The organism is Streptomyces sp. NPDC058279 (assembly GCF_042881255.1).
Taxonomy (GTDB): Bacteria; Actinomycetota; Actinomycetes; order Streptomycetales; family Streptomycetaceae; genus Streptomyces.
This window is the reverse complement of sequence record NZ_JBHVYA010000007.1, coordinates 151,873-207,610: the sequence shown is the minus strand read 5'-3', so window position 1 is coordinate 207,610 and position 55,738 is coordinate 151,873. Positions and strand designations below refer to the sequence as shown.

General features: G+C 67.8%; 58 protein-coding genes and 1 tRNA gene. 7 read left to right on the top strand and 52 right to left on the bottom strand.

The annotated features are described in order from the left end of the window. Positions 1-99 precede the first annotated feature (99 nt). The 36 genes from rpsI to ACFVXJ_RS16180 form a co-directional block, all read right to left on the bottom strand. Positions 100-621 (bottom strand): 30S ribosomal protein S9, encoded by a 522-nt coding sequence (gene rpsI / locus ACFVXJ_RS16355; RefSeq protein ID WP_361312420.1) that lies wholly within the window; start codon positions 619-621, stop codon positions 100-102. A gap of 42 nt (positions 622-663) precedes the next feature. After that, entirely contained in the window at positions 664-1,107 is a 444-nt protein-coding gene (rplM, locus tag ACFVXJ_RS16350) for a 50S ribosomal protein L13 (RefSeq protein WP_136213237.1), read from the bottom strand. A gap of 235 nt (positions 1,108-1,342) precedes the next feature. After that, positions 1,343-2,641 (bottom strand): glycosyltransferase family 87 protein, encoded by a 1,299-nt coding sequence (locus ACFVXJ_RS16345; RefSeq protein WP_389662330.1) that lies wholly within the window; start codon positions 2,639-2,641, stop codon positions 1,343-1,345. Between the two features lie 36 nt (positions 2,642-2,677). Continuing rightward, a complete protein-coding gene (locus tag ACFVXJ_RS16340) occupies positions 2,678-4,297 on the bottom strand; it encodes an ABC-F family ATP-binding cassette domain-containing protein (protein ID WP_389662329.1) in 1,620 nt (539 codons plus the stop codon). 69 nt (positions 4,298-4,366) lie between these two features. After that, on the bottom strand, positions 4,367-5,218 hold the full coding sequence (truA, locus tag ACFVXJ_RS16335; protein WP_389662328.1) for a tRNA pseudouridine(38-40) synthase TruA: 852 nt from the start codon (positions 5,216-5,218) through the stop codon (positions 4,367-4,369). An 89-nt stretch (positions 5,219-5,307) separates the two neighbouring features. Continuing rightward, positions 5,308-5,775, bottom strand: coding sequence for a 50S ribosomal protein L17 (rplQ, locus tag ACFVXJ_RS16330; protein ID WP_030298228.1), 468 nt, complete (start codon positions 5,773-5,775; stop codon positions 5,308-5,310). 92 nt (positions 5,776-5,867) lie between these two features. Then, positions 5,868-6,890, bottom strand: coding sequence for a DNA-directed RNA polymerase subunit alpha (locus ACFVXJ_RS16325; RefSeq protein ID WP_007265920.1), 1,023 nt, complete (start codon positions 6,888-6,890; stop codon positions 5,868-5,870). Between the two features lie 137 nt (positions 6,891-7,027). Beyond that, positions 7,028-7,432: a 30S ribosomal protein S11 gene (gene rpsK / locus ACFVXJ_RS16320; protein ID WP_003956432.1), complete on the bottom strand. Its 405-nt coding sequence runs from the start codon at positions 7,430-7,432 to the stop codon at positions 7,028-7,030. Positions 7,433-7,486: 54 nt separating this feature from the next. After that, complete coding sequence (gene rpsM, locus ACFVXJ_RS16315; protein ID WP_030710357.1) at positions 7,487-7,867, bottom strand: 30S ribosomal protein S13; 381 nt, start codon at positions 7,865-7,867, stop codon at positions 7,487-7,489. A gap of 199 nt (positions 7,868-8,066) precedes the next feature. Further along, positions 8,067-8,180: a 50S ribosomal protein L36 gene (gene rpmJ, locus ACFVXJ_RS16310; RefSeq protein ID WP_003956441.1), complete on the bottom strand. Its 114-nt coding sequence runs from the start codon at positions 8,178-8,180 to the stop codon at positions 8,067-8,069. A gap of 73 nt (positions 8,181-8,253) precedes the next feature. Beyond that, positions 8,254-8,475, bottom strand: a complete 222-nt coding sequence (gene infA, locus ACFVXJ_RS16305) for a translation initiation factor IF-1 (protein ID WP_003956442.1) — start codon at positions 8,473-8,475, stop codon at positions 8,254-8,256. 180 nt (positions 8,476-8,655) lie between these two features. Next, positions 8,656-9,492: a type I methionyl aminopeptidase gene (gene map / locus ACFVXJ_RS16300; RefSeq protein WP_389662327.1), complete on the bottom strand. Its 837-nt coding sequence runs from the start codon at positions 9,490-9,492 to the stop codon at positions 8,656-8,658. A gap of 104 nt (positions 9,493-9,596) precedes the next feature. After that, positions 9,597-10,244: an adenylate kinase gene (locus tag ACFVXJ_RS16295; RefSeq protein ID WP_389662326.1), complete on the bottom strand. Its 648-nt coding sequence runs from the start codon at positions 10,242-10,244 to the stop codon at positions 9,597-9,599. Continuing rightward, on the bottom strand, positions 10,244-11,557 hold the full coding sequence (gene secY, locus ACFVXJ_RS16290; RefSeq protein WP_389662325.1) for a preprotein translocase subunit SecY: 1,314 nt from the start codon (positions 11,555-11,557) through the stop codon (positions 10,244-10,246). The genes ACFVXJ_RS16295 and secY overlap by 1 nt, the downstream gene beginning before the upstream one ends. 185 nt (positions 11,558-11,742) lie before the next feature. Next, positions 11,743-12,198: a 50S ribosomal protein L15 gene (rplO, locus tag ACFVXJ_RS16285; protein WP_030154704.1), complete on the bottom strand. Its 456-nt coding sequence runs from the start codon at positions 12,196-12,198 to the stop codon at positions 11,743-11,745. A gap of 2 nt (positions 12,199-12,200) precedes the next feature. Next, the gene (gene rpmD / locus ACFVXJ_RS16280) at positions 12,201-12,383 is read right to left on the bottom strand and encodes a 50S ribosomal protein L30 (RefSeq protein ID WP_053682614.1); all 183 of its coding nucleotides are present in this window, start codon (positions 12,381-12,383) and stop codon (positions 12,201-12,203) included. Further along, positions 12,383-12,985 (bottom strand): 30S ribosomal protein S5, encoded by a 603-nt coding sequence (gene rpsE, locus ACFVXJ_RS16275; protein WP_136213231.1) that lies wholly within the window; start codon positions 12,983-12,985, stop codon positions 12,383-12,385. Before rpsE ends, rpmD begins: the two co-directional genes overlap by 1 nt. A gap of 45 nt (positions 12,986-13,030) precedes the next feature. Next, on the bottom strand, positions 13,031-13,414 hold the full coding sequence (gene rplR, locus ACFVXJ_RS16270; protein WP_030026334.1) for a 50S ribosomal protein L18: 384 nt from the start codon (positions 13,412-13,414) through the stop codon (positions 13,031-13,033). A gap of 2 nt (positions 13,415-13,416) precedes the next feature. Next, on the bottom strand, positions 13,417-13,956 hold the full coding sequence (gene rplF / locus ACFVXJ_RS16265) for a 50S ribosomal protein L6 (protein WP_053682616.1): 540 nt from the start codon (positions 13,954-13,956) through the stop codon (positions 13,417-13,419). Between the two features lie 20 nt (positions 13,957-13,976). Next, positions 13,977-14,375, bottom strand: a complete 399-nt coding sequence (rpsH, locus tag ACFVXJ_RS16260) for a 30S ribosomal protein S8 (RefSeq protein WP_007265911.1) — start codon at positions 14,373-14,375, stop codon at positions 13,977-13,979. Positions 14,376-14,597: 222 nt separating this feature from the next. After that, positions 14,598-14,783, bottom strand: a complete 186-nt coding sequence (locus tag ACFVXJ_RS16255; protein WP_003956452.1) for a type Z 30S ribosomal protein S14 — start codon at positions 14,781-14,783, stop codon at positions 14,598-14,600. Between the two features lie 5 nt (positions 14,784-14,788). Continuing rightward, positions 14,789-15,340 carry a 50S ribosomal protein L5 gene (gene rplE / locus ACFVXJ_RS16250; protein ID WP_030298216.1) on the bottom strand — a complete coding sequence of 184 codons (552 nt, stop codon included), beginning with the start codon at positions 15,338-15,340 and terminating at the stop codon, positions 14,789-14,791. Then, positions 15,340-15,663, bottom strand: coding sequence for a 50S ribosomal protein L24 (gene rplX / locus ACFVXJ_RS16245; protein WP_136213229.1), 324 nt, complete (start codon positions 15,661-15,663; stop codon positions 15,340-15,342). The genes rplE and rplX overlap by 1 nt, the downstream gene beginning before the upstream one ends. Positions 15,664-15,665: 2 nt before the next feature. Further along, positions 15,666-16,034 (bottom strand): 50S ribosomal protein L14, encoded by a 369-nt coding sequence (rplN, locus tag ACFVXJ_RS16240; RefSeq protein ID WP_003956455.1) that lies wholly within the window; start codon positions 16,032-16,034, stop codon positions 15,666-15,668. Between the two features lie 131 nt (positions 16,035-16,165). Continuing rightward, positions 16,166-16,447, bottom strand: a complete 282-nt coding sequence (rpsQ, locus tag ACFVXJ_RS16235; RefSeq protein ID WP_053682619.1) for a 30S ribosomal protein S17 — start codon at positions 16,445-16,447, stop codon at positions 16,166-16,168. Further along, complete coding sequence (rpmC, locus tag ACFVXJ_RS16230; protein ID WP_008739703.1) at positions 16,447-16,671, bottom strand: 50S ribosomal protein L29; 225 nt, start codon at positions 16,669-16,671, stop codon at positions 16,447-16,449. Before rpmC ends, rpsQ begins: the two co-directional genes overlap by 1 nt. Continuing rightward, positions 16,671-17,090 carry a 50S ribosomal protein L16 gene (gene rplP / locus ACFVXJ_RS16225; RefSeq protein ID WP_030026326.1) on the bottom strand — a complete coding sequence of 140 codons (420 nt, stop codon included), beginning with the start codon at positions 17,088-17,090 and terminating at the stop codon, positions 16,671-16,673. Before rplP ends, rpmC begins: the two co-directional genes overlap by 1 nt. 5 nt (positions 17,091-17,095) lie before the next feature. Continuing rightward, on the bottom strand, positions 17,096-17,935 hold the full coding sequence (rpsC, locus tag ACFVXJ_RS16220; RefSeq protein ID WP_007265905.1) for a 30S ribosomal protein S3: 840 nt from the start codon (positions 17,933-17,935) through the stop codon (positions 17,096-17,098). Beyond that, positions 17,935-18,282 carry a 50S ribosomal protein L22 gene (gene rplV / locus ACFVXJ_RS16215; protein ID WP_136213228.1) on the bottom strand — a complete coding sequence of 116 codons (348 nt, stop codon included), beginning with the start codon at positions 18,280-18,282 and terminating at the stop codon, positions 17,935-17,937. The genes rpsC and rplV overlap by 1 nt, the downstream gene beginning before the upstream one ends. A gap of 43 nt (positions 18,283-18,325) precedes the next feature. Further along, positions 18,326-18,607 carry a 30S ribosomal protein S19 gene (gene rpsS / locus ACFVXJ_RS16210; protein WP_043230274.1) on the bottom strand — a complete coding sequence of 94 codons (282 nt, stop codon included), beginning with the start codon at positions 18,605-18,607 and terminating at the stop codon, positions 18,326-18,328. A 12-nt stretch (positions 18,608-18,619) separates the two neighbouring features. Continuing rightward, on the bottom strand, positions 18,620-19,456 hold the full coding sequence (gene rplB / locus ACFVXJ_RS16205) for a 50S ribosomal protein L2 (RefSeq protein WP_136213227.1): 837 nt from the start codon (positions 19,454-19,456) through the stop codon (positions 18,620-18,622). A 40-nt stretch (positions 19,457-19,496) separates the two neighbouring features. After that, positions 19,497-19,820: a 50S ribosomal protein L23 gene (rplW, locus tag ACFVXJ_RS16200; protein WP_073912895.1), complete on the bottom strand. Its 324-nt coding sequence runs from the start codon at positions 19,818-19,820 to the stop codon at positions 19,497-19,499. Further along, the gene (gene rplD / locus ACFVXJ_RS16195) at positions 19,820-20,470 is read right to left on the bottom strand and encodes a 50S ribosomal protein L4 (protein WP_030026322.1); all 651 of its coding nucleotides are present in this window, start codon (positions 20,468-20,470) and stop codon (positions 19,820-19,822) included. Before rplD ends, rplW begins: the two co-directional genes overlap by 1 nt. Positions 20,471-20,475: 5 nt before the next feature. Next, complete coding sequence (rplC, locus tag ACFVXJ_RS16190) at positions 20,476-21,120, bottom strand: 50S ribosomal protein L3 (protein ID WP_007265899.1); 645 nt, start codon at positions 21,118-21,120, stop codon at positions 20,476-20,478. 14 nt (positions 21,121-21,134) lie between these two features. After that, a complete protein-coding gene (rpsJ, locus tag ACFVXJ_RS16185) occupies positions 21,135-21,443 on the bottom strand; it encodes a 30S ribosomal protein S10 (protein WP_003948644.1) in 309 nt (102 codons plus the stop codon). A 493-nt stretch (positions 21,444-21,936) separates the two neighbouring features. Next, positions 21,937-23,136: a hypothetical protein gene (locus ACFVXJ_RS16180; RefSeq protein WP_389662324.1), complete on the bottom strand. Its 1,200-nt coding sequence runs from the start codon at positions 23,134-23,136 to the stop codon at positions 21,937-21,939. Positions 23,137-23,441: 305 nt separating this feature from the next. On the opposite strand from ACFVXJ_RS16180, the gene ACFVXJ_RS16175 reads away from it, so the two are divergent. The 4 genes from ACFVXJ_RS16175 to ACFVXJ_RS16160 all read left to right on the top strand — a co-directional run bounded on the left by ACFVXJ_RS16175 (position 23,442) and on the right by ACFVXJ_RS16160 (position 30,528). Further along, the gene (locus tag ACFVXJ_RS16175) at positions 23,442-23,909 is read left to right on the top strand and encodes a hypothetical protein (RefSeq protein WP_389662323.1); all 468 of its coding nucleotides are present in this window, start codon (positions 23,442-23,444) and stop codon (positions 23,907-23,909) included. Continuing rightward, a complete protein-coding gene (locus tag ACFVXJ_RS16170) occupies positions 23,909-28,504 on the top strand; it encodes a putative T7SS-secreted protein (RefSeq protein ID WP_389662322.1) in 4,596 nt (1,531 codons plus the stop codon). The genes ACFVXJ_RS16175 and ACFVXJ_RS16170 overlap by 1 nt, the downstream gene beginning before the upstream one ends. Before the next feature lie 3 nt (positions 28,505-28,507). After that, on the top strand, positions 28,508-28,906 hold the full coding sequence (locus ACFVXJ_RS16165; RefSeq protein WP_389662321.1) for a hypothetical protein: 399 nt from the start codon (positions 28,508-28,510) through the stop codon (positions 28,904-28,906). Positions 28,907-29,550: 644 nt separating this feature from the next. Further along, entirely contained in the window at positions 29,551-30,528 is a 978-nt protein-coding gene (locus ACFVXJ_RS16160; protein ID WP_389662320.1) for a hypothetical protein, read from the top strand. 138 nt (positions 30,529-30,666) lie between these two features. Here the strand turns inward: ACFVXJ_RS16160 and tuf are convergent, their stop codons facing one another. The 4 genes from tuf to rpsL form a co-directional block, all read right to left on the bottom strand. Then, a complete protein-coding gene (tuf, locus tag ACFVXJ_RS16155; protein WP_361312440.1) occupies positions 30,667-31,860 on the bottom strand; it encodes an elongation factor Tu in 1,194 nt (397 codons plus the stop codon). A 150-nt stretch (positions 31,861-32,010) separates the two neighbouring features. Continuing rightward, entirely contained in the window at positions 32,011-34,137 is a 2,127-nt protein-coding gene (gene fusA, locus ACFVXJ_RS16150) for an elongation factor G (protein WP_136213221.1), read from the bottom strand. A gap of 39 nt (positions 34,138-34,176) precedes the next feature. Then, complete coding sequence (gene rpsG, locus ACFVXJ_RS16145; RefSeq protein WP_007265894.1) at positions 34,177-34,647, bottom strand: 30S ribosomal protein S7; 471 nt, start codon at positions 34,645-34,647, stop codon at positions 34,177-34,179. A 2-nt stretch (positions 34,648-34,649) separates the two neighbouring features. Beyond that, positions 34,650-35,021 (bottom strand): 30S ribosomal protein S12, encoded by a 372-nt coding sequence (gene rpsL, locus ACFVXJ_RS16140; protein ID WP_007265893.1) that lies wholly within the window; start codon positions 35,019-35,021, stop codon positions 34,650-34,652. Positions 35,022-35,464: 443 nt separating this feature from the next. Between rpsL and ACFVXJ_RS16135 the strand changes: the two genes are divergently transcribed. Then, positions 35,465-37,915 (top strand): YfhO family protein, encoded by a 2,451-nt coding sequence (locus ACFVXJ_RS16135; protein WP_389662462.1) that lies wholly within the window; start codon positions 35,465-35,467, stop codon positions 37,913-37,915. A 131-nt stretch (positions 37,916-38,046) separates the two neighbouring features. On the opposite strand, the gene ACFVXJ_RS16130 is transcribed toward ACFVXJ_RS16135, so the two are convergent. The 10 genes from ACFVXJ_RS16130 to ACFVXJ_RS16085 form a co-directional block, all read right to left on the bottom strand. Beyond that, complete coding sequence (locus ACFVXJ_RS16130; RefSeq protein ID WP_389662319.1) at positions 38,047-41,946, bottom strand: DNA-directed RNA polymerase subunit beta'; 3,900 nt, start codon at positions 41,944-41,946, stop codon at positions 38,047-38,049. A 97-nt stretch (positions 41,947-42,043) separates the two neighbouring features. Continuing rightward, positions 42,044-45,526: a DNA-directed RNA polymerase subunit beta gene (gene rpoB / locus ACFVXJ_RS16125; RefSeq protein WP_389662318.1), complete on the bottom strand. Its 3,483-nt coding sequence runs from the start codon at positions 45,524-45,526 to the stop codon at positions 42,044-42,046. A gap of 622 nt (positions 45,527-46,148) precedes the next feature. Then, positions 46,149-46,532 (bottom strand): 50S ribosomal protein L7/L12, encoded by a 384-nt coding sequence (gene rplL / locus ACFVXJ_RS16120; RefSeq protein ID WP_389662317.1) that lies wholly within the window; start codon positions 46,530-46,532, stop codon positions 46,149-46,151. Positions 46,533-46,642: 110 nt separating this feature from the next. After that, entirely contained in the window at positions 46,643-47,173 is a 531-nt protein-coding gene (rplJ, locus tag ACFVXJ_RS16115; RefSeq protein WP_030710304.1) for a 50S ribosomal protein L10, read from the bottom strand. A gap of 272 nt (positions 47,174-47,445) precedes the next feature. Beyond that, on the bottom strand, positions 47,446-48,321 hold the full coding sequence (locus ACFVXJ_RS16110) for an LppX_LprAFG lipoprotein (protein WP_389662316.1): 876 nt from the start codon (positions 48,319-48,321) through the stop codon (positions 47,446-47,448). 177 nt (positions 48,322-48,498) lie between these two features. Further along, entirely contained in the window at positions 48,499-49,227 is a 729-nt protein-coding gene (gene rplA, locus ACFVXJ_RS16105; RefSeq protein ID WP_030154662.1) for a 50S ribosomal protein L1, read from the bottom strand. Positions 49,228-49,314: 87 nt separating this feature from the next. Further along, positions 49,315-49,749: a 50S ribosomal protein L11 gene (gene rplK / locus ACFVXJ_RS16100; RefSeq protein ID WP_190182990.1), complete on the bottom strand. Its 435-nt coding sequence runs from the start codon at positions 49,747-49,749 to the stop codon at positions 49,315-49,317. 165 nt (positions 49,750-49,914) lie between these two features. Then, a complete protein-coding gene (gene nusG, locus ACFVXJ_RS16095) occupies positions 49,915-50,868 on the bottom strand; it encodes a transcription termination/antitermination protein NusG (protein WP_389662315.1) in 954 nt (317 codons plus the stop codon). An 84-nt stretch (positions 50,869-50,952) separates the two neighbouring features. Then, positions 50,953-51,234, bottom strand: a complete 282-nt coding sequence (gene secE / locus ACFVXJ_RS16090) for a preprotein translocase subunit SecE (RefSeq protein ID WP_389662314.1) — start codon at positions 51,232-51,234, stop codon at positions 50,953-50,955. Positions 51,235-51,339: 105 nt separating this feature from the next. Continuing rightward, positions 51,340-51,412, bottom strand: a tRNA-Trp gene (locus ACFVXJ_RS16085). A 201-nt stretch (positions 51,413-51,613) separates the two neighbouring features. Here ACFVXJ_RS16085 and ACFVXJ_RS16080 point away from each other — a divergent pair. Beyond that, positions 51,614-52,840 carry a pyridoxal phosphate-dependent aminotransferase gene (locus ACFVXJ_RS16080; RefSeq protein WP_389662313.1) on the top strand — a complete coding sequence of 409 codons (1,227 nt, stop codon included), beginning with the start codon at positions 51,614-51,616 and terminating at the stop codon, positions 52,838-52,840. Positions 52,841-53,076: 236 nt separating this feature from the next. Continuing rightward, positions 53,077-54,096, top strand: coding sequence for an adenosine deaminase (locus tag ACFVXJ_RS16075; protein WP_389662312.1), 1,020 nt, complete (start codon positions 53,077-53,079; stop codon positions 54,094-54,096). Here ACFVXJ_RS16075 and ACFVXJ_RS16070 read toward each other — a convergent pair. Together ACFVXJ_RS16070 and ACFVXJ_RS16065 are read right to left on the bottom strand one after the other, a co-directional pair. Further along, positions 54,086-54,502 (bottom strand): hypothetical protein, encoded by a 417-nt coding sequence (locus ACFVXJ_RS16070; protein ID WP_389662311.1) that lies wholly within the window; start codon positions 54,500-54,502, stop codon positions 54,086-54,088. The two genes, ACFVXJ_RS16075 and ACFVXJ_RS16070, sit on opposite strands and share 11 nt — an antisense overlap. A gap of 15 nt (positions 54,503-54,517) precedes the next feature. Next, a complete protein-coding gene (locus ACFVXJ_RS16065; protein WP_389662310.1) occupies positions 54,518-55,573 on the bottom strand; it encodes a UDP-N-acetylmuramate dehydrogenase in 1,056 nt (351 codons plus the stop codon). Positions 55,574-55,738 lie beyond the last annotated feature (165 nt).

The window sequence follows — 55,738 nt, the reverse complement described above, 5'->3', positions numbered from 1 at the left end:
TGTGTGACAGATATGTGCCGCTTGTGGCGGTAAACGAACCGCCCCGGCAGCACAGAGAGTGCTGCCGGGGCGGTTTCGTTGCAGAACAGCAGGCGCAGATTAACGCTTGCTGTACTGCGGAGCCTTACGGGCCTTCTTGAGACCGGCCTTCTTGCGCTCGACCGCACGGTCGTCGCGGGAGAGGAAGCCGGCCTTCTTGAGCGCCGGGCGGTTGTTGTCGACGTCCGCCTCGTTCAGCGCACGGGCCACACCGAGGCGCAGGGCGCCGGCCTGGCCGGAGACGCCGCCACCCGCGATGCGGGCGATGACGTCGTAGCGGTTGTCGAGCTCAAGGAGCTTGAACGGCTCGTTGACTTCCTGCTGGTGCACCTTGTTGGGGAAGTAGTCCTCAAGGGTGCGACCGTTGATCTTCCACTTGCCGGTGCCCGGAACGATCCGGACGCGGGCGATGGCGTTCTTGCGACGACCCAGACCGGCGGCCGGCTGGGGGTCGCCGAAGCGACCGGCAAGGGACTCGGAGGTGTAGTCGCCCTCGACGACGACCTCGGACTCGCTGGTGTACTCCTCGACGTTGCCCTCGAACTCTTCGACGGGGGTCGTCTCGGCGGTGGTCTCGGCCACGATGCTCCTCAGAATTTTCTACGTCTTAGGGGGTGGCCGGAACTACTGCGCGACCTGGGTGATCTCGAACGGCACCGGCTGCTGGGCAGCGTGGGGGTGCTGGTCGCCCGAGTAGACCTTCAGCTTCGAGAGCATCTGACGGCCCAGGGTGTTCTTGGGGAGCATGCCCTTGACGGCCTTCTCGACGGCCTTCTCCGGGTTGTTCGCCAGGAGGTCGTCGTAGCGGACGGAACGCAGACCACCCGGGAAGCCGGAGTGGCGGTACGCCATCTTCTGGGACGCCTTGTTGCCGGACAGGTGAACCTTGTCGGCGTTGACGATGATGACGAAGTCGCCCATGTCCATGTGGGGGGCGTAAGTCGGCTTGTGCTTACCCCGCAGGAGGGCAGCGGCCTGGGTCGCCAGACGGCCGAGGACAACGTCCTGGGCGTCAATGACGAGCCACTGGCGCGAGATGTCGCCGGGCTTGGGGCTGAACGTACGCACGCGTATGCCTTCGCTTCTTCAGTGGTGGGTCATCCCCAGGGCGTGAGCCCACGGGGAAGGGTCCTGACAAGGGTCACCACGGACGATCACGACAGCCCTGGTCCACTACGGGGACGCAACCCGTGTGAACCGCTGGTCATCGGCCCGGTGGACCGGCGTAAGGCCCTTTCACGTGAGAATGAGAAAGCCAATACGCATAACAAACCAGCAGAGTACCCAAGAGGACCCGTACGGGTCAAAACGCGGTCCGCGATGCCGATTCAGCAGGCGTCGCGGCGCACTCCGGTTCGGTCCTGGGTGGGGACCCCGCAGTTGTTACTGGATCCAGAGTAACCCGAACGGAGCGCAGTGCTCGACGCGCCAGCATGATCGCGAGCCCGCAGAGGGTGGCGCAGTCCTTGAACGCGCGCCGCTTGTGGGCCAGCTCGGAGGGCCACGGCAGCAGCGCCACCTGGGGCGTCAGGGCCAGCCAGAACCAGGGCGAGCGGGGCATCGAGCCCGGTCGCACCGCCGAGGCCAGCAGCAGCGGGAGCACCACCAGCAGGTAGTGGTCGAAGGACGGCCGCGAGACCAGGAATGCGGCGAGCATCACCATGCAGGCCGTCTCCGCCAGCCGCAGCTCTCCCCCGTCCGCGTCCCCCGGACCGTCCGTACGCCGCCACCGCCGCCACGCCGCGACCAGCCCGCCCAGCGCCCCCGCCGCCGTCAGCAGCACCGCGACCGGCCCCGGCACCCCCAGCCGCGGCAGCACCGCGATCGGCGAGGCGTCCCAGGGCAGCGCGTACGCGTCCTGCCCGTGGAGCAGGAACGGCAGCGTCTTGGTGACGAACAGCGTCGGGCTCGGCATCATCAGCGCCCCGAGCAGGGAGACGCCGAGCGGCACCAGCACGGCCACCGCCAGCCCCCGCCACTGTCGGGCCAGTACGAAGAGCAGCCCGATCGGCACCAGCATGGGTTTGCAGGCGATGGCCAGCCCCACCACCAGCCCCGCCGTCGCCCAGGACCGACGGTGCGCGAACAGCAGCGCCATGGGCAGCGCGGCCGCCGAGATGGCGGTCCAGTTGCCGATCAGCACGAGGTTCACGTACGGCTTGTAGGCCAGGGCGAGCGCGGCGAACCCGCCGACCGCGAAGCGGGAGCGCGCCGGCACCGAGAACAGCCGCAGCGCGGTCCACCAGCCGACCGCCAGCAGGGCGGACATCGCCGGCGGGAGCACCCAGCGCAGCACCGGCTGGGGCAGCAGCGCCTCGGGGACGGCCATGATCACGGCGCTCGGGAGGTAGAGGAACCGCTTGTCCTCGTACGGGGACCCGCCCCCCAGCAGCGTCTGGGCCGCCTTCACCACGAAGGCGTTGTCCGAGCCCCAGTTCTCCCGCAGGCTGGTGGAGACCGCGATGCCGAGCACCACGGCCAGTGCGACGGCGTGCCAGGGCCCCGACGCCGGCCGCAGCAGCCAGACCACCAGCCGGTGCCCGAACGCGGGGTCCCGAACGGTTTCCCATCCCCTGAGCAGGGTGCCAGGCCGCAGCCGCACAACGCCTCCCGATCGCCGCTCGGGGGCGGTCTCCCCCTAGCGCTCGCGCTCGACCCTACGTTCGTCCCAGACCGGTTCCAGAGTCTCTCGCACAACACCGTCCGAACCGAAGACCAAGTAACGGTCAAATGTGCGGGCGAACCAGCGGTCGTGCGTGACGCACAGCACCGTGCCGTCGTACGCCTCCAGGCCGTCCTGGAGGGCCTCCGCCGACTCCAGGTCGAGGTTGTCCGTCGGCTCGTCCAGCAGCAGCGCGGTGGTACCGGCCAGCTCCAGCAGCAGGATCTGGAACCGCGCCTGCTGGCCGCCCGACAGCTTCTCGAACGGCTGGTCGCCCTGCCGCTCCAGCTCGTAGCGGCGCAGGGCGCCCATCGCCGCGCCGAGCGGTTTGGCCGCCTCCGTCCACAGGATGTCGACGAGGGTGCGGCCGAACAGCTCCGGGTGCGCGTGGGTCTGGGCGAAGTGGCCCGGGACCACCCGCGCGCCCAGCTTCCAGGTACCGGTGTGCTTGACGTCGTCGCCCGCCAGCAACCGCAGGAAGTGCGACTTGCCGGAACCGTTGGAGCCGAGCACCGCGACCCGCTCCCCGTAGAAGACCTCCAGCGAGAAGGGCTTCATCAGCCCCGTCAGCTCCAGGTTCTCCACGGTCAGCGCGCGCACCCCCGTCCGGCCGCCCTTGAGCCGCATCCGGATGTCCTGGTCGCGCGGCGGCTCCGGCGGCGGGCCGGCCTCCTCGAACTTCTGGAAGCGGGTCTGCATCGCCCGGTAGCGGGAGGCCATGTCGGGGCTGGAAGCGGCCTGGTTGCGCAACCGCAGCACCAGGGCCCGCAGCCGGGCGTGCTCCTCGTCCCAGCGCCGCTTGAGCTCCTCGAAGCGCGCGAAACGCTCCTTGCGGGCCTCGTGGTAGGTGGCGAAACCGGCGCCGTGCACCCAGACGTCCGAGCCCGTCGGGCTCGCCTCCAGGCTGATGATCTTCTCGGCCGCCTGGGTGAGCAGTTCCCGGTCGTGGCTGACGAAGAGGACCGTCTTGCGGGTGGCCCTCAGCTGCTCCTCCAGCCACCGCTTGCCGGGCACGTCCAGGTAGTTGTCCGGCTCGTCGAGCAGCAGCACCTCGTCCGGCCCGCGCAGCAGCGCCTCCAGCACCAGCCGCTTCTGCTCACCGCCGGAGAGCGTCCGGACCTCGCGGAACTGCGCCTTGTCGTACGGGACGCCCAGCGCGGCCGTCGTGCAGACGTCCCACAGGGTCTCGGCCTCGTACCCCTGGACGTCCGCCCAGTCCGAGAGCGCCTGCGCGTACGCCATCTGCGCCGCTTCGTCGTCCACCGTCAAGATCAGCTGCTCGGCGCGGTCGACGGCCTTCGCCGCCTCCCGGATCCGCGGCTGCGCCACCGACACCAGCAGGTCCCGCACGGTCGTCTCGTCCCGCACCGAGCCCACGAACTGCGACATCACCCCGAGGCCGCCGCTGACGGTGACCCCGCCGGCGTGCGGCTGGAGGTCGCCCGAGATCAGCTTGAGCAGGGTGGTCTTACCGGCCCCGTTCGCCCCGACCAGGGCGACCACCGACCCCTCCCCCACCCGGAAGGAGACGTCGGGGAGCAGCGCCCGCCCGTCGGGAAGGTAGTACTCCAGATGGCCGGCTTCGAGATGTCCCATGCCGCGCATTGTCCAGGCCCGCCCCCGATCCGCCCAAACGGATAACCGGACCGGCCGGCCCGGCGGTGGTCAGCAGCAGCCGGCTCCCGGCAGGGTGCGCAGGTTGCGCGCCTCCTTGCTGCGGGCCGCCAGCAGCTCGTCCGCCGGGTACCCGACCTCCTCCAGGGTGAGCCCGTGCGGCTTGACCACGTGCACCGAGGAGTCCCGTACGGCCGCCTCCAACACCTTGCCGGGCCAGTCGACCGGCCGGTGGCCGTCCCCGACGTGCAGCAGGGCACCCACCAGCGACCGGACCATGTTGTGGCAGAAGGCGTCGGCGCGCACCGTCGCGGTGACGACGCCGTCCTCCGCGCGCTCCCAGGCGAGCTGCTGGAGCGTACGGATGGTCGTGGCGCCCTCGCGCTTCTTGCAGTACGCGGCGAAGTCGTGCTCGCCCAGCAGCGCGGCGGACGCCTCGTTCATCGCGTCCACGTCCAGCGGCCATTGGTGCCACAGCACGTGCCCGCGGCGCAGCGGATCGACGCCCGCCTGGTGGTCGCCCACCCGGTAGGCGTAGCGGCGCCAGATCGCCGAGAACCGCGCGTTGAAGCCCTCGGGGGCCCGCGCGGCCTTCCAGACCCGTACGTCGTGCGGCAGCCGCCCCGCGAGGCGTCGCAACAGCTTGTCGTGGTGTTCGGCCCACACCTCCTCGGCCAGGTCGAACTGTGCGACCTGCCCGCGCGCGTGCACCCCCGCGTCGGTCCGCCCGGCGACGGTCAGCTCGACGGGCTCCTTCAGCCGCATCACGGTCTGCAGGGCGCTCTCCAGCTCGCCCTGCACGGTCCGCAGCGTGCGCTGCTTCGCCCAGCCGGAGAAGTCCTTGCCGTCGTAGCTCAGGTCCAGCCGTACCCGGACGTGTCCGGGCTCCACCTCGTCACTCACGTGACCGATCCTCTCAGAAACGCAGAACGGGCCCGCCCCGGCATGGGGCGGGCCCGTTCAGAGCCGATCAAACAAGCAGGATCCGAGGATCAGGCTTCCTTGGTCTCCTCGGCGGCGGGCGCCTCGGCCACGGCCTCGGCGTCCTTCGCGGCACGCTTGGTGGCGGCCTCGGCCTCACCGGTGGCCTGCTGCGCGACCGTCAGGGCCTCGACCAGCTCGATGACCGCCATCGGGGCGTTGTCGCCACGACGGTTGCCGATCTTGGTGATGCGCGTGTAACCACCGGGGCGGTTCTCGTAGCGCGGGGCGATCTCGGTGAACAGCGTGTGCACGATGCTCTTGTCCGTGATCGTCTGCAGCACCAGGCGACGGTTGTGGATGTCGCCCTTCTTGGCCTTGGTGACCAGACGCTCGGCGTAGGGACGCAGGCGGCGGGCCTTGGCCTCGGTGGTGGTGATGCGGCCGTGCTCGAAGAGCGCCTTCGCGAGGTTCGCGAGGAGGTGCTTCTCGTGCGCGGCACTGCCGCCCAGGCGGGCACCCTTTGCGGGACGCGGCATGGTGTTACTCCTTCATATCTGCACCGGCCGTGTCAGGTACCGGTGTCAGTTCCCCCGGAGCGGACGCCCCGGGAAAGATCTACGCGTGCTGCTTAGTACTGCTCGGTCTCGACGAAACCGGCGTCCGCGTCGTCGTCGGCGCCGAAGGCGTCGGCGGCGGCGGTCGGGTCGAATCCGGGCGGGCTGTCCTTGAGGGCCAGGCCCATGCCGGCCAGCTTCGCCTTGACCTCGTCGATCGACTTCGCACCGAAGTTGCGGATGTCGAGCAGGTCCGCCTCGGAGCGGGCGACGAGCTCACCCACGGAGTGGATGCCCTCGCGCTTGAGGCAGTTGTAGGACCGAACGGTGAGCTCGAGCTCCTCGATCGGCAGCGCCAGGTCGGCGGCCAGGGCGGCGTCCGTGGGGGACGGACCCATGTCGATGCCCTCGGCGTCGATGTTGAGCTCGCGCGCCAGACCGAACAGCTCGACCAGGGTCTTGCCGGCGGACGCCATGGCGTCGCGCGGGCGCATGGCCTGCTTGGTCTCGACGTCGACGATCAGCTTGTCGAAGTCGGTGCGCTGCTCGACTCGGGTCGCCTCGACCTTGTAGGTGACCTTGAGGACCGGGCTGTAGATGGAGTCGACCGGGATGCGGCCGATCTCCTGGCCCAGCTGCTTGTTCTGGACGGCGGAGACGTAGCCGCGACCGCGCTCGACGGTCAGCTCCATCTCCAGCTTGCCCTTGCCGTTGAGCGTGGCGAGGACCAGGTCCGGGTTGTGCACCTCGACACCGGCCGGGGGCGCGATGTCGGCAGCGGTGACCAGGCCGGGACCCTGCTTGCGCAGGTACATCACGACCGGCTCGTCGTGCTCCGAGGAGACGACCAGCTGCTTGATGTTGAGGATGATGTCGGTGACGTCTTCCTTGACACCCGGCACGGTGGTGAACTCGTGCAGGACGCCGTCCACGCGGATGCTGGTGACGGCGGCACCCGGGATCGAGGACAGGAGCGTGCGGCGCAGGGAGTTGCCGAGGGTGTAGCCGAAGCCCGGCTCCAGCGGCTCGATCACGAACCGCGAGCGGTACTCGTCGACGACCTCTTCGGTCAGCGAAGGACGCTGAGCGATAAGCATGTCTGTGTTCCTTCAGTCGTGGACGCCCACTATTTGACGCCCGACGGATACTGCTGGGTACTGCAAGGGTACGGGCGGCACGGCCCCCGAAGGGGTCGTACCGCCCGGACACTCAAAGACGCACAGGCGTCGCTGCGTCAGACGCGGCGGCGCTTCGGCGGGCGGCAGCCGTTGTGCGGGGTGGGGGTGACGTCCTGGATCGAGCCGACCTCGAGGCCGGTGGCCTGGAGGGAGCGGATCGCGGTCTCGCGGCCGGAGCCCGGACCCTTCACGAAGACGTCGACCTTGCGCATGCCGTGCTCCTGCGCGCGGCGGGCGGCCGACTCGGCGGCCATCTGCGCGGCGAAGGGGGTGGACTTGCGCGAGCCCTTGAAGCCGACGTGGCCGGCGGAGGCCCAGGAGATCACGTTGCCCGAGGGGTCCGTGATCGAGACGATGGTGTTGTTGAACGTGCTCTTGATGTGGGCGTGCCCGTGAGCGACGTTCTTCTTTTCCTTGCGGCGCACCTTCTTGGCAGCGCCCTGACGACCCTTGGGGGGCATCTAAATCTCCTACGGGAGGTGGTCGGTCCTACAGCGCAAGACCGCTGAACAGGACTACTTCTTGCCCGGCTTCTTCTTACCGGCGATCGCGCGACGCGGGCCCTTGCGGGTACGCGCGTTCGTGCTGGTGCGCTGACCGTGCACCGGCAGGCCACGACGGTGGCGGATGCCCTGGTAGCACTGGATCTCGACCTTGCGACGGATGTCGGCCTGGATCTCGCGGCGGAGGTCACCCTCGGTACGGAGGTTGGCGTCCACATACTCGCGGATCTTGACCAGGTCCTCTTCGGCCAGGTCACGAACGCGGGTGTTCGGGTTCACGCCGGTGGAGGCGAGGATCTCCTTGGACCGGGTGCGCCCGATACCGAAGACGTAGGTGAGTGCGATCTCCACACGCTTTTCGCGCGGGATGTCAACACCGGAAACGCGTGCCATTCAATGGCTCCTGTGTGTTCGGGGGTCTTCCGCAGAACCGTTCCCGACCGCCGACCACTCCTGATGGGTGATGGTACGTCCGGGTCCCCGGCCCCCGCCGGAGGTGCCGCCGGCCCCGTTCAGGGCTGGGCGGGTTCTGCGTATGTACGTTTTCTTACGTCGCGCGAAGAACTGCGGAAGGCAGGTCGGTCGGCGTGCGTCAGCCCTGGCGCTGCTTGTGGCGCAGGTTGTCGCAGATGACCATGACCCGACCGTGACGGCGGATCACCTTGCACTTGTCGCAGATCTTCTTGACGCTCGGCTTGACCTTCATGTGGGTGAGGTTCTCCGGGTCAGTGCCACCACCCGCGCCGGACCAGATGCCCGGTCGGGAGTGAGGACAAGATCTACTTGTATCGGTAGACGATCCGGCCACGCGTCAGGTCGTACGGAGACAGCTCCACCACGACCCGGTCATCGGGAAGAATGCGGATGTAGTGCATGCGCATCTTGCCGCTGATGTGCGCGAGGACCTTGTGACCGTTCTGCAGTTCCACCTTGAACATCGCGTTCGGGAGGGACTCGATCACGGTGCCCTCGATCTCGATGGCACCTTGCTTCTTGGCCACGCTTCGCCCTTCGAATCGGCTACCTTGATCAGCTCCGGTGCTCCACATGAAGACATGCGGATGCAAAGGAGCCGACGAGTCAGTCTACGTCAGGGCACCCAGAAAGACGAATCCGGAAAGTTTGCCCCACACACTAGATCACCAATCCTGGACGCCTCGCCCGGGACCGGTGGTACACGCCTAGCCCAGCGGGTCGGGGGCCGTGGTGACCCCGTACTCCGCGAGCTTCGCCTTGCCGCAGTCCGGGCTCGTCAGCACGATCGGGCCCGCTTCCGTCAGGGCGATCGAGTGCTCCCAGTGCGAGGACCAGGTGCCGTCCGTGGTGATGACCGTCCAGTCGTCCGCGAGGACCTCGGTCTGGGCGGTGCCCAGCGAGACCATCGGCTCGATCGCCAGACACACGCCCGGGACCAGCTTGATGCCCTTGCCCCGCTTGCGCGAGACGTAGTTCAGCAGGTGGGGGTCCATGTGCATCTCGGAACCGATGCCGTGGCCGCCGTAGTCCTCGATGATCCCGTACTTGCCGGTGGCCGGACGCGGCTGGCGGCGGATGTAGCCCTCGATCGCCTTCGAGATGTCCACCAGGCGGTTGCCGAGCTTCATCGCGGCGATGCCGGCCCACATCGACTCCTCGGTCACCCGGGAGAGCTCGATCAGCTCCGGGGCGTGACCGGTGCCCACGAACGCCGTGTACGCGGCGTCGCCGTGCCACCCGTCCACGATCGCGCCCGCGTCGATCGAGATGACGTCGCCGTCCTTGAGGACCGTCTTGTCGTCCGGGATGCCGTGGACCACGACCTCGTTCACCGACGTGCAGATCGTCGCGGGGAAACCGCCGTACCCGAGGAAGTTCGACTTCGCGCCGGCGTCCACGATGACCTTGCGGGCCACCATGTCCAGGTCCCGGGTCGTGGCGCCCGGCACGGCCGCCTCACGGGTCGCCGCGTGGATCGCGGCGACGACCAGCCCCGCCTCGCGCATCTTCGCGATCTGCTCGGGCGTCTTGAGCTGCACCATGGAACGGCCTTCCACCTTCTGAAATCGGGACTTCTCAACAGTACGGCCGCGGTGCCTCTGGGACACCGCGGCCGTACCTGCACAACGAGGGGGTGGGACGGGGGCTACTTCTTCAGGGCGTCCATCGCGCGTCGCGTGACGTCCGCGACCTCACCGAGGGCGGGGATCGTCGACACGAGGCCCTGGGCCTTGTAGTAGTCGATGATCGGCTCGGTCTCCGCGTGGTACACGGCCAGCCGGTTGCGGACGGTGTCCTCGGAGTCGTCCCCGCGCTGGTACAGCTCGCCGCCGCAGTGGTCGCAGACGTCCTCGACCTTCGGCGGCGCGTACGCGACGTGGAAGACGTGCGCGGAGTCGTTGCGGCAGGTCCGACGACCGGCGATGCGCTTGACGACCTCGTCCTCCTCGACCTCCAGGTCGAGGACGGCGTCGAGGTGGAGACCGGCGGCCTTGAGGATCTCGTCGAGCGCCTCGGCCTGCGACAGGTTGCGCGGGAAGCCGTCGAGCAGGAAGCCGTTCGCGGCGTCGGGCTGCTCCATCCGGTCCTTGGCCATCCCGATGGTGACCGAGTCCGGGACGAGCTCGCCGGCGTCCATGTAGGACTTCGCGCTCTTGCCGAGCTCGGTGCCCTGGCTGATGTTGGCGCGGAACAGGTCGCCCGTGGAGATGTGCGGGATCGACAGGTTCTTGGCGAGGAACGCGGCCTGTGTTCCCTTGCCGGCGCCGGGGGGCCCGACGAGGACGATACGCATCAGCGGAGGAACCCTTCGTAATTACGCTGCTGGAGCTGGCTCTCGATCTGCTTCACGGTTTCCAGACCCACACCCACGATGATGAGGATGCTCGTCCCGCCGAACGGGAAGTTCTGGTTCGCTCCGAAGCCCGCCAACGCCATTGTCGGCACGAGAGCGATCAGACCCAGGTACAGCGACCCCGGCCAGGTGATCCGGTTGAGTACGTAGCTCAGGTACTCGGCGGTAGGCCGGCCGGCGCGGATGCCCGGGATGAACCCACCATACTTCTTCATGTTGTCTGCAACTTCCTCGGGGTTGAACGAGATCGCCACGTAGAAGAACGCGAAGAACACGATCAGGAGGAAGTAGGCCGCGATGTAGTAGGGGTGGTCGCCCTTGACGAAGTGCTTCTGGATCCAGGTCGCCCAGGACGCCGTCGAGCCGCTGAACTGCACGACCAGAGCCGGGATGTAGAGCAGCGACGAGGCGAAGATGACCGGGATGACACCGGCCTGGTTGACCTTGAGCGGGATGTAGGTCGAGGTGCCGCCGTACGCGCGGCGCCCGATCATGCGCTTCGCGTACTGGACCGGGATCCTGCGCTGCGCCTGCTCGACGAAGACCACCAGGGCCACCATCGCGAGACCGACGAGGATCACCACTCCGAACTCGACCCAACCGTCGGCGATCTTGCCCTGGAGCTTGATCTGCCACATGGCGCCGATGAAGCCGGCCGCGATCGAGATGAACATCAGGATCGACATGCCGTTGCCGATGCCGCGGTCGGTGATGAGCTCGCCGAGCCACATCACGACGCAGGTGCCGGCGGTCATGGTGAGCACCATCGTGATCATGGTGAAGATGCCGCGGTCGTAGACGATCTCGGTGCGGAGCTGGCAGGAACCGAAGAGCGCACCCGTCTTGGCGGTGGCCACCAGACCCGTGCCCTGGAGGATCGCGAGCGCGACCGTCAGGTAACGCGTGTACTGGGTGATCTTCGCCGTGCCGGACTGCCCCTCTTTCTTGAGGTTCTCCAGCTTCGGGATGACCACAGTCAGCAGCTGCAGGATGATGCTCGCCGTGATGTACGGCATGATTCCGAGCGCGAAGATCGTGATCTGCAGCAGTGCGCCACCGCTGAACATGTTGACGAGGCCGAACAGGCTGTTGCCGGTCCCTGCCTGGTCCACACAGAACTGGACGTTCTTGTAGTTCACGCCGGGGACCGGGATGTGGGACCCGAGGCGGAACAGCACGATGATGGCGAGCGTGAAGAGCAGCTTCTTGCGCAGGTCGGGCGTCTTGAACGCCCGGGCGAACGCGGTGAGCACGGTGCCTCCTGCGACCCCCGCGCTACTGCGTCAGAGGTGACGGTCTGAGGGATCGACGAATACGTACAAGCAAAGGTGCAGCCACCTTACCGGCGACTGCGCCCCCCGTGGAACGACCAACCGGGGATGCCCCATATGTGAGGCACCCCCGGTCGGGTTTCAGCTATTTGTCACGTGCGTTCGTCTTAGACGAGCTCGGTGACGGTGCCGCCGGCAGCGGCAATCTTCTCCTTGGCGGAGGCGGAAACGGCGTCAACCGAAACCGTCAGCGCCACGGAGATCTCGCCCTGGCCCAGGACCTTGACGAGGCTGTTCTTGCGAACCGCGCCCTTGGCGACCAGGTCGGCCACCGTGACTTCTCCACCCTCGGGGTAGAGAGCGCCGAGCTTGTCCAGGTTGACCACCTGGAACTCGGTGCGGAACGGGTTCTTGAAGCCCTTGAGCTTCGGCAGGCGCATGTGGAGGGGCATCTGCCCACCCTCGAAGCGCTGCGGGATCTGGTAACGGGCCTTCTGGCCCTTCGTACCACGACCGGCCGTCTTACCCTTCGACGCCTCACCACGACCGACACGGGTCTTCGCGGTCTTGGCGCCGGGGGCGGGACGGAGGTTGTGGGCCTTCAGCGGGCTGTTCTCAGCCATGATTAGTCAACCTCCTCAACCGTCACGAGGTGGCGGACGGTCTGCACCATTCCGCGGAACTCGGGGCGGTCCTCCTTGACGACCACGTCGTTCAGGCGCTTGAGCCCGAGCGAACGCAGAGTGTCGCGGTGGTTCTGCTTGCTGCCGATGTACGACTTCGTCTGCGTGATCTTGAGGCGGGCCATCAGACACCCGCCCCGGCACGCGCACGAAGCAGAGCCGCGGGGGCGACGTCCTCGAGGGGCAGACCACGGCGAGCCGCGATCTCCTCGGGACGCTGCAGGCCCTGGAGGGCCGCCACGGTCGCGTGCACGATGTTGATCGCGTTCGAAGAGCCGAGCGACTTCGACAGGATGTCGTGAACGCCGGCGCACTCCAGCACGGCACGCACCGGACCACCGGCGATAACGCCGGTACCCGGGGAAGCCGGCTTGAGCATGACGACGCCCGCCGCCTTCTCGCCCTGGATCGGGTGAGGGATGGTGCCCTGGATGCGCGGAACCTTGAAGAAGTTCTTCTTGGCTTCCTCGACACCCTTGGCGATGGCCGCGGGAACTTCCTTGGCCTTGCCGTAACCGACACCTACGGTGCCGTCACCGTCGCCCACCACGACCAGCGCGGTGAAGCTGAAGCGGCGACCACCCTTGACAACCTTGGCGACGCGGTTGATCGCGACAACGCGCTCAACGTAAGCGGTCTTCTCGGCGGCAGGGCCACCGTCGCGACCCTTCCGGTCCCGCCGCTCGCCGCCACCGGCACCGCTTCCGCGGCGCTGGGGTCCAGCCATTGGATTACCTCTCTCTGTTACGTCCGTGAGTCCCGGAACCGGGGCTTAGAACTTCAGCCCGGCTTCGCGGGCGGCGTCAGCCAGAGCGGCAATGCGCCCGGCGTATCGGTTGCCACCGCGGTCGAACACGACGGTCTCGACACCCGCGGCCTTGGCACGCTCGGCGACGAGCGCGCCGACAGCCTGGGCCTGGGCGCTCTTGTCGCCTTCGCCACCGCGGATCGAAGCGTCCAGGGTCGACGCCGACGCCAGGGTGTGACCCTGGAGGTCGTCGATGACCTGAGCAACGATGTTGCGGTTGGAACGCGTCACGACGAGGCGCGGACGCTCCGCCGTACCCGAGACGTTCTTGCGGATGCGGATGTGGCGGCGAGCCTTGGCAGCGCGCTTGTACGCGTCGCCCTTGGCGATCTTCACACCGTATGCCATGGCTACTTACCAGCCTTTCCGACCTTGCGGCGGATGACTTCGCCGGCGTACTTGACACCCTTGGCCTTGTACGGGTCGGGCTTCCGCAGCTTGCGGATGTTGGCGGCGACCTCGCCGACCTTCTGCTTGTCGATGCCCTCGACCGTGAACTTGGTGGGCGACTCGACCTTGAAGGAGATGCCCTCGGGCGCCTCGATCAGGATCGGGTGGCTGTAGCCAAGCTGGAACTCCAGGTCGGAGCCCTTCGCGGCGACGCGGTAACCAACACCGCTGATCTCGAGAGCCTTGACGTATCCCGTGGTCACACCGGTGATCATGTTCGCCACCAGCGTGCGGGACAGGCCGTGCAGGGCCTTGTTCTGACGCTCGTCGTTCGGGCGGATGACGTTCAGAACGCCGTCCTCACCCTTGGCGACGGCGATGGGCGCAGCGACGGTGTGCGAGAGGGAACCCTTGGGGCCCTTCACCGCGACCGTGCGGCCATCGATGGTGACGTCCACACCGGCGGGAACCTGGATGGGGAGCTTGCCGATTCGCGACATTGCTTTTCCTCCGTTCCCGACTACCAGACGTAGGCGAGGACTTCCCCACCTACGCCCTTCTTGCCTGCCTGCTGGCCGGTGAGGAGACCGTGGGACGTGGAGATGATCGCCACGCCCAGGCCGCCGAGCACCTTCGGCAGGTTGGTGGACTTCGCGTACACGCGCAGACCGGGCTTCGAGATCCGCTTGATGCCCGCGATGGAGCGCTCACGGTTCGGCCCGAACTTCAGCTCGAGGACGAGGTTCTTGCCGACCTCGGCGTCCTCGACCTTCCAGCCGGTGATGAAACCCTCCTGCTTGAGGATCTCTGCGATGTGCGACTTGATCTTGCTGTGCGGCATCACGACGGTGTCGTGGTACGCCGAGTTAGCGTTACGCAGACGCGTGAGCATGTCTGCGATCGGGTCAGTCATGGTCATGAAGTGGCCTTCGGCCTCTCTCGCCGGGGTTTCCTGTATGCGCCATCCCTCTCCCCACTCAGTGGCGGGACGGGTGCGGTGCGGGGACCTACGGCGTAGTAAGTCGTTATGGGCGGCGGACGCCCAACCACACAAGCCTAAGGCATGCGCGGCCGGGCATCCGCCGACCAGATGCTTACCGAGAGTGCCTGGAAGTTCCCAAGTCCTTGCGGACCTGCGGAATTACCAGGAGCTCTTGGTCACGCCCGGCAGCTCGCCACGGTGAGCCATCTCACGAAGGCAGACGCGGCACAGGCCGAACTTGCGGTACACGGAGTGGGGGCGACCGCAGCGCTGGCAGCGGGTGTACGCACGCACACCGAACTTGGGCTTGCGGGCAGCCTTCGCGATGAGAGCCTTCTTCGCCATCTCGCTTACGCCTCCTTGAAGGGGAAGCCGAGGTGACGAAGGAGGGCACGGCCCTCGTCGTCGTTGGTCGCCGTGGTGACCACGGTGATGTCCATACCCCGGGTACGGTCGATCTTGTCCTGGTCGATCTCGTGGAACATGACCTGCTCCGTGAGACCGAAGGTGTAGTTGCCACGGCCGTCGAACTGCTTCGGCGACAGACCACGGAAGTCACGGATACGCGGCAGCGCGAGCGACAGCGTACGGTCCAGGAACTCCCACATGCGGTCACCACGGAGGGTGACGTGGCAGCCGATCGGCTGACCCTCACGCAGCTTGAACTGCGCGATGGACTTGCGGGCCTTCGTGACGGCCGGCTTCTGACCGGTGATCGTCGTCAGGTCGCGGATGGCGCCGTCGATCAGCTTGGAGTCGCGGGCGGCGTCGCCCACACCCATGTTGACCACGATCTTCACGAGACCGGGGATCTGCATGACGTTCTCGTAGGAGAACTCCTCACGCAGCTTGCCCGCGATGTCCTCGCGGTACTTCGTCTTGAGACGCGGAGTGGTAGCCATCAGATGTCCTCACCCGTCCGCTTGGCAACGCGGATCTTGTTGCCCTCGTCGTCGAAGCGGTAGCCGACGCGGGTGACGACCTTCTGGCCGTCCTTCTCCACGACCAGCTGAACGTTGCTGACGTGGACCGGCGCCTCGGTGATCACGATGCCACCGGTCTGCGAACCACCAGCGGTCTGACCGGCCTTGGTGTGCTTCTTGACCCGGTTGACACCCTCGACGAGGACGCGGTTCTCGCTGGGCATGGCCGCGATGACCTTGCCCTGCTTGCCCTTGTCCTTACCGGTGATGACCTGAACCAGGTCGCCCTTCTTGATCTTCATGCTTACAGCACCTCCGGCGCGAGCGAGATGATCTTCATGAACTTCTTCTCGCGCAGCTCACGGCCCACGGGGCCGAAGATACGGGTGCCGCGAGGGTCGCCGTCGTTCTTGAGAATGACAGCGGCGTTCTCGTCGAAGCGGATGTACGAGCCGTCCTGGCGGCGGCGCTCCTTGACGGTGCGAACGATGACCGCCTTGACGACGTCACCCTTCTTCACGTTGCCACCGGGGATCGCGTCCTTGACGGTGGCGACGATGACGTCACCGATGCCCGCGTAGCGGCGACCGGAGCCACCGAGAACACGGATGCAAAGGATTTCCTTGGCACCAGTGTTGTCGGCGACACGCAGTCGCGACTCCTGCTGGATCACGTCTATCTCCTGATTGTCTGCCGGTTCCCGGCGAGGGGTCCGTTACCGGAGCCCCTCGCCGAGCCTGGCGGAACTGACCTGAGGGAAACCCCCCAGGCTATGTCTGGCGGAACTCGCTTGCGCGAGGTTCCTTACTTGGCCTTCTCGAGGATCTCGACGATGCGCCAGCGCTTGCTCGCCGACAGCGGACGCGTCTCCATGATGAGGACGCGGTCGCCGACGCCGGCAGCGTTCTGCTCGTCGTGAGCCTTGAGCTTGTTCGTACGGCGGATGACCTTGCCGTACAGGGCGTGCTTCACGCGGTCCTCGACGGCGACGACGACGGTCTTGTCCATCTTGTCGCTGACGACGAGACCCTCACGGGTCTTGCGGAAGCCGCGGTCCTGGGTCTCAGTCACATTCTTCTCGCTCATCAGGCGCTCTCCACCGTCTCGATGCCGAGCTCGCGCTCGTGCATCAGGGTGTAGATCCGGGCGATGTCCTTACGGACGGACTTGAGCCGGCCGTTGTTCTCCAGCTGGCCCGTGGCAGCCTGGAAGCGCAGCTTGAACAGCTCTTCCTTGGCCTCGCGCAGCTTGCCAACGAGCTCCTCGTTGCCGAGCTCACGCAGCTCGGACGCCTTGGTTCCCGTCGCCATCACGACTCACCTGCCTCGCGCCGAACAATCCGGCACTTCATCGGAAGCTTGTGAGCAGCGCGGGTGAGCGCCTCACGAGCAATCTTCTCGTTCGGGTAGGACAGCTCGAACATGACCCGACCCGGGTGCACGTTCGCGATCCACCACTCGGGAGAACCCTTACCGGAACCCATGCGGGTCTCGGCGGGCTTCTTCGTCAGCGGACGGTCCGGGTAGATGTTGATCCAGACCTTGCCACCACGCTTGATGTGGCGGGTCATCGCGATACGAGCCGCCTCGATCTGGCGGTTCGTCACGTACGCCGGGGTCAGCGCCTGGATGCCGTACTCGCCGAACGAGACCTCAGTACCGCCCTTGGCCATACCACGGCGCTTCGGGTGGTGCTGCTTGCGGTGCTTGACCCTACGAGGGATCAGCATGTCGGTCAGGCCTCCGTTCCGGTGCTCTCGGCCGGAGCGGCGGCGGGAGCGTCGGCCTTGGGGGCCTCGGCACCAGCAGCCTGCTGCGGCTTGCGGCCACCACGGCCGCCGCGCTCGCCACCACGGCCACCACGGCCGGCGGGACGGTCGCCAGCGCCGGCACCACGGGCCGGGCGGTTACCCGCACGGGCCGCGGCGTTCTCGGCGCGAACCTCGGCGATGTTCTTGACGTCGCCCTTGTAGATCCAGACCTTCACACCGATACGGCCGAAGGTGGTCTTGGCCTCGAAGAAGCCGTAGTCCACGTTCGCGCGCAGCGTGTGCAGCGGCACACGACCCTCGCGGTAGAACTCGGAGCGGGACATCTCGGCGCCGCCGAGACGGCCGCCACACTGGATCTTGATGCCCTTGGCGCCGGCCTTCATCGTGCCCTGCATGCTCTTGCGCATGGCACGACGGAAGGAGACGCGGGAGGAGAGCTGCTCGGCAACGGCCTGGGCAACCAGCTGAGCGTCGAGCTCGGGGTTCTTGACCTCGAGGATGTTCAGCTGGACCTGCTTGCCCGTGAGCTTCTCGAGGTCACCGCGGATGCGGTCGGCCTCGGCGCCACGGCGGCCGATGACGATGCCCGGACGAGCGGTGTGGATGTCCACACGCACGCGGTCACGGGTGCGCTCGATCTCAACCTTCGAGATGCCGGCGCGCTCCATGCCGGACGTCATCATCCGACGGATGGCGACGTCTTCCTTGACGTAGTCCTTGTACAGCTTGTCGGCGTACCAACGCGACTTGAAGTCGGTGGTGATGCCGAGCCGGAACCCGTGCGGGTTTACCTTCTGGCCCATTACCGGGAACCTTCCTTGCTGCTGACGACCACGGTGATGTGGCTGGTCCGCTTGCGGATCCGGTAGGCACGGCCCTGGGCACGCGGACGGAACCGCTTCAGGGTCGGACCCTCGTCCACGAACGCCTCGCTGATGAACAGCGAAGAGGCGTCCGGGTGGTTGTAGTTGTGTGCGGCGTTGGCAATGGCGCTGTCAAGCACCTTGCCGACCGGCACGCTCGCGGCCTGCGGGGCGAAACGCAGGACCGCCTGAGCCTCCGTGGCATCCATGCCACGGATAAGGTCCACCACGCGGCGGGCCTTCATGGGCGTGACGCGGATGTACCGCGCCTGGGCCCTGGCTTCCATGGTTGTCCCTTCGGTGTAAGTCATAGTCGTTACCACCCCGCCTTTAGCGGCGCTTCGACTTCCGGTCGTCCTTGACGTGGCCGCGGAAGGTGCGAGTCGGCGAGAACTCGCCGAGCTTGTGGCCGACCATCGACTCGGTGACGAACACCGGGACGTGGGTCTTGCCGTTGTGCACCGCGATGGTGTGACCCAGCATGGCCGGGATGATCATCGAGCGACGGGACCAGGTCTTGATGACGTTCTTGGTACCAGCTTCGTTCTGAGCGTCCACCTTCTTGATGAGGTGTCCGTCGACGAAGGGTCCCTTCTTGAGACTGCGCGGCATCTAAACCCGCTCCTAGCGCTTCTTGTTCGTCTTGCGGCGGCGGACGATGTACTTGCTCGAAGCCTTCTTCGGCGAGCGAGTACGACCCTCCTTCTGACCCCACGGGGAGACCGGGTGGCGACCACCGCTGGTCTTGCCCTCACCACCACCGTGCGGGTGGTCAACCGGGTTCATCGCGACACCGCGGACGGACGGGCGAACGCCCTTCCAGCGCATACGGCCGGCCTTGCCCCAGTTGATGTTCGACTGCTCGGCGTTGCCGACCTCGCCGACCGTGGCGCGGCAGCGGGCGTCGACGAGACGGATCTCACCGGACGGCATGCGGAGGTGGGCCATGGTGCCCTCCTTCGCCAGCAGCTGCACGGACGCACCCGCGGAGCGGGCGAACTTCGCACCGCCGCCGGGACGCAGCTCGATCGCGTGGATGGTCGTACCGACCGGGATGTTGCGCAGCGCCAGGTTGTTGCCGGGCTTGATGTCGGCCGTGGGGCCGTTCTCGATCCGGTCACCCTGCTGCAGACCGCGCGGCGCGATGATGTAGCGCTTCTCGCCGTCGGCGTAGTGCAGCAGCGCGATGCGCGCGGTGCGGTTGGGGTCGTACTCGATGTGCGCGACCTTGGCCGGCACGCCGTCCTTGTCGTGACGACGGAAGTCGATCACGCGGTAGGCGCGCTTGTGTCCGCCACCCTGGTGGCGAACGGTGATCCGACCGGTGTTGTTACGGCCGCCCTTGCTGTGCAGCGGGCGAACCAGCGACTTCTCCGGCGTGGACCGCGTGATCTCGACAAAGTCGGCGACGCTGGAGCCACGACGGCCCGGGGTCGTCGGCTTGTACTTGCGGATACCCATTTCTCAGTCCTCGTCCGATTCCGGACGACTCAGGACTCCGTTAGGAGCCCTGGCCGCCGAAGATGTCGATTCGGTCGCCCTCAGCGAGGGTCACGATGGCGCGCTTGGTGTTGGCGCGCTTGCCGAAACCGGTCTTGGTCCGCTTGCGCTTACCCTGACGGTTGATCGTGTTGACCCCGGTGACCTTGACCGAGAAGACCGCCTCGACGGCCTGCTTGATCTGGGTCTTGTTGGCGCCAGGCGCGACGATGAACGTGTACTTGTTCTCGTCCAGCAGCGCGTAGCTCTTCTCCGAGACAACCGGCTTGATCAGCAGGTCGCGCGGGTCAGTGAAGGTCTTGCTGGTAACGGTCGCCTCGGACATCAGGCGTCGCTCCCTTCGGTCTCGTCGGCCTTGGGGCCAGACACGAAGGACTCGAGCGCGGCCTGAGTGAAGACCACGTCGTCAGAGACGATCACGTCGTACGTGTTCAGCTGGCCCGGCTCCAGGATGTGAACCTGGGGCAGGTTGCGGGCGGACAGCCACGCGGCCTCGTCGGCGCGCTCGACGACCAGGAGCAGGTTCTTGCGCTCCGAGATCTTGCCGAACAGCGTCTTGGCGGCCTTCGTGGAGGCGGCACCCTCGACCACGCCGGTGACGACGTGGATGCGGGAGTGACGCGCACGGTCCGAGAGGGCACCGCGGAGGGCGGCGACCTTCATCTTCTTCGGGGTCCGCTGCGAGTAGTCACGCGGCTGCGGGCCGTGGACGACGCCACCGCCGGCGAACTGCGGAGCGCGGGTGGAACCCTGACGCGCGCGGCCGGTGCCCTTCTGGCGGTACGGCTTCTTGCCACCACCACGGACTTCGCCACGGGTCTTGGTCTTGTGCGTGCCCTGACGGGCAGCGGCCAGCTGTGCGACGACGACCTGGTGGATCAGCGGAACGCTGGTCTTCGCGTCGAAGATCTCCGCGGGGAGCTCGACGGTACCGGCCTTGTCGCCTGCCGGCGAAAGGATGTCAATGGTGCTCATTAACCTCAAGCCCCCTTGGCCGCGGTACGGACCAGGACGAGGCCGCCGTTCGGACCGGGGACTGCGCCCTTGATGAGGAGCAGACCCTTCTCCGCGTCTACCGCGTGGATGGTCAGGTTCTGGGTGGTGACGCGCTCGTTGCCCATACGACCAGCCATGCGCATGCCCTTGAAGACACGCCCAGGGGTGGCGCAGCCACCGATCGAGCCGGGGGAGCGGTGCTTGCGCTGCACACCGTGACCGGCGCCGAGGCCCCGGAAGTTGTGCCGCTTCATGACACCGGCGAAGCCCTTGCCCTTGCTGTTGCCCGTGACGTCGACCTTGACGCCGGACTCGAACACCTCGGCAGTGATCTCCTGGCCGAGCGTGTACTCGCTGGCGTCGGAGGTGCGGAGCTCCACCAGGTGGCGGCGGGGGGTGACGTCGGCCTTGGCGAAGTGGCCCTTGAGGGGCTTGTTCACCTTGCGCGGGTCGATCTCGCCGAAGGCGATCTGGACCGACTCGTAGCCGTCGATGTCGTTCGTACGGACCTGGGTAACGACGCAGGGTCCGGCCTTGACCACGGTCACCGGGACGACACGGTTGTTCTCGTCCCAGACCTGGGTCATGCCGAGCTTCTCGCCCAGGACGCCCTTGATCTGCTTTGCCATCTTCTCGACGCCTCTCAGAGCTTGATCTCGATGTCAACGCCGGCCGGAAGGTCCAGGCGCATCAGCGAGTCAACGGTCTTGGGAGTCGGGTCGAGGATGTCGATCAGGCGCTTGTGCGTGCGCATCTCGAAGTGCTCGCGCGAGTCCTTGTACTTGTGCGGCGACTTGATGACGCAGTACACGTTCTTCTCAGTGGGCAGCGGCACCGGGCCCGCGACCGACGCACCAGTGCGCGTCACCGTCTCGACGATCTTCTTCGCCGAGGAGTCGATGACCTCGTGGTCGTAGGCCTTGAGCCGGATGCGGATCTTCTGTCCCGCCATGGCTACTCCGTAGTCCTGTCTGTTGTGGAAACGCTCTGGCTCCCGGGCGGCTGTGGATCCCTCCACCGCTTCCCTCCGACCCACGCGGTCGGGCGTGTCGCACTCCCTCCAAGAAAATTCCCATACGGAAATTCCCTCGTCCAAGGGGGTGCGGTCCCAAGACCGCGCTTCGGGGGAGAAACACCCACCGGGTGCCTGGTCGGCCCCGTGCTGACACTTCCCAGAAGATTCCCGTACGTCCGTCCCCATTGCTGCCCCGAGGGACAGATAAGGACGACGAGTACTGTGGGACTCGCTTCCGGTCCTCCCGGCGGGAGGCGCGCAGCATCGGCACTCAACCGAGCAACTTGAGTAGTCTGCCACATGAGACACGTACTGCGCCAATCGGGCGCAGAACAATACCCCGCCGCGCGGACACGTCAAACCCTGCCACGCGACGGGGACCCCGTGCGGGGGCCTTGGCAGGCCCTTGCGGGGGCGGGTCGGGAGCGGATCAGGAGCGGAAGACGGTCCCGCACTCCTTCGGCAGCGCCGACACGTCCGTACTGCGGTCGTACGGATCGGTGACCGGTCCCGACGGTCGCGGGTCGGGCCGCGTCTGCTGCTCGGACGCGAACATCGGGTGCAGATAGCCTTCGCCGTCGCGCGAGCAGTCGTCGTTGCCGGCCGATTCGGCCCAGCTCACGATCTGCAACTTGCCGGGAGTCGCCGCTATCCGCTCGGGGTCGGCCAGGGCCACGGTGAGCTCTCGCCGCACGATGGTCCGCGCCACCTCGTCCGCGCCGGCGCGCGCCCGCACCAACGGGTACACGAAGGTGTAGTCGGAGTGCACCAGCACCTCTCCGGAGCGCGTGCTGTCGAACCACATGCGCCCGCGCGTCTTGACGATGTCGCCGTGCACCCGCGCCTGGGCCGGGTCGAAGCGGCTGAACAGCGCCAACGGGTCGGCGTCCTTGGTGGGCCGGTTCAGGGCCCGCTCCATCAACCCCCGGCCGTCGTCCTGCACCGGGTCCAGCAGCTCCAGGGCCACCTGCGGGCGCTCGCCGCGCAGGGTGGCCGGCTCCAGGTTGGCCGCCACCAACAACCGACCGGTCTTCGCGAGCGCGTCGGCCACCTGCTCGCGGGAGAGCCCGCCCGTGGGCTTCGCCTCGGGCAACTCGATGCCCGCGGCCCCGTCCGCCCACTGCCGGGCCGGGGAGCCGCGGAACGGGTCCTGGAGGGTCGGCCGGTCGGGGTCCTCCGGCGGGGGCGCGGCTGACGGCCGCGCGGTCTCGGCGGCGAGCGGGGCCGCGTTCGCGGCCTTCTCCCGGGCCTCCGTCTTCCCCGTGAGCCGGTCTATGACCAGCTCAGGCCGTACGGCGAGCACCGCGAGGGCGGCGATGAAGACGATGGCCGCGGTGGCCTTGAGCCGCCGCTTGCCCTTCCCGCGGCCCTCCATCTCCTGCCAGGCCGGCCCGGTCCGCCACCCGACCGGCTCGGCGGCCTCCCGGGCCTTGCGCGCCTTGCGCCCCTTCCAGCCCTTCTCCCGCGCCGCCCGCTCCTCGTCCTCGCGCCGCAGCCGCTCGGTCACCATCCGCGCCCGCGCCGACGGCTCCACCGGGGCCTCCCCGACCCCCGCGGCGGCCTGCTCCACGAACCGGGCCCACTCCTCGTCGGAAATGCCCGTCCCGCGCGCGTCGTCGCTCGTCCCCATGCCCCCACCTTGATATGTCCACACCATGCGCAGCGGAGCCTCTCACACCCCCGGGCCAGCTGTTTTCCGCCCCTGACCAAATCCGCACCGCCTGGCACCCCCCTGTCCGAGGCGCCGCTTACCCTTGCTCGAACCATGGGGGTGGATCTTGAATACCGACAACGGCAAAGACCTGGAGATGGACCCGGTCGCCGTCAAGAAACATCACGGACGGGCTCCGCGGTGCGATCGCCGAACTGCGCGAGTTCGCCCCGGACGCCGGCGCGACCGTGGGCGCGGGGCTCGAAAAGCTCACGTTGACCGGCATGGAGGCCGGCCACCCGGACGTCACCGCCGTCTTCCACGACCTCTGCACGCGCTGGGACTGGGGACTACGTGCCCTCGTAGGGGAGGTCAGTGGCCTGACGGCCGCGCTGAACATCTCAGCGGGGATGATCTGGGAGGAGGACCAGTACCGCAGGGGCACGTTCAAGGTCGCGGTCAACTCCGTGATCGGCAATCCGCACGCCGAAGAGGACACGGTCGAGAAGACCTCCTGGGACGACATCAAGGCACCGTTCCGCCAGGAGACCCCGGAAGAGGCCCAGAAGGCGCGCGACGAGTTCCGGCAGCAATGGGAACAGGCCAAGCGGGACGCGCTGACCAAGGGCCACAGCGCCCGATTGTTGGACGGGGCGGCCGCTGCCGGGGAGCTGGACCCCGCCGCCCTCGCGCTCGTGCGGGAACGGGCACGCCAAGCGGAGCACGACGCCGCCCAGGAGGGTGAGCGCTGATGGGGCGCGACCTCCAGGGGTGGCTGGACGCCGGTAAGAGGGCCATCGGCGACGGCGTCGAATGGGTCGGGCACAAGGCGGGGGCCGGGCTCGACGAGGTAGGACTCCACCAGGCCGCCGATGTCGTACGGGAGGGCACCGACAAGGTCGCGAACCGGCTCGGCGCGGAGGTCGAAGAGGCCGAGCTGGGCCACACCGACGACCCGAAGAAGCCGATCCACGGCAGCGCGTCCAAGCTCCGGGCGACCGCGTCGCACCTGACCGACTTCCAGTCAGCCTTCGACAAGACCGGCGAGGGCCTCAAGGGCCTCGACGAAGACGGCATCAAGGGCGCGGCCGCCGAAGGATTCCGGGTGCTCGCCCAGAAGCAGCCGCCGAAATGGTTCGCGGCCGCGGACGCCTTCGAGACGGCCGCGGGGGCCTTGAACCACTTCGCGGACACGGTGGAATGGGCCCAGGGCCGAGCCAAGGAGGCGTTGGACGAGTACACGATCGCCGTCAAGGCGTCCGAGGCGGCCCGCGACGCGTACAACAAACGGGTCGACACGTACAACGCGGCGATCCACAGCAAGCAGGATCCGCTGCCGGGCCGCCCGACGGGCTTCACCGACCCCGGGACCGCCGGCATCAAGGCGGCGCGGGAAAAGCTCGCCGAGGCGCGCCACCAGCGCGACGAGGCAGCCCGAACGGCCGTCCAAGCGCTGACGAAGGCGCGGGATGCCGCCCCGCCCCTGCCGTCCTTGGCCAAGCAACTGGTCTACGAGGGGGCCATTCGGGGACTCGGGCTGGAACACCAGGGCGGCGGGTTCATCAAGGGGCTGGCGAGCACGGTCGATTTCTTCCGTGCGGTCGACCCGTTGGACCCGTACAACCGCATGCATCCGACCGAGTACAAGATGCGGCTCACCGGCTTGGGTGTCGGCATGTTGACGATGGCCAACGACCCCGTCGGCGCCGGTTCCCTGATGTACGAGCAGTTCATGAAGGACCCCGACGAGGGCGTCGGCAAGATCTACGGCGAGCTCGCCGGATCGAAGGGGGCGAGCTCGGTCACCGGCGCGCTCCGCAGGTCCTCCGTCCTGAGCCGACTGGCGAACGGCAAACTGCCCAAGCCGCCCAAGCTCCCGGAAGGGCCCGACAGCCCGACCTCGACCCGCGAGCAGCTCACCGGCAACGAGGAGCGGAGTTCCCACCAGAAGAAGGACGTCCCTTGCGAGGGCGACCCGGTCGATGTGACGACGGGCCGGATGCTCCTGCCCCAGACGGACCTCGTCCTGCCGGGCTCGTTCCCCCTCGTGTTCAGCCGTACCTTCGAGTCCTCGTACCGCTCCGGCCGCTGGTTCGGCCCCACTTGGGCGTCGACGGTCGACCAGCGCCTGGAGATCGACACGCAGGGCGTCATCTTCGTCGGCGAGGACGGCAGCCTGCTGGCCTACCCGCACCCGGAGCAGGCCGGTCCGCCCGTCCTGCCCTCGCACGGCCGGCGCCGGCCGCTGACGCGTGACGCGGACGGCGGCTATACGGTCACCGATCCCGAGTCGGGACACGTACGCCACTTCTCGGAGGACGGCGCCTTCACCCAGCTGGACGACCGCAACGGCGCGTGGATCGCCGTCGAGTACGACGACGGCACCGGCGCCCCCCTCGCGATCAGCCACAGCGGCGGCTACGAGCTGCGCCTGACCTCCCGCGAAGGCCGAATAACCGGCCTCGCCCTCGGGGACGGCACCGAGGTCCTGCGCTACGGCTACACCGACGGTCACCTCACCGAGGTCACCAACTCCTCCGGTCGCCCCCTGCGCTTCGAGTACGACGTACTGGGCCGGATCACGTCGTGGACGGACACCAACGACCGCCGCTTCGACTACGTCTACGACGAGCAGCACCGCTGCATAGGCCAGTCCGGTACCAACGGACACCTGAACATCAGGTTCGCCTACGAGGACGGGGTCACGACCCTCACGGACTCGCTCGGGCACCGCAAACGGTTCCTGATCAACGAGCGCGCCCAAGTCGCCGCCGAGATCGACGCGGCGGGGGCGACGACGCGGTTCGAGTACGACCGCTGCAACCGCCTGATCTCCCGTACCGATCCGCTGGGCCGCACGGTCCGCCTGACGAACGACGCTGACGGCCGCCTGACCGCCGTCACGCGGCCGGACGGCAAGACTTCGCGGGCCGAGTACGACTCTCTCGGCCTCCCGGTACGGCTGATCGCCACGGACGGGACGGTGACCGCCCACACGTACGACGTCCAGGGCAACCGCACTTCCACGACCGACCCGTCCGGCGCGACCACGCAGTTCACCTACGATGCGCGCGGCCACCTGTCCTCGCTGACGGACGCCCTGGGCAAGACCAGCGTTTTCGTCTTCGACCGGGCCGGCCTGCTCGTCTCGATGACAGATCCGCTGGGCGCGACGACGACGTACACCCGCGACGCCTTCGGCCGACCGGTCACGGTGACCGACCCGCTGGGCCGCACGACCCGCCTGACCTGGAGCACCGAGGGCCGCCTGCTCCGCCGAGTGCACCCGGACGGCACGTCGGAATCGTGGACGTACGACGGGGAGGGCAACTGTCTGACGCACACCGACGCCGCGGGCGGTGTGACGGTCAACGAGTACGGAGACTTCGACCTCCTCACCGCCCGCACCGACCCGGACGGTGCCCGCCACACTTTCGACCACGACACGGAACTCCGCCTCACCTCGGTCACCAACCCCCAAGGTCTCACCTGGAGTTACACCTACTCCCCCACCGGCGACCTGGCCACGGAGACGGACTTCGACGGTCGCACCCTCGCCTACGAGTACGACGCGGCCGGCGCCCTCACGACCCGCACCAATGCGCTGGGCGAGGCGGTCGCCTACACCCGCAACGCGCTCGGGCGGATCACCCGCAAGACCACCGCCTCGGGCCCGACGGTGTACGGCTACGACGGCTCCGACCGCCTGACCTCGCTGATCTCGCCGGAGTCCTCGATCACCTGGCTCCGCGACGGGACGGGCCGGGTCCTGGCCGAGACCGTCGACGGGCGCACGCTCACGTACGCCTACGACGCCCTGGGCCGCCGCACGACCCGCACCACGCCCACGGGCGCGCAGTCGCACTGGACCTATGACGCGGCGGGCCACCGCACCGCCCTGACCACTGCCGGCCGCACGATCACCTTCGAGCGCGACGCAGCCGGGCAGGAGCTCACCCGCACCCTGGGCCCGGCGCTCTCCCTCACCCATGAGTACGACCTGCTGGGCCGCCGTACCGCCCAATCCGTCATCGGCCAGGACGGCCGGACCCTCCAGCGGCGCGGCTACGGCTACCGCACGGACGGCTGCCTCACCGGGATCGACGACTCCCTGACCGGCCCGCGCACCTTCACCCTCGACGCGGCGGCCCGCGTCACCGCGGTGGATGCCGGCTCGTGGTCGGAGCGGTACGCCTACGACGAGGCCGGCAACCAGACCCATGCCACCTGGCCGGACCGCCACGCCGGCTCCGACGCGCAGGGCGGCCGCTCGTACACGGGCACCCGCCTCACCCGTGCGGGAGCGATCCGCTACGAGCACGACGCACTCGGCCGGGTCACCCTGCGCCAGAAGACCCGGCTCTCCCGCAAGCCGGAGACCTGGCGCTACGAGTGGAACGCCGACGACCAGCTATCGGCGGTCACCACCCCGGACGGCACCCGCTGGCGGTACACGTACGACCCCCTGGGCCGCCGCACGGCGAAACAACGCCTCACGGACACGGGCGCGATCTCGGAAGAGGTCACCTTCACCTGGGACGGCGCCACGCTCTGCGAACAGTCCACCGGTCCGGTCACCCTCACGTGGACCCACCAGGGCTTGCACCCGGTCACCCAGTCGGAGCGCATCGACGACGACACGGTGGACGACCGCTTCTTCGCCATCGTCACCGACCTGATCGGCACCCCGACCGAACTCCTCGCGGAGGACGGCACCACGGCCTGGCGGACCCGTACCACCCTCTGGGGCACGACTACCTGGAACCGCGACGCGACGGCCTACACCCCCCTCCGCTTCCCGGGCCAGTACTTTGACCCCGAAACCGCCCTCCACCACAACGTCTTCCGCACCTACGACCCCGAAACGGCCCGCTACCTCACCCCGGACCCCCTGGGCCTTTCCCCCGCCCCCAACCCGACCACCTACGTCCACAACCCCCACACCTGGTCCGACCCCCTGGGCCTCGCCCCTTGTCCCCCCAACGCTCACCTCGGAGATCTTCCAGTCCACAGCAACCTGGACCGGTTCTATGTCCGCGCCGATGAACTCATTCAAAATAGGATTGCGAGTCATCCGCTGACCGAGGCACAGATGAATGGGGGCGAGGTGGTGGGACACGGCGGCGTCAGGAACCTCACGAACGAAGAACTGGTGAAATTCGGCGGCCCACAGGGTGACGACCCGATTAGCGGGTACCGAGATTGGTCGATGACGGATTCGATTCAATACCCGGGATCCGAAATACACATAACTGGCGGCCATCACCGCACTGCCGAAATAGTTCGACGGATCAACACAGGAGAGTTCGACCCTCATACACTCATCGAATTTCAGATAAGGAAGTGAGTCATGCGCCGCGTCTCAGTTCCCGGCGACGCATCAACCATTGCACATGTCTTCACAAGTGCCGCAGACGGCCACACAGAAATTTGGGTATTGCTGACCGACGAGAGCGAACAGATCTACTTCGGAGGGTGGCGTCATCCTCGCAGCAGTCGCCCTGCCCAAAATTTTGATGACTTCCTCAGTAAAGTCAAGGATTCCCATGTCGGGCATCACGCACCCAAGGCAGGGGGATCCTCACCGACAGTTGACGACCATCTGTTTGTCGCAGGGTGGGAAACCTGGGGCCCCGGCATACCCGCGCCCCTGCTTCAGCGGGCTAAGTTTGAGGAACCGAGCGAACAGGTTTGGAACCTTCCGGAGCTTTTGGCCGATCATTCATTTTGGTCGGGAGATAGGCCGTGAGCACTCGTACGCAGACCTACAGCTACGTAGGACCGCAGGAGCTTCTCGCCTTCGTCCAGCCACACCGAATTGGGCGTGAAATTCTGTCAATCAGAGACCTGCACCCTAGCGACTCCAGCCATGCACACACATTCACAGTCGGCATGGAGGGCGCACTGAGGATTGCGTCACGTCACAGCGAGCACGTGGTATGCGCTGGAGGACTACCGGTACTAGCGGCTGGAGAGATCACCCTCAAGTTCGAACATTCCGGCTGGACTGCAATCGAAGCAAGTAATCAATCCACGGGATACTGCCCTGACCTTGCATCGTGGGAAGCGTTGGCTGATGCGCTGGGTCGAGCCGGGATCACTCCGCCCGAGGGATTTACTCACCCGGTTGTTTTCCGGCGGTGCCCGCAATGCCAAGAGTGCAACATCGTCAGGGACAATTGGTTCGTTTGTGTTTTTTGCGACTCCGATCTGCCCGAAACGTGGAACATACGCTGAACGGGAGCGGCAGCGCATCCGTGTACCTCGACAGGGGCCTTTCACGGGGGTTGTCGGGCATATGCTCGGCGCGACAACTCCAGACATACGTCGGCCCCCGACGGGACTCGCAATCCCGGCGGGGGCCTGGCCTACCAGGAAGACAAGACCTTCCCGATGGATACCCAGAAGCCTAACCCCGTCGTGCTCGCCTCCGGGCGCAATCGCGACGATGCCCCCCGATCAGGTGTCATCCACGTCAACGTGCGGCACGCCCGCCGCTTCACCGTGGTCGGCAACCACCTCGCCCAGCACGCGGAGATGTCCCTCGTCGCGATCGGTCTGGCCCTGCACATCCAGTCGCTGCCGGCCGGCGCCCGCATCGGCATCAAGGACCTCGCCGCCCGGTTCCCCGAGAGCGAGCACCGCATCGCCCGGGCCCTGCGCGAGCTGGAGGTGTACGGCTACCTGGAGCGGACCCTCGTACGGCTGCCCGGCGGGCAGGTGATCACCCGGACCGTGTCCTACAATCGCCCCGGGCGCCTGGAGAGTGACGAGAACCCCGGCCCGGCGCCCGCCCCGGCCCCCGCCGCAGACCCCCCTCCGGCAACCGTCCCGGCCCCCGACACCCCGGCCCCGCCCGCCCCAGCGCCCGCCGCCCCCGTCGCCGCTCCGCCCGTCGCCCCGCAGGCCACCCACACCCCGCAGGCCGCCCCCGCCCCGCCGAGCGCCACCGCCCAGCCCCTCCCCCAACCGGAGAACCCCGACAACCCCTGGCGGCGTGACGCGGCCGTCTCCGTCCTGACCGACCTGCGCTGCGAAGACCCCCGCCTCCTGCTCGGCCGGCAGGACATCGAGCGGCTCGCCCCCGCCGTCGAGGCATGGCTGGAGCGCGGGGCCCGCCCCGACGGCATCACCGCGGTGCTCACGGCCAACCTGTCGCCGCGGCCCCGCAATCCCGCCGGGCTGCTCGCCTACCGGCTCACCGTCCAGCTGCCGCCCGCCCTGGCCGCGACGCCCCGCCCGGAAGCCCACGTGCCACCGGACCCCTTCCAGAACTGCACGGACGAGACCAGCGGCCTGGCCTTCCGCGCCCTGGAACCGGGCCTGTGCGGAGAATGCCTGGCCGACGCCGCCGACGCCGCCGTCGCCTAGGCCCCTCGCCCATCGCGCCGCCGGGATACGGCGGCGGGTACGACGAAGGGCCCCTCCCCCGGCGCCGAAGCGTCGGGGAAGGGGCCCCTCTGTCGAACATGGTGCCCGCTCGCGCGAGCTACCAGGTCAGAGCACGAATTACTTCGTGATCTTGGTGACCTGGCCGGCGCCCACGGTACGACCACCCTCGCGGATGGCGAACTTCAGGCCCTCTTCCATCGCGACCGGCTGGATGAGGGAGACCGTCATGTCGGTGTTGTCACCGGGCATGACCATCTCGGTGCCCTCAGGCAGGGTCACAACGCCCGTCACGTCCGTGGTACGGAAGTAGAACTGCGGGCGGTAGTTGTTGAAGAACGGGGTGTGACGGCCACCCTCGTCCTTCGACAGGATGTACGCGGCGGCCTCGAACTCGGTGTGCGGCGTGACCGAACCGGGCTTGATGATGACCTGGCCGCGCTCGACGTCCTCGCGCTTGATGCCACGGAGGAGCAGACCGACGTTCTCACCGGCCTGGCCCTCGTCGAGGAGCTTGCGGAACATCTCGATGCCGGTGACCGTGGTGGTGGTCTTCTCTTCCTTGATACCGATGATGTCGACGGTCTCGTTGACCTTCAGGACACCACGCTCGATACGGCCGGTGACGACCGTACCGCGACCGGTGATCGTGAAGACGTCCTCGACCGGCATCAGGAAGGGCTTGTCGGTGTCGCGCGGCGGGGTCGGGATGGCCTCGTCCACGGCGTCCATCAGGCCGAGGAGCTTGTCACCCCACTCCTTGTCGCCCTCGAGCGCCTTCAGCGCGGAGACCTGGACGACCGGCAGGTCGTCGCCCGGGAAGTCGTACTCGGAGAGCAGCTCACGGACCTCGAGCTCGACGAGCTCCAGGATCTCCTCGTCGTCCACCATGTCGGCCTTGTTCAGGGCGACGACGATGTACGGAACGCCGACCTGGCGGGCCAGGAGCACGTGCTCCTTGGTCTGCGGCATCGGGCCGTCGGTGGCGGCGACCACGAGGATGGCACCGTCCATCTGCGCGGCACCGGTGATCATGTTCTTGATGTAGTCCGCGTGACCCGGGCAGTCGACGTGGGCGTAGTGACGCGCCTCGGTCTGGTACTCGACGTGCGCGATCGAGATGGTGATACCGCGCTGGCGCTCCTCAGGAGCCTTGTCGATCTGATCGAAGGCCGAAGCCGCGTTCAGGTCCGGGTACTTGTCGTGCAGCACCTTGGTAATGGCGGCCGTGAGGGTCGTCTTACCGTGGTCAATGTGACCAATGGTGCCGATGTTGACGTGCGGCTTAGTCCGCTCGAACTTCGCCTTCGCCACGGGGGTCCTCCTGAGAGTGGTTCTGTACGCCTTACAGATCGGCGCCAGGTGATCTTTGCTGGGATGCCAGTCCCCCGGGGCAATGGGAGCGGGTTGCTCCTGTTGCCCCAGAGGTACCGGTGACAAGCCTAAAGCGTGGACTCCGAAGAGTTACTCGCCCTTGGCCTTCGCGATGATCTCCTCAGCGACGTTCCGGGGAACCTCGGCGTAGGAGTCGAACTGCATCGAGTAGCTGGCGCGACCCGAGGTCTTGCTGCGGAGGTCTCCGACGTAGCCGAACATCTCCGAAAGCGGCACGAGGCCCTTCACGATGCGAGCACCGTGACGCTCGTCCATGGCCTGGATCTGGCCACGACGAGAGTTGATGTCGCCGATGACCTCACCCATGTAGTCCTCGGGCGTGGTGACCTCAACGGCCATCATCGGCTCAAGGAGCACGGGAGAAGCCTTGCGCGCGGCCTCCTTGAAGGCCTGCGAACCGGCGATCTTGAACGCGAGTTCGGAGGAGTCGACCTCGTGGTAACCACCGTCGAGAAGAATGACGCGGACGCCAGTCATCTCGTAGCCGGCGAGGATGCCGAACTTCATGGCTTCCTGGGCACCGGCGTCCACCGACGGGATGTACTCACGCGGGATACGTCCACCGGTGACCTTGTTGACGAACTCGTAAGCCGCCTCGCCGCCCTCGATGGGCTCGATCGCGATCTGCACCTTGGCGAACTGACCGGTACCACCGGTCTGCTTCTTGTGGGTGTAGTCGTGACGCTCGACGGACTTGCGGATCGTCTCGCGGTAGGCCACCTGCGGCTTGCCGACGTTCGCCTCGACCTTGAACTCGCGACGCATGCGGTCGACGAGGATGTCGAGGTGAAGCTCGCCCATACCACCGATGATGGTCTGGCCGGTCTCCTCGTCCGAGTGAACCTGGAAGGAGGGGTCCTCCTCCGCGAGACGCTGGATGGCGACACCCAGCTTCTCCTGGTCACCCTTGGACTTGGGCTCGATGGCGACCTGGATGACCGGGGCCGGGAAGTCCATGGACTCCAGGATGACCGGGGCCTTCTCGTCGCACAGCGTCTCACCGGTGGTGGTCTGCTTCAGGCCCATGACGGCGACGATGTCACCGGCGCCCACCGACTCGATCTCCTCACGCTTGTTCGCGTGCATGCGGTAGATCTTGCCGATGCGCTCCTTCTTGCCCTTGACGGAGTTCAGCACCGCGGTGCCGGCCTCCAGGCGACCGGAGTAGATCCGGACGAAGGTGAGCTTACCGAGGTGCGGGTCGCTCGCGATCTTGAACGCGAGGGCCGACAGCGGCTCGGAGTCGGCCGGCTTGCGCTTGACGACGACCTCCGCGTCCTTGACGTCGTGGCCCTCGATGGCCTCGACGTCCAGGGGGGAAGGCAGGTAGCGCACGACGGCGTCGAGCAGGGGCTGGACGCCCTTGTTCTTGAACGCGGTGCCGCAGAACACGGGGGTGACGGTGGTGTCGCCGCCCTTGCCGGACGCGATGGTGATACGACGGACGGCGGCGTAGAGCTGCTCCTCGGTGGGCTCGGTGCCCTCCAGGAACAGTTCCATCATCTGCTCGTCGTTCTCGGCGACCGTCTCGACCAGCTTGGCGCGCCATTCCTCGGCGGCCTCGGTGTGCGAGGCGGGGATGTCGACGACGTCGTACATCTCGCCCTTGGATGCCTCGGCGGACCAGACAAGAGCCTTCATGCGGACCAGGTCGACAACGCCCTGGAAGTCCATCTCGGAGCCGATGGGCAGCTGCATGACGATCGGGGTCGCGCCGAGGCGGTCCACGATCATGTCCACGCAGCGGTGGAACTCGGCGCCGGTACGGTCCAGCTTGTTGACGAAGCAGATGCGCGGCACGCCGTAACGGTCGGCCTGACGCCAGACCGTCTCGGACTGCGGCTCCACACCGGCGACACCGTCGAAGACGGTGACGGCACCGTCGAGGACGCGGAGCGAACGCTCCACCTCTACGGTGAAGTCGACGTGACCCGGGGTGTCGATGATGTTGATGGTGTGGTCGACCTCGTCAAGAGGCCAGTGGCAGGTCGTCGCGGCAGACGTGATGGTGATACCACGCTCCTGCTCCTGCTCCATCCAGTCCATCGTGGCAGCGCCGTCGTGGACCTCACCGATCTTGTACGACACACCGGTGTAGAACAGGATGCGCTCGGTGGTGGTCGTCTTGCCCGCGTCGATGTGGGCCATGATCCCGATGTTGCGGACCTTGGCCAGGTCAAGCGAAGTGGTAGCCATAAGGCTTCGGTCTTCTCTCGGTCTCGATGTGGGGTGGGACTACCAGCGGTAGTGCGCGAAGGCCTTGTTGGACTCGGCCATCTTGTGCGTGTCCTCGCGCTTCTTGACGGCAGCGCCAAGACCGTTGGAGGCGTCGAGCAGCTCGTTCATGAGGCGCTCGGTCATGGTCTTCTCACGGCGGGCGCGGGAGTAACCCACGAGCCAGCGCAGCGCGAGGGTCGACTGGCGACCCGGCTTGACCTCGACCGGAACCTGGTAGGTCGCGCCACCGACACGGCGGGACTTGACCTCGAGGGACGGCTTGACGTTCTCCAGCGCGCGCTTCAGCGTGATGACCGGGTCGTTGCCGGTCTTCTCGCGGAGGCCTTCCATGGCGCCGTAGACGATGCGCTCGGCGGTGGAGCGCTTGCCGTTCAGGAGGATCTTGTTGATGAGCGACGTCACCAGAGGAGATGCGTAGACCGGGTCGATGATGACCGGGCGCTTCGGGGCGGGGCCCTTACGAGGCATTCTTACTTCTCCTTCTTGGCGCCGTAGCGGCTGCGGGCCTGCTTGCGGTTCTTGACAGCCTGGGTGTCAAGCGCACCGCGGATGATCTTGTAACGAACACCCGGCAGGTCCTTCACACGGCCACCACGCACGAGCACGATCGAGTGCTCCTGCAGGTTGTGTCCCTCACCCGGAATGTAAGCGGTGACCTCGATGCCGGAGGTCAGACGCACACGCGCGACCTTACGGAGCGCCGAGTTCGGCTTCTTCGGGGTGGTCGTGAACACACGCGTGCAGACGCCGCGACGCTGGGGCGAAGCCTCAAGCGCGGGGGTCTTTGTCTTCTCGACCTTGTCCTGCCGGCCCTTACGGACCAGCTGCTGGATCGTAGGCACTACTTCTCCGGTTTCTGTGTGCCGTGTAGTGAAGCTAACCTGGAACGTTGCCGACCCACGCGGTCGGGTGTGTCGGATCCGGTGGAGCTCCGCGCTAACGGAGATCACGTGGATCGCGGTGGCTTGATGCGGCTCTTATGCGGGTGATGGACACGCACGGGAGCCCAGGCACACCCCAGGCACAAGGTCTGAGCGTACCCATCCCATCCACTCCGGTCAAAACAAAAGCCCGGCGCCCGCCGCGCGGCCCGCACCCCCGCAGACCAGCAGGCCAGACGCGGCACGGGATTGGGCCCCGGAGCCCACCCCCGCACGGGCTCTGATGTGCGGAACCCGCGCACATGTGGTACGTGGCCGCGCGCTCCCCGCGCCGCCCTAGACTGACGAGCCGGACAAACCGCCACCGGCGAAGTCGATCAGCAGGGAGCAGCGCATTGGGAACCGTGGCCTCGGAGCCCACCACGCGGGAAGCTCCCGCCCGGCGGCGGCCCGCCTCGACCCGGCGCCGCCTGGGCCGCCTGCGCGGCCCACTGCTCGCCTTCCTCGTCACCTCGGGCGCGTTCTGCGCGGCCTGGGTGGCCCGCGGCACCTTCCCCTTCGGGAACACCGGCCGCGCCCTCAACGACCAGGCCAACCAGTACGTGCCCTTCCACCGCGCCCTGTGGGACCTGGTGCACGGGCAGGCCGCCGGTGACCTGCTGTTCAGCTGGCGCGGGGGGTTCGGGCAGCAGTTTCTGTCCGACTACTACACCTACCTCGGCAACCCGTTCTCCTGGCTCGCCGTCCTCGTCCCCCGGGCCCACGTCGACCTCGCCGTCTTCGTCGTCACCCCCCTGACGATGGGCACCGCGGCCGCCGTGATGACGGTGTACCTCGGCAAGCTGCACCCCGGCCCGTGGTGGCAGCGCGGGGTCCTCGGAGCGACGTACGGACTGTGCGGGTGGGCGCTCAGCGACGCCTCGTACATCCCGATGTGGCTGTGGGGTCTGGTGGCCCTGCCGCTGCTCGGCATCGCCGTCGAGTGGTGTCTGGAGCAGCGGCGCTGGCCCGGTGTCGCGCTGTTCGTCGCGCTCGCCTGGTTCGGGAACTTCTACACCGCGATGATGGCGACGATGGCCGCCTGCGTGCTCCTGGCGATCCGGCTGGCCACGCGCGAGATGAGCGGGTCCGAGCGGCTGCGCGCCGTGTGGCGGGCGGCCACGGCCACCGTCACGGGCGTCTTCCTCACCCTGCCCCTGCTCCTGCCGTCCTTCCTGTCCAGCGGCGCCGCGCAGCCCACCCGGGCGGGCTCCTTCGAGCCGGTCCGGATCGAGATCCTGCTCGCCGGGATGCTGCCCGCCACGCACCTGTGGGGCGGCCGGCCGCGACTGTACGTGGCCTCCCTCGGGCTGATCCTGGCAGGCGCGTTCCTCTTCAACTCCACGATCGCGCGCAAGACCCGCCTGGTGTGGGCGGGTGCGACGCTGCTGGTGCTCGCCTCGTTCCAGTTCCCGCCGACCCAGTACGTGTGGCACGGCCTGGCGGTCCCGAACGGCAACCCGTACCGCGAGGCCTTCGTGTTCAGCGGCATGGTGGTGATCGCCGCCTGGCTGGCGCTCGCCCACCGCCCGCGCCCGCCGCACCTCGCGCTGTCGGCCGCCCTGCTGGTGCTGGCCACCTTCGTGCTGCGGCACACCGACGACTTCGGCGGCTGGACCTGGCCGGCCGTGCTCGGCGGCGGGGCCCTGTCGCTGCTCGCGCTGGTCCTGCTCTCCCTCGGCGAGAAGCGCCGCCGGCTCGTCCCGATCGCGGCCGCGCTGATGGTCGGCGTCGTCTTCGCGGAATCCACCGCCGCCGCGCTCAACGCCGACACCCGGCGGGCCCGCGAACGCTGGGCGGCGCCCGCCGCCACCTCCAACGCGTCGATCAGCCGGCACTTCGACGCGGTCCGGGCGGTCGACGGCTGGCCCGCGTACCGGACCGACTCCGGCGCGCCCCAGACCTCGTACAACGACGCCCTGGCCCTGCGCGCGGAGGGGCCGCAGTACTACAGCAGCTACCTCCCCGAGGCCACGTACCAGGCCCTGGAGCCCCTGGGATACGGCTTCAAGAACGACGGCCGGACCTTCTTCGGCGCCGACAACCCGGTCCTCGACGCGATCTTCTCGATCGGCGCGCGGGTACGGCCGGGAGACGCGAAGAACACTTGGACCGCGGCGACGTTCCCCGCCCCGCCCCTGGTCACCCTGCGCGGCGGCGGCTACGCCTCCCCCAACCCGGCGGACAGCGTGTACGCCCGCCAGGAGAACGTCCTGGGCGCGACCGTCTACCAGGTCCCGCAGGTCACCCGCGGCGGCACCGCCACCGCCCAGACGTACGCGGCCCAGTGCGCCCCCGGCTCCGCCGCCTACTGGTACTCCCCCGAGCTCTTCGGCACGCTCTCCCAGGGCTCCCTCACCCGCCCCCTCCAGGACCGCATGAGCGGGGTGGTCCCCCTCGGCACGGTCCCCGCCTCGGGCCGCCTCGACGTCACGGTCGCCACGCACACCGCGCACGCCACCGCCGGCGCCCACCCCATCGGCTGCCTGGACCGCCCGGCGCTCGACTCGACGGTCCGCCGGCTCACCACCACCGGCGCCACGCGGGTCTCCGCGGCCGGCCACACCATCGAAGCCACCCTCCCGAAGGGCTCCGCGGGCACCGCCGTCTTCGCGATGACCGCCGTCCCGGGCTGGCAGTGCTCCGCCCCGATCCGCCCCTTCCACGGCCTGGTCGCCCTCGCCGTGCCCGCGGGCACCACGAAGGTCTCCTGCACCTTCACCCCGAAGGGCCTCACCCCCGGCCTCGCCGCCGCCACCCTGGCCCTGCTGGCCCTGGCCTCCGTCACGGTCGCCTCCCGCCGCCGCCGTCACTGACGGCCCCGGCCCAGGACCGGGCCCGGGCTGAGGCTGGGGCTGGGGCTGGGGGCCCGGCCGGACCCCCGGAACACGAAGAAGCCCCCCGCCGCTCCTCTCGGAGCGGCGGGGGGCTTCGACGTATCCGACCCTTAGCCGTTGTACGGGCCGTAGTCGTAGTCCTCCAGCGGGACAGCCTGGCCGGAGCCGGTGCCGAAGGGCGAGTAGTCGATGTCGTCGTAGCCGACGGCCGAGTACATCGCGGCCTTCGCTTCCTCGGTCGGCTCCACCCGGATGTTGCGGTAGCGGGACAGACCCGTACCGGCCGGGATGAGCTTACCGATGATGACGTTCTCCTTGAGGCCGATCAGGGAGTCGGACTTGGCGTTGATCGCCGCGTCCGTCAGAACCCTGGTCGTCTCCTGGAAGGACGCCGCCGACAGCCACGACTCGGTGGCGAGCGAGGCCTTGGTGATACCCATCAGCTGCGGACGGCCGGAGGCGGGGTGTCCGCCCTCGGTGACCACACGACGGTTCTCGGTCTCGAACTTCGACCGCTCGACCAGCTCGCCCGGCAGGAGCTCCGCGTCGCCGGACTCGATGATCGTCACGCGGCGCAGCATCTGCCGGATGATGATCTCGATGTGCTTGTCGTGGATCGACACGCCCTGCGAGTTGTAGACCTTCTGGACTTCGCCGACCAGGTGGACCTGGACGGCACGCTGACCGAGGATGCGCAGCACGTCGTGCGGGTTGGTGGCACCCATGGTGAGCTTCTGGCCCACCTCGACGTGGTCGCCCTCGTGCACGATGACCTTGGCGCGCTTGGAGATCGGGAACGCCGTCTCCTCGCTGCCGTCGTCGGGCGTGATGACGATCTTCTTCGTCTTCTCGGTCTCCTCGATCCGCACGCGGCCGGCGGCCTCGGAGATCGGGGCGACACCCTTCGGGGTACGGGCCTCGAAGAGCTCGACGACACGCGGCAGACCCTGCGTGATGTCGTCACCGGCCACACCACCGGTGTGGAAGGTACGCATCGTCAGCTGGGTACCGGGCTCACCGATGGACTGGGCGGCGATGATGCCGACCGCCTCACCGATGTCGACCAGCTTGCCGGTGGCCAGCGAGCGGCCGTAGCAGAAGGCACAGGTGCCGACCGCGGACTCGCAGGTCAGGACCGAGCGGGTCTTGACCTCCTCGACGCCGTTCGCGATGAGGGCGTCGATGAGCACGTCACCGAGGTCCACGTTGGCCGGCGCGATGACCTTGCCGTCGATGACGACGTCCTCGGCCAGCATGCGGGCGTACACGGAGGTCTCGACGTCGTCGGCCTTGCGCAGAACGCCGGCCTCGTCCTTGACACCGATCTTGAGCTTGAGGCCGCGCTCGGTGCCGCAGTCCTCCTCGCGGATGATGACGTCCTGCGAGACGTCCACCAGACGACGGGTGAGGTAACCCGAGTCGGCGGTACGCAGGGCGGTGTCCGCCAGACCCTTACGGGCACCGTGCGTGGAGATGAAGTACTCCAGAACGGTGAGGCCCTCACGGAAGGACGCCTTGATCGGACGCGGGATGGTCTCGTTCTTCGCGTTCGACACCAGACCACGCATACCGGCGATCTGTCGCATCTGCATCATGTTTCCTCGGGCACCCGAGTCAACCATCATGAAGATGGGGTTCGTCTTGGGGAAGTTCGCGTTCATCGCCTCGGCAACCTCGTTGGTCGCCTTGGTCCAGATCGCGATGAGCTCCTGCGTGCGCTCGTCCTTGGTGATCAGACCGCGCTCGTACTGCTTCTGGACCTTCTCGTCCATCGCCTCGTAGCCCGCGACGATGGCCTTCTTGGCCTCGGGCACGACGACGTCGGAGATGGCCACGGTGACGCCCGAACGGGTCGCCCAGTGGAAACCGGCCGCCTTCAGGTTGTCGAGCGTCGCCGCCACGATCACCTTGGGGTAGCGCTCCGCCAGGTCGTTGACGATCTCGGAGAGCTGCTTCTTGCCCACCGAGTAGTCGACGAACGGGTAGTCCTCGGGCAGCAGCTCGTTGAAGAGCGCGCGGCCCAGGGTCGTCCGCAGCCGGAAGCTGTCGCCCGGCTGGAACTCCTGCTCACCCTCCTCGGCGACCGGCGCCACCCAACCGCGCGGCGGGATGGTGCCCACCGGGAAGCGGATGTCGACCTGCGACTGGAGCGCGAGCTCGCCGGCGTCGAACGCCATGATCGCCTCGGCCGTGGAGCCGAACGCGCGGCCCTCGCCCTTGGTGTCACGCAGCTCGCCGTCGGTGGTCAGGAAGAACAGACCGAGGACCATGTCCTGGGTCGGCATCGTGACCGGACGGCCGTCGGCCGGCTTGAGGATGTTGTTCGAGGACAGCATCAGGATGCGGGCCTCGGCCTGCGCCTCCGCGGAGAGCGGCAGGTGCACGGCCATCTGGTCACCGTCGAAGTCCGCGTTGAAGGCGGTGCAGACGAGCGGGTGGATCTGGATGGCCTTGCCTTCGACCAGCTGGGGCTCGAAGGCCTGGATGCCGAGACGGTGCAGCGTGGGCGCACGGTTCAGCAGCACCGGGTGCTCGGCGATGACCTCTTCGAGCACGTCGTACACGACCGTACGGCCGCGCTCGACCATGCGCTTCGCCGACTTGATGTTCTGCGCGTGGTTCAGGTCGACCAGGCGCTTCATCACGAACGGCTTGAAGAGCTCCAGCGCCATGGCCTTGGGCAGACCACACTGGTGCAGCTTCAGCTGCGGACCGACGACGATCACGGAACGCGCGGAGTAGTCCACGCGCTTGCCGAGGAGGTTCTGACGGAATCGACCCTGCTTGCCCTTGAGCATGTCGCTCAGGGACTTCAGCGGACGGTTGCCGGGGCCCGTGACCGGGCGACCACGACGGCCGTTGTCGAAGAGGGCGTCGACCGCCTCCTGGAGCATCCGCTTCTCGTTGTTCACGATGATCTCGGGGGCACCGAGGTCGAGCAGCCGCTTCAGACGGTTGTTGCGGTTGATCACGCGGCGGTACAGGTCGTTCAGGTCGGAGGTCGCGAAGCGGCCACCGTCCAGCTGCACCATCGGACGCAGGTCCGGCGGGATCACCGGCACGCAGTCGAGCACCATGCCCTTGGGGCTGTTGCTGGTCTGCAGGAACGCGGAGACGACCTTGAGGCGCTTGAGCGCACGGGTCTTCTTCTGGCCCTTGCCGGTACGGATGATCTCGCGGAGGCGCTCGGCCTCCTCCTCCAGGTCGAAGGACTCCAGGCGCTTCTGCAGCGCCGCGGCACCCATCGAACCGTCGAAGTAGGTACCGAAGCGGTCGCGCAGCTCGCGGTAGAGCAGCTCGTCGCCTTCGAGGTCCTGGACCTTGAGGTTCTTGAAGCGGGACCAGACCTCGTCCAGACGGTCGATCTCGCGCTGCGCACGGTCGCGCAGCTGCTTCATCTCGCGCTCGGCACCTTCGCGCACCTTGCGGCGCACGTCGGCCTTGGCGCCCTCGGCCTCAAGCTCGGCCAGGTCGGTCTCGAGCTTCTTGGCCCGGCCTTCGAGGTCCGCGTCACGGCGGTTCTCGATCTGCTGGCGCTCGACGGAGACGTGGGCCTCAAGCGACGGGAGGTCGCGGGTGCGGCGCTCGTCGTCCACGAACGTGATCATGTACGCGGCGAAGTAGATGACCTTTTCGAGGTCCTTCGGCGCGAGGTCCAGCAGGTAGCCCAGGCGCGACGGGACGCCCTTGAAGTACCAGATGTGGGTGACGGGAGCGGCAAGCTCGATGTGGCCCATCCGCTCACGACGCACCTTGGCGCGCGTGACCTCAACGCCACAGCGCTCGCAGATGATGCCCTTGAAGCGGACACGCTTGTACTTGCCGCAGTAGCACTCCCAGTCCCGGGTCGGACCGAAGATCTTCTCGCAGAAGAGTCCGTCCTTCTCGGGCTTGAGGGTGCGGTAGTTGATGGTCTCCGGCTTCTTGACCTCGCCGTGCGACCAGGTTCGGATGTCGTCCGCGGTGGCAAGGCCGATCCGCAGCTCGTCGAAGAAGTTGACGTCGAGCACTGTGCGTCAATCCCTCTTTCGGGGTCGAGTCTCAATCATGGTCTGAACGGTCCCGGGGATGACGGGGGGCTCTTGAGCGAGCCCCCCGTCAGGCCCGTCAGACCTCTTCGACGCTGCTCGGCTCACGCCGGGACAGGTCGATACCGAGCTCCTCCGCCGCGCGGAAGACGTCCTCGTCGGTGTCGCGCATCTCGATGGACATGCCGTCCGAGGACAGCACCTCCACGTTGAGGCAGAGCGACTGCATTTCCTTGATGAGCACCTTGAAGGACTCGGGAATGCCCGGCTCGGGGATGTTCTCGCCCTTGACGATGGCCTCGTAGACCTTCACGCGGCCGGTGACGTCGTCGGACTTGATGGTCAACAGCTCCTGGAGGGCGTAAGCGGCGCCATAAGCCTCAAGCGCCCACACCTCCATCTCACCGAAGCGCTGGCCACCGAACTGCGCCTTACCACCCAGCGGCTGCTGCGTGATCATCGAGTACGGACCGGTCGACCGGGCGTGGAGCTTGTCGTCGACCAGGTGGTGCAGCTTGAGGATGTACATGTACCCGATCGAGATCGGGTCCGGGAACGGCTCACCGGAGCGGCCGTCGAACAGACGCGCCTTGCCGGACGGCAGGACCAGACGGTCGCCGTCGCGGTTCGGGATGGTGTGCTCGAACAGGCCGGCCAGCTCGTCCTCGCGGGCACCGTCGAACACCGGGGTGGCGACGTTGGTGCCGGGCTCGACGCGGTCGGCGCCGATCGCCTTGAGGCGCTCGGCCCACTCCTCCCCGAGGCCGGAGACGTCCCAGCCGCGGCTGGCGAGCCAGCCGAGGTGGATCTCCAGGACCTGTCCCGGGTTCATTCGGGACGGGACACCCAGCGGGTTCAGGATGATGTCGACCGGCGTGCCGTCCTCAAGGAAGGGCATGTCCTCGATCGGAAGGATCTTGGAAATGACACCCTTGTTGCCGTGACGGCCGGCGAGCTTGTCGCCGTCGGTGATCTTGCGCTTCTGGGCGACGTAGACGCGGACCAGCTGGTTCACGCCCGGAGGAAGCTCGTCGCCCTCCTCGCGGTCGAAGACGCGGACACCGATGACCTTGCCGATCTCACCGTGCGGGACCTTGAGCGAGGTGTCGCGCACCTCACGGGCCTTCTCACCGAAGATCGCGCGGAGCAGGCGCTCCTCCGGCGTCAGCTCGGTCTCGCCCTTGGGCGTGACCTTGCCGACCAGGATGTCGCCGGCGACGACGTCCGCACCGATGCGGATGATGCCGCGCTCGTCGAGGTCGGCGAGGACCTCCTCGGAGACGTTCGGGATGTCCCGGGTGATCTCCTCGGGGCCCAGCTTGGTGTCACGGGCGTCGACCTCGTGCTCCTCGATGTGGATCGAGGAGAGGACGTCGTCCTGCACGAGGCGCTGCGACAGGATGATCGCGTCCTCGTAGTTGTGGCCTTCCCACGGCATGAACGCGACGAGCAGGTTCTTGCCGAGGGCCATTTCGCCCTCTTCGGTGGCCGGGCCGTCGGCGAGGACCTGGGCCTCGACGATCCGGTCGCCCTCGTTGACGATGACCTTCTGGTTGACCGAGGTGCCCTGGTTCGAGCGGGAGAACTTCGCGACGCGGTACGTGGTGTACGTGCCGTCGTCGTTGGCGACGGTGATGTAGTCGGCCGAGACCTCCTGGACGACACCGTCCTTCTCCGCCTTGATCGAGTCACCGGCGTCGACGGCGCAGCGGTACTCCATGCCGGTGCCGACGAGCGGCGCCTCCGCCTTGATGAGCGGAACGGCCTGGCGCATCATGTTCGCGCCCATGAGGGCGCGGTTGGCGTCGTCGTGCTCCAGGAAGGGGATCATCGCGGTCGCGACGGACACCATCTGGCGCGGGGAGACGTCCATGTAGTCGACGTCGTCGCCGGCGATGTAGTCGATCTCGCCACCACGACGGCGAACCAGGACGCGGTTCTCGGTGAAGCGCATCTCGTCGTTCAGGCCGGCGTTGGCCTGGGCGATGACGAAGCGGTCTTCCTCGTCGGCGGTCAGGTAGTCGACGTCGTCGGTGACGACACCGTCGACGACCTTGCGGTACGGGGTCTCGACGAAACCGAACGCGTTGACGCGACCGTAGGACGCGAGCGAGCCGATCAGACCGATGTTCGGGCCTTCGGGGGTCTCGATCGGGCACATGCGGCCGTAGTGCGACGGGTGGACGTCTCGGACCTCGAAGCCGGCCCGCTCACGGGACAGACCACCGGGGCCCAGCGCCGACAGGCGGCGCTTGTGGGTCAGGCCCGACAGCGGGTTGTTCTGGTCCATGAACTGCGACAGCTGGCTGGTGCCGAAGAACTCCTTGATGGAGGCGACGACCGGCCGGATGTTGATCAGGGTCTGCGGCGTGATCGCCTCGACGTCCTGGGTCGTCATCCGCTCGCGGACGACGCGCTCCATCCGGGCCAGACCCGTACGGACCTGGTTCTGGATGAGCTCGCCGACGTTGCGCAGACGACGGTTGCCGAAGTGGTCGATGTCGTCGGTCTCGACGACGATCGAACGGCCCGACTCACCGGTGGTCTCGGTCTCGCCCGCGTGGAGCTTCACGAGGTACTTGATCGTCGCGATGATGTCGTCGGTGGTGAGCACACCGGCGTCCAGCGGCTCGTCGGCGCCGAGCTTCTTGTTCACCTTGTAGCGGCCGACCTTCGCGAGGTCGTAGCGCTTCGGGTTGAAGTAGAGGTTCTCGAGCAGCGTCTGAGCGGCCTCGCGCGTCGGCGGCTCGCCCGGACGCAGCTTGCGGTAGATGTCGAGCAGCGCGTCGTCCTGGCCCTGGGTGTGGTCCTTCTCCAGGGTGGCGCGCATGGACTCGTACTCGCCGAACTCCTCCAGGATCTGCTCGGTGGTCCAGCCGAGTGCCTTGAGGAGGACGGTGACGGACTGCTTACGCTTGCGGTCGATGCGGACACCGACCATGTCGCGCTTGTCGACCTCCATCTCCAGCCAGGCACCCCGGGACGGGATGATCTTGGCGGAGAAGATGTCCTTGTCGGACGTCTTGTCGATGGAGGAGTCGAAGTAGACACCGGGGGAACGGACGAGCTGCGACACCACGACACGCTCGGTGCCGTTGATGACGAAGGTGCCCTTGTTGGTCATGAGCGGGAAGTCGCCCATGAAGACCGTCTGAGACTTGATCTCTCCGGTCTCGTTGTTCGTGAACTCGGCGGTAACGAAGAGCGGCGCCGCGTACGTGAAGTCGCGCTCCTTGCACTCGTCGACCGAGTTCTTCGCCGGCTCGAAACGGTGGTCGCGGAAAGTCAGCGACATCGACCCGGAGAAGTCCTCGATCGGCGAGATCTCCTCGAAGATCTCTTCAAGACCGGACTTGGTGGGGACGTCCTGTCCACTCTCGAGAGCCGACTCGACGCGAGCCTTCCAAGCGGCGTTGCCGAGCAGCCAGTCAAAGCTCTCGGTCTGCAGCGCCAGGAGGTTCGGAACCTCGAGGGGCTCCTTGATCTTTGCAAAGGAGATGCGCAGCGGGGCGGTGCTGGCACCGTTGTTCGTATTGGTCGAGGCGTTGCGCGAGGCGGCCAAGAGGGGGTCCTTCCGAGGGCTCGGACTCACTACGCGCGTACCGGTCCCAGCCGACACAGAAGACAGACGCTTTCAATCCGGTCCGAAAGACCAGGTCAGGGCGGATCAGTCAGGTGTGCTCGAGCGTGGGCATGCCCCTGGCGACGGGCAGGGGGCAGCTAACAGGCAGCGCAAAGGGTCAGTGTAGCCACTTGGCTCACTGATGTCCAGACCAGGTTTCCGGAAACCGGCAACAGGCCCTTCCCCACTCGATCAACCAACACCGTGTTCAACCAACACCGTGCCCAACCCTGCCGCGCTCGTAAACAGAGCGCGTATCAGTACTGCCCTCTTCGTAGTCGATCCATGCCTCGAACCGCAGATCCGCAAGCGCCGATCCGTGGCCTCGGGCCGGAGCGGTGCGGGCGGATCTCCCACGACGGGACTGAGAATTGCGCGCCGCCGCCCGTTCGTCAAGGCCCCCTGCTCCGAGCGGATCAGCTCCGGACCCCGGTCCGGGACGACGAAGATCACCCTACTCCTCAACGAGAGCAGGGCAAATCAGGCACACCGGGTACGCCAAAGGGCGACCACCCTTACGGGTGACCGCCCTTTGAAGAGGCCCCAGAGGGCCTCAGAGGTGTTACTTGACCTCGACAGCCGCGCCGGCAGCCTTGAGGGACTCGGCGGCCTTGTCAGCGGCCTCCTTGTTGACCTTCTCGAGGACCGGCTTCGGGGTGCCGTCGACGAGGTCCTTGGCCTCCTTCAGACCCAGGGAGGTCAGCTCGCGCACGACCTTGATGACCTGGATCTTCTTGTCGCCCGCACCGGTGAGGATGACGTCGAACTCGTCCTTCTCCTCCTCGGCCTCGGCAACCGGGCCCGCACCGGCGGGGCCGGCAACGGCGACGGCCGCGGCGGCGGTGACGTCGAACTTCTCCTCGAAGGCCTTCACGAACTCGGAGAGCTCGATGAGGGTCATCTCCTCGAACTGGGCGAGGAGGTCGTCCTGAGAGAGCTTCGCCATGATGGGCGATCCTTCCACTAATTCGGCAGGTGCCGGATGTATAGAGAGGCGGGCGTAACGGCCCGCTACGACCCACGCGCTAGGCGGCGTGGATCAGTGCGCGAGCCGAATTACTCGGCACCGCCCTGCTCGGCGAGCTTGACGCGAAGCGCTTCCGCGGTGCGGACGAACTTCGACGGCAGCGCCTGGAAGAGCGAGGCAGCCTGAGACTGCTTGCCCTTGAACGCGCCGGCCAGCTTGCTGAGCAGAACCTCGCGGGACTCGAGGTCCGCAAGCTTCTTGATCTCATCGGCGGTGAGCGCCTTACCATCAAGGACACCCGCCTTGATGATGAGGTTGGGGTTGTCCTTGGCGAAGTCACGCAGGCTCTTCGCCGACTCCACCGGGTCACCGGTGATGAAGGCGACCGCGGTCGGACCAGCGAAGTGCTCGTCCAGCGCGGTGATCCCGGCCTGGTTGGCCGCAATCTTGGTCAGCGTGTTCTTCACCACGGCGTACTGGGCGTTCTCACCGAGCGAACGACGCAGCGTCTTGAGCTGCGCGACGGTGAGACCCCGGTACTCGGTCAGCACGGCGGCGTTCGAGCTCTGGAACTGGTCCGTGAGCTCGGCTACCGCGGCAGCCTTGTCGGGCCTTGCCATAGAGCGTCGGCCTCCTTCCGGGTGATGAGGACCGCTCAGAAGGGGCTACATGCAAAACGCCCCGGCGCAGGCGCCAGGGCGTAGCTCAACCGAATCGTGAGACTCGGGAACTTCCTCGGTCACCTACGCGGGTCGTCCGCATCCAGCGGATCCTTCGGCCACCGCACCCTTGCGGGCACGGCAACGACCAGCGGTCTTTGGCTTCTGGGGAACTGTACGTGAAGCGCACGACCCGAGGCAAATCGCCCCCGGACCGCCCACCGGGCCCGGGCTCAGCCCTGGGCGCCGCCGTCCTTCATCATGTCGGCCATGTCCACGACCTGGTCGGCCGGCGGCGCGGTGACCTCGACCGGCTGGTTGTAGTCGGTGAACTTGATCGTGACGTCCATCGGACCCTTGGCGGTCTGGGCCTGGGTCCGCACCTGCTTGGTGTGGTTCGTGGCGTCGATCCACATGTCGATCACCATGCTCCGGACGCCCTGGTCCTGGAGCTGCTTGACGGTCTTGTCCTGGCGGTCCTTGGCCTCCGGGGAACCCGCGGCCGCGGCGGCCTTCATCTGCTCCAGGCCGACAGTGCCGGTCAGGTGCGTGGTCTTCTGCCCGTCGATGGTCTCCTCGCCGAGCGACTTCAGGTCCTTGGCCGCGCTCAGCTGATTCGCCTGGTCACCCGGGTTCTCGCCGGTCTGGCCGACCTTGCCGAGCGCGTCGAGCTGCGCCGCCGCGTCCGGGCTGGCGCTCTTGAGGTCGAGCTTGAGGAACTTGCCCTCGCTGCCCATGTACATCACGTTGCCGATGAGACGCAGGTCGACCGTGCCGCCGTCCTCCTCCGGGGAGGCCATCTTCATGGACATGGCCACCTCGGGCTTGAGGCGCATGGCCACGTCGCCGGCGACCGACTGGCCCGCCACGTTGCCGGACATGGTGTAGCGCAGCGAGGTGATCTGCTCGGAGCCCTTCTTCACCTGCTCCAGGAAGGCGGCCGGCTCCCCCTGCGCCGGCTTCGGGGCGCTCGGCGGCGCGGACGGGCTAGCCGCACTCTTCGGCGCGGCGGCGCCGTCCTTCTTGCCGCCCTCGCACGCCGTGGCCCCACCGGCGAGCAGTACGGCCGCGGCGACGGCGACGACGGTCTTCTTGCGGTACGTGTTCATGGACATCCCACCCCTGTCTGCGGTCGATCAGCAGCGACCTTACTGGGTGGTCACCACATCGTCCGCACGGATGTGCCGGCCCTACGAGAAACGGGCCCCCCGCTCCCGGGAAGGGAGCGAGGGGCCCGTTCAGCCACTCGGTGAGCCGTGACCGCGGTCAGGCTCGGACCGGACCGGTCAGACCGCGGCCGGGTCTTCCTCGACGAGGAGGTTCCGGGTGCGGTTGGAGTCCAGCTGGATGCCGGGGCCCATCGTGGTGCTGAGGGCGGCCTTCTTGACGTAGCGGCCCTTGGCGGCGGACGGCTTCAGACGAAGGATCTCGTCCAGCGCGGCGCCGTAGTTCTCGACCAGCTGCTCATCGGTGAAGGAGACCTTGCCGATGATGAAGTGCAGGTTCGAGTGCTTGTCGACGCGGAACTCGATCTTGCCACCCTTGATCTCGGTGACAGCCTTGGCGACGTCCATGGTGACGGTGCCGGTCTTCGGGTTCGGCATCAGGCCACGGGGACCGAGCACGCGGCCGAGGCGGCCGACCTTGCCCATGAGGTCCGGCGTGGCGACAACGGCGTCGAACTCGTTCAGGCGGTTGCCCTTGGCGATCTCGTTGATCAGCTCGTCGTCGCCGACGATGTCGGCGCCGGCGGCTTCCGCGGCCGCAGCACGGTCACCGGTCGCGAAGACCAGGACCCGGGCGGTCTTACCGGTGCCGTGCGGGAGGTTCACGGTGCCGCGGACCATCTGGTCGGCCTTGCGCGGGTCGACACCCAGGCGGAAGGCGACCTCGACGGTGGCGTCGAACTTGGTCGTGGAGGTCTCCTTGGCGAGACGGACGGCCTCGAGCGGGGCGTACAGCTTCTCCCGGTCGACCTTGGCGTCCGCAGCGCGGAGAGTCTTGCTGCGCTTCACTTCTGCTCCTGTATTTCGGCTTCAGGCATGGAGTCGTGGTGCGGGCCAGCGCTTGGCCCTACCACTGGTGGAACTGGGGTGGCTGAATCAGCCTTCGACCGTGATGCCCATGGAACGGGCGGTGCCGGCGATGATCTTCTCGGCGGCGTCGAGGTCGTTGGCGTTCAGGTCGGGAAGCTTGATCGTGGCGATCTCGCGGACCTGGTCACGCGTGAGCTTCGCGACCTTGGTCTTGTGCGGCTCGCCCGAGCCCTTCTCGACGCCCGCGCTCTTCAGGATGAGGCGCGCGGCCGGCGGCGTCTTGGTGATGAAGGTGAAGGAGCGGTCCTCGTAGACCGTGATCTCCACCGGCACGACCATGCCACGCTGCGACTCGGTCGCGGCGTTGTAGGCCTTGCAGAACTCCATGATGTTGACGCCGTGCTGACCGAGCGCGGGGCCGACCGGCGGAGCCGGGTTGGCCGCACCGGCCTTGATCTGGAGCTTGATAAGCCCCGTGACCTTCTTCTTCTTGGGAGGCATTGCTCTCTCCGGGTCCTAGTGAGAGTTTTTCGCCGCCAATCCGGTCATCCGGATGGAGGCATACCGCACCACGATAACGGGTATCGGTGCGGGGCTGAAAACCGAGCAGGTCAGACCGCCCTTTACGGGGCGTTCTGACCTGTTCGGAAGCGTGGGACCAGAAGATCAGTTCTTCTGGATCTGGTCGAAGCTCAGCTCGACCGGGGTCTCGCGACCGAAGATCTCGACGAGGCCCTTGACCTTCTTGGAGTCCGGGTTGATCTCGTTGATCGTCGCCTGGAGCGTCGCGAACGGACCGTCGGTGACGGTGACCGAGTCGCCGACCTCGAAGTCGAGGACCTCGATCTGACGCTTGACGGCGGGCGCGGGCAGACCGGCCTCTTCCGCGGCGGCCTTGGCGGCCTTCTCCTGCGCCTCCGGGGCGAGCATCTTGACGATCTCGTCCAGGGTCAGCGGGTACGGGTCGTAGGCGTTGCCGACGAAGCCGGTGACACCCGGGGTGTTGCGGACGACGCCCCAGGACTCGTTCGTCAGATCCATGCGGACGAGAACGTAACCGGGCAGCTTGTTCTGCCGGACGTTCTTGCGCTCGCCGTTCTTGATCTGGACGATCTCTTCCTCGGGCACCTCGGCCTGGTAGATGAACTCCTCGACGTTCAGCGAGACGGCGCGCTGCTCCAGGTTGGCTTTCACGCGCTTCTCGTAGCCCGCGTAGGTGTGGATCACGTACCACTCGCCGGGCAACCGGCGGAGTTCCTCGCGCAGCGCCTCGATGGGGTCGACCGGCTCGGCGGGCTCTTCGGCCTCGGCCTCGGCGGCGTCCTCCGCGGCTTCCACGGCGTCGTCATCGTCGGCGGCGTCGTCGGACTCGACGTCCTCGGACTCCACCTCGGCGGCGTCGGCAGCATCGACGTCGGCAGCGTCGGCGTCGGCTTCCGCTTCGTCGGCGGCAGCATCGTCGGACTCGACGTGCAGCGCGGCTTCCTCGGCAGCGGCACCCGCTTCGGCGTCGGCGGCCTCGGCCTCATCGAGGTCCGCGTCCGCCGCCTCGACGATGTCGAGCTCGTCCTCGACGGACTCGACGGAGTCGTGGCTCGCGTTCAGGTTCGGGTCAGACACGGTGGCTGCTTCTTCCTGGATACAAAAGGTGGTCGAACATGCGAAAACGGGCGGCACCCATCAAGGCGCCGCCCTCCGCGGGGATCAGCCGAAGACGAACTTGATGGCCTGCTGGAACCCATAGTCAATCACGGTCACCAGACCGATCATGATGACGACGAAGACAATCACCACAGTGGTGTACGTCGTGAGCTGGTTGCGAGTCGGCCAGACAACCTTGCGGAGCTCCGCGACGATCTGGCGGTAGAACAGCGCGAGCCGGCCCAGAGGACCCTTCTTGCCGCGCTTGCCGCCCTTGCGGGACTTCTTCTCGCGGGTGTCGTCCTCGGCGTCAGGCATGTCGATGGAGCCCAGGGCGTCCGTCACGTCTCTCACCTGAATCCGGGTCGTGGCCGTAGCCGCGCCCGGTTGCGCCGCACGGCGTTGCATCGAAGTACGTACCTGCGCACACGTCCGAGAAGGAGTGTGGAGCAGGGCCGGAGGGACTCGAACCCCCAACCGCTGGTTTTGGAGACCAGTGCTCTACCAATTGAGCTACGACCCTTTGCGTTCCCAACCTACCGCATCCGGACGAGTGCACGGAGTGCTCACGCTCTGGGGCGGTCGGCGAGGACCAACGACAGGTGAGTGTACGTGGTCCGGGCCCTGACGTCGAACAGAAGCCACCGGGGGCACATCCGGATCTTCCGCGTCCGCTCAGTGAAACGGTGTGCGGCCGTCGTTTGCGGTCTGGGACGATTGCCACATGACCTCTGCAACGCCTTCCTCCGAGCGCCGGGTGTCCGCCCGTATCGGCGCCATCTCCGAGTCCGCCACCCTCGCCGTCGACGCCAAGGCCAAGGCCCTCAAGGCCGCCGGGCGCCCGGTGATCGGCTTCGGCGCGGGCGAGCCCGACTTCCCGACCCCGGACTACATCGTCGAGGCGGCGGTCGAGGCCTGCCGCAACCCCAAGTACCACCGCTACACGCCGGCCGGCGGGCTGCCCGAGCTCAAGAACGCGATCGCCGCGAAGACGCTGCGCGACTCCGGCTACGAGGTCGACGCCTCCCAGGTCCTGGTGACCAACGGCGGCAAGCAGGCCATCTACGAGGCGTTCGCCGCGATCCTCGACCCGGGCGACGAGGTCATCGTCCCGGCCCCGTACTGGACCACGTACCCGGAGTCGATCCGGCTCGCGGGCGGTGTCCCGGTGGAGGTCGTCGCCGACGAGACCACCGGCTACCGGGTCTCCGTCGAGCAGTTGGAGGCCGCGCGCACCGACCGCACCAAGGTCGTCCTGTTCGTCTCCCCCTCGAACCCGACCGGTGCCGTCTACGGCGAGGACGACGCCCGCGCCATCGGCGAGTGGGCGGCGGAGCACGGCTTGTGGGTGCTCACCGACGAGATCTACGAGCACCTGATCTACGGCGACGCGAAGTTCACCTCGCTCCCGGTGCTGGTCCCGGCCCTGCGCGACAAGTGCATCATCGTGAACGGCGTCGCCAAGACGTACGCGATGACCGGCTGGCGGGTGGGCTGGGTCATCGCGCCGAAGGACGTCATCAAGGCCGCGACCAACCTGCAGTCGCACGCCACCTCCAACGTGTCCAACGTGGCGCAGGTCGCCGCGCTGGCCGCCGTCTCGGGCAACCTCGACGCGGTCGCGGAGATGCGGAAGGCGTTCGACCGCCGCCGCCAGACCATGGTCAAGATGCTGAACGAGATCGACGGCGTCTTCTGCCCGACCCCCGAGGGCGCGTTCTACGCGTACCCGTCGGTGAAGGAGCTCCTCGGCAAGGAGATCCGCGGCAAGCGCCCGCAGTCCTCGGTCGAGCTGGCGGCCCTGATCCTGGACGAGGCCGAGGTCGCGGTCGTCCCGGGCGAGGCCTTCGGCACCCCGGGCTACCTGCGCCTCTCGTACGCCCTGGGCGACGAGGACCTGGTGGAGGGCGTGACCCGCATCCAGAACCTCCTGGCGGAAGCCAAGGCGTAAGCCTCCGGCGGTCCCCCTGATCCACCCTGAGCGGTGACGCCCCACCCGGGCGCCACCGCTCAGCCATTCCCGGCGGCACCGCCCCGAATCAAGCCCCGCCGGCGATTGAGGCGCGGGTCCGGGCGGAGCCCGGGTAGGGCCCGGGCGGCGGAAACCGGCCCGCCCGCGCGTTCGAGCAAGCCCCCGATCGGCAAAACCCCCTCCCGCCGAGCGCAGCGGTACGGCAGGATCACCGGATGGAGCACGTACGCGATCTCACGCTTCTGCCGAAAGCCCACCTGCACCTGCACTTCACGGGTTCGATGCGGCCGTCCACCCTGCTGGAGCTCGCCGACAAGTACGGCGTGCGCCTGCCCGACGCCCTGACCGCCGGCGAGCCGCCCAAGCTGCGCGCCACCGACGAGCGCGGTTGGTTCCGCTTCCAGCGGCTCTACGACGCCGCCCGCTCCTGCCTCCGCGAGCCCGACGACATCCGCCGCCTGGTCCGCGAGGCCGCCGAGGAGGACGTCCGGGACGGCTCCGGCTGGCTGGAGATCCAGGTGGACCCCACCTCCTACGCCCCCCTGCTGGGCGGCATGATCCCCGCCGTCGAGATCATCCTCGACGCCGTCGACGCCGCCTCCCGCGACACCGGCCTGGGGATGCGCGTCATCATCGCCGCCAACCGCATGAAGCACCCCCTCGACGCCCGCACCCTGGCCCGCCTCGCCGTCCGCTACGCCGATCGCGGCGTCGTCGGGTTCGGGCTGTCCAACGACGAGCGCCGCGGCATGGCCCGGGACTTCGACCGGGCCTTCGCCATCGCCCGCGAGGGCGGCCTGCTGGCCGCCCCGCACGGCGGTGAGCTGACGGGCCCGGCCTCCGTGCGGGACTGCCTCGACGACCTGCACGCCGTCCGCGTCGGGCACGGCGTCCGGGCCGCCGAGGACCCCCGACTGCTCAAGCGGCTCTCGGACCGGCAGATCACCTGTGAGGTGTGCCCCGCCTCCAACGTGGCCCTCGGGGTGTACGAACGGCCCGAGGACGTGCCGCTGCGCACGCTCTTCGAGGCGGGGGTGCCGATGGCGCTGGGCGCGGACGACCCGCTGTTGTTCGGGTCCCGCCTGGCGGCCCAGTACGAGATCGCGCGCCGCCACCACGCCTTCACGGACGAGGAACTGGCCGAGCTGGCCCGGCAGTCGGTCCGCGGCTCCGCGGCGCCCAAGGAGGTACAGGCGGAGCTGCTGGACGGGATCGACCACTGGCTCACCGGGTGAGCCGCAGGTCCCCTTCGTAGCAGTCGGCGCGCACCCGGTCGCCGTCGGCGAAGCCGATCTCCAGGTGGGTGCGGCCCGTCTCGGGGGCGGCGTACTCGGCGACGGTGGCCACGGTTTCGCCGAGGTGGCGCAGGAAGGGGTGGTCGCCGAGGTCCTCACCGACCTCGATCCGGCCCCACTCGCCCATGTCGTACGGCTGGTGCGGGATCTCGGACTCGACGATGAGGCACTGGTCGGAGCCGGTGGTGATGCGGGTGGACTCGCCCTCGCTGTCGAGGAGCCAGACGTCGAGCGGCGCCTCGGAGCGTTCTCCCTCGTAGACGTGCCAGGACGCGACGACGGCCTTGATCGCGCGGCCCACCAGCCGGGTGGGGTCCGTACCGGCCCCGTGCAGGGGACATCGCATGGCGGCCGGTGCTCCTCAGATGCTGACGCCGACCGTCACCGGTTCGTTGACCAGGGTGACGCCGAACGCCTCGTGGACGCCCGCGACGACCTCGCGGGCCAGGGCGAGGAGGTCCTCGGTGGTGGCCTCGCCGCGGTTGGTGAGGGCGAGGGTGTGCTTGGTGGAGATGCGCGCGGGGCCGGTGCCGTAGCCCTTGGTGAAGCCGGCCTTGTCGATCAGCCAGGCGGCGCTGGTCTTCGTACGGCCGTCGCCGGCGGGGTACGCGGGCGGGGTGGTCTCGGCGCCGAGGCGGTCCTGGACGCGGGCGAGGAAGGCGGCGTACGCCTCGTCGGTCAGGATCGGGTTGTGGAAGAAGGAGCCCGCGGACCAGGTGTCGTGGTCGGCCGGGTCGAGGACCATGCCCTTGCCGGCGCGCAGGCGCAGTACGGTCTCGCGGGCGACGGCGGCCGGGACGCGGTCCCCGGCCTCGACGCCGAGGGCGCGGGCGGTCTCGGGGTACTTGATGGGGGCGGAGAGCCCGCCGGCGTCTTCGAGGGCGAAGCGGACGCGCAGGACGACGTAGCGGTCGGGCTGGTCCTTGAAGGTGCTGTTGCGGTACCGGAAGTCGCACTCGGCGGCGCTGAGGGTGACCGTTTCGCCGCTGCTGCGGTCGTATGCGACGACCTCCGTGATGGTGTCGCAGACCTCCTGGCCGTACGCCCCGACGTTCTGGATCGGCGTGGCACCGGCGGAGCCGGGGATGCCGGCGAGGCACTCGATCCCGGCGAGGCCGGCGTCGACGGTGCGGGCGACCGCGTCGCTCCAGTTCTCGCCCGCGGCGAGCTCCAGGCGGGTCCCGTCGAGGTGGAAGCCGGTGGTGGCGATGCGCAGGGCGGTGCCGTCGAAGCCCCGGTCGCCGATGACGAGGTTGCTGCCGCCGCCGATGACGAGCAGCGGGGTACCGGTGGCGTCCGCTGCGCGGACGGCGTCGATGACCTCGGCGTCGGTGGTCGCGGTGACCAGCCGGGCGGCGGGGCCGCCGAGCCGGAAGGTGGTCAGCGGGGCGAGGGGGGCGTCGTGGAGTTCCTGCACGGGGACAAGAGTACGGTCCGCACCCCTCGCATCCTCGCGGGGCACGGACCGTGACTCGATGGCGGGCGCGGCGGCCGTTTCGACGGGCCGGTGGGCGGCCGTGGGGGGGGGGGGGGGGCCGGGGCCGCCGGCGCGCGCGGCGGGGCGCGGGCGGGGGGCCGCCGG

Excerpts from the sequence above, each read along its gene's own strand:
- ACFVXJ_RS16340 (WP_389662329.1), bottom strand. The coding sequence starts at position 4,297 with ATGGGACATCTCGAAGCCGGCCATCTGGAGTACTACCTTCCCGACGGG.
- rplQ (WP_030298228.1), bottom strand. The coding sequence starts at position 5,775 with ATGCCGCGTCCCGCAAAGGGTGCCCGCCTGGGCGGCAGTGCCGCGCAC.
- ACFVXJ_RS16325 (WP_007265920.1), bottom strand. The coding sequence starts at position 6,890 with ATGCTTATCGCTCAGCGTCCTTCGCTGACCGAAGAGGTCGTCGACGAG.
- rpsK (WP_003956432.1), bottom strand. The coding sequence starts at position 7,432 with ATGCCCCCCAAGGGTCGTCAGGGCGCTGCCAAGAAGGTGCGCCGCAAG.
- rpsM (WP_030710357.1), bottom strand. The coding sequence starts at position 7,867 with ATGGCACGCGTTTCCGGTGTTGACATCCCGCGCGAAAAGCGTGTGGAG.
- rpmJ (WP_003956441.1), bottom strand. The coding sequence starts at position 8,180 with ATGAAGGTCAAGCCGAGCGTCAAGAAGATCTGCGACAAGTGCAAGGTG.
- map (WP_389662327.1), bottom strand. The coding sequence starts at position 9,492 with ATGGTGCAGCTCAAGACGCCCGAGCAGATCGCGAAGATGCGCGAGGCG.
- ACFVXJ_RS16295 (WP_389662326.1), bottom strand. The coding sequence starts at position 10,244 with ATGCGTATCGTCCTCGTCGGGCCCCCCGGCGCCGGCAAGGGAACACAG.
- rplO (WP_030154704.1), bottom strand. The coding sequence starts at position 12,198 with ATGGCTGAGAACAGCCCGCTGAAGGCCCACAACCTCCGTCCCGCCCCC.
- rpmD (WP_053682614.1), bottom strand. The coding sequence starts at position 12,383 with ATGGCCCGCCTCAAGATCACGCAGACGAAGTCGTACATCGGCAGCAAG.
- rpsE (WP_136213231.1), bottom strand. The coding sequence starts at position 12,985 with ATGGCTGGACCCCAGCGCCGCGGAAGCGGTGCCGGTGGCGGCGAGCGG.
- rplR (WP_030026334.1), bottom strand. The coding sequence starts at position 13,414 with ATGGCATACGGTGTGAAGATCGCCAAGGGCGACGCGTACAAGCGCGCT.
- rplF (WP_053682616.1), bottom strand. The coding sequence starts at position 13,956 with ATGTCGCGAATCGGCAAGCTCCCCATCCAGGTTCCCGCCGGTGTGGAC.
- rpsH (WP_007265911.1), bottom strand. The coding sequence starts at position 14,375 with ATGACCATGACTGACCCGATCGCAGACATGCTCACGCGTCTGCGTAAC.
- ACFVXJ_RS16255 (WP_003956452.1), bottom strand. The coding sequence starts at position 14,783 with ATGGCGAAGAAGGCTCTCATCGCGAAGGCTGCCCGCAAGCCCAAGTTC.
- rplE (WP_030298216.1), bottom strand. The coding sequence starts at position 15,340 with ATGGCTACCACTCCGCGTCTCAAGACGAAGTACCGCGAGGACATCGCG.
- rplX (WP_136213229.1), bottom strand. The coding sequence starts at position 15,663 with ATGAAGATCAAGAAGGGCGACCTGGTTCAGGTCATCACCGGTAAGGAC.
- rpsQ (WP_053682619.1), bottom strand. The coding sequence starts at position 16,447 with ATGAGCGAGAAGAATGTGACTGAGACCCAGGACCGCGGCTTCCGCAAG.
- rpmC (WP_008739703.1), bottom strand. The coding sequence starts at position 16,671 with ATGGCGACGGGAACCAAGGCGTCCGAGCTGCGTGAGCTCGGCAACGAG.
- rplP (WP_030026326.1), bottom strand. The coding sequence starts at position 17,090 with ATGCTGATCCCTCGTAGGGTCAAGCACCGCAAGCAGCACCACCCGAAG.
- rpsC (WP_007265905.1), bottom strand. The coding sequence starts at position 17,935 with ATGGGCCAGAAGGTAAACCCGCACGGGTTCCGGCTCGGCATCACCACC.
- rplV (WP_136213228.1), bottom strand. The coding sequence starts at position 18,282 with ATGGAAGCCAGGGCCCAGGCGCGGTACATCCGCGTCACGCCCATGAAG.
- rpsS (WP_043230274.1), bottom strand. The coding sequence starts at position 18,607 with ATGCCGCGCAGTCTCAAGAAGGGACCCTTCGTCGACGGACACCTCATC.
- rplB (WP_136213227.1), bottom strand. The coding sequence starts at position 19,456 with ATGGGTATCCGCAAGTACAAGCCGACGACCCCGGGCCGTCGTGGCTCC.
- rplW (WP_073912895.1), bottom strand. The coding sequence starts at position 19,820 with ATGTCCGAGGCGACCGTTACCAGCAAGACCTTCACTGACCCGCGCGAC.
- rplD (WP_030026322.1), bottom strand. The coding sequence starts at position 20,470 with ATGAGCACCATTGACATCCTTTCGCCGGCAGGCGACAAGGCCGGTACC.
- rplC (WP_007265899.1), bottom strand. The coding sequence starts at position 21,120 with ATGGCAAAGCAGATCAAGGGCGTCCTGGGCGAGAAGCTCGGCATGACC.
- rpsJ (WP_003948644.1), bottom strand. The coding sequence starts at position 21,443 with ATGGCGGGACAGAAGATCCGCATCCGGCTCAAGGCCTACGACCACGAG.
- ACFVXJ_RS16180 (WP_389662324.1), bottom strand. The coding sequence starts at position 23,136 with ATGGGGACGAGCGACGACGCGCGCGGGACGGGCATTTCCGACGAGGAG.
- ACFVXJ_RS16175 (WP_389662323.1), top strand. The coding sequence starts at position 23,442 with ATGGAGGCCGGCCACCCGGACGTCACCGCCGTCTTCCACGACCTCTGC.
- ACFVXJ_RS16170 (WP_389662322.1), top strand. The coding sequence starts at position 23,909 with ATGGGGCGCGACCTCCAGGGGTGGCTGGACGCCGGTAAGAGGGCCATC.
- ACFVXJ_RS16165 (WP_389662321.1), top strand. The coding sequence starts at position 28,508 with ATGCGCCGCGTCTCAGTTCCCGGCGACGCATCAACCATTGCACATGTC.
- ACFVXJ_RS16160 (WP_389662320.1), top strand. The coding sequence starts at position 29,551 with ATGGATACCCAGAAGCCTAACCCCGTCGTGCTCGCCTCCGGGCGCAAT.
- fusA (WP_136213221.1), bottom strand. The coding sequence starts at position 34,137 with ATGGCTACCACTTCGCTTGACCTGGCCAAGGTCCGCAACATCGGGATC.
- rpsG (WP_007265894.1), bottom strand. The coding sequence starts at position 34,647 with ATGCCTCGTAAGGGCCCCGCCCCGAAGCGCCCGGTCATCATCGACCCG.
- rplL (WP_389662317.1), bottom strand. The coding sequence starts at position 46,532 with ATGGCGAAGCTCTCTCAGGACGACCTCCTCGCCCAGTTCGAGGAGATG.
- rplJ (WP_030710304.1), bottom strand. The coding sequence starts at position 47,173 with ATGGCAAGGCCCGACAAGGCTGCCGCGGTAGCCGAGCTCACGGACCAG.
- ACFVXJ_RS16110 (WP_389662316.1), bottom strand. The coding sequence starts at position 48,321 with ATGAACACGTACCGCAAGAAGACCGTCGTCGCCGTCGCCGCGGCCGTA.
- rplK (WP_190182990.1), bottom strand. The coding sequence starts at position 49,749 with ATGCCTCCCAAGAAGAAGAAGGTCACGGGGCTTATCAAGCTCCAGATC.
- ACFVXJ_RS16080 (WP_389662313.1), top strand. The coding sequence starts at position 51,614 with ATGACCTCTGCAACGCCTTCCTCCGAGCGCCGGGTGTCCGCCCGTATC.
- ACFVXJ_RS16075 (WP_389662312.1), top strand. The coding sequence starts at position 53,077 with ATGGAGCACGTACGCGATCTCACGCTTCTGCCGAAAGCCCACCTGCAC.
- ACFVXJ_RS16070 (WP_389662311.1), bottom strand. The coding sequence starts at position 54,502 with ATGCGATGTCCCCTGCACGGGGCCGGTACGGACCCCACCCGGCTGGTG.